Source organism: Streptomyces fructofermentans, assembly GCF_014651055.1.
GTDB classification, from domain to species: Bacteria; Actinomycetota; Actinomycetes; order Streptomycetales; family Streptomycetaceae; genus Streptomyces; species Streptomyces fructofermentans.
Map to the genome: position 1 here is coordinate 25,949 of NZ_BMWD01000032.1, position 57,671 is coordinate 83,619.

The 57,671-nt window shown below is 73.4% G+C and carries 39 protein-coding genes (1 of these 39 cut by a window edge); 21 read left to right on the forward strand and 18 right to left on the reverse strand.

The genetic code is table 11. The features are described from left to right. Positions 1-94: 94 nt before the first annotated feature. On the reverse strand, positions 95-1,333 hold the full coding sequence (locus IE265_RS32505) for a serine/threonine-protein kinase (RefSeq protein WP_190039347.1): 1,239 nt from the start codon (positions 1,331-1,333) through the stop codon (positions 95-97). Between the two features lie 358 nt (positions 1,334-1,691). Then, complete coding sequence (locus tag IE265_RS32510) at positions 1,692-3,380, reverse strand: serine/threonine-protein kinase (RefSeq protein ID WP_190039348.1); 1,689 nt, start codon at positions 3,378-3,380, stop codon at positions 1,692-1,694. 437 nt (positions 3,381-3,817) lie between these two features. On the opposite strand from IE265_RS32510, the gene IE265_RS32515 reads away from it, so the two are divergent. The 8 genes from IE265_RS32515 to IE265_RS32550 all read left to right on the forward strand — a co-directional run bounded on the left by IE265_RS32515 (position 3,818) and on the right by IE265_RS32550 (position 18,502). Then, a complete protein-coding gene (locus IE265_RS32515) occupies positions 3,818-7,582 on the forward strand; it encodes an FHA domain-containing protein (RefSeq protein ID WP_190039349.1) in 3,765 nt (1,254 codons plus the stop codon). A gap of 670 nt (positions 7,583-8,252) precedes the next feature. Further along, the gene (locus tag IE265_RS32520; RefSeq protein WP_190039350.1) at positions 8,253-9,650 is read left to right on the forward strand and encodes an ABC transporter substrate-binding protein; all 1,398 of its coding nucleotides are present in this window, start codon (positions 8,253-8,255) and stop codon (positions 9,648-9,650) included. Between the two features lie 9 nt (positions 9,651-9,659). Beyond that, the gene (locus tag IE265_RS32525; protein WP_190039351.1) at positions 9,660-11,012 is read left to right on the forward strand and encodes a carbohydrate ABC transporter permease; all 1,353 of its coding nucleotides are present in this window, start codon (positions 9,660-9,662) and stop codon (positions 11,010-11,012) included. A 38-nt stretch (positions 11,013-11,050) separates the two neighbouring features. Beyond that, on the forward strand, positions 11,051-11,923 hold the full coding sequence (locus IE265_RS32530) for a carbohydrate ABC transporter permease (protein WP_229916785.1): 873 nt from the start codon (positions 11,051-11,053) through the stop codon (positions 11,921-11,923). 148 nt (positions 11,924-12,071) lie between these two features. Further along, the gene (locus IE265_RS32535) at positions 12,072-14,336 is read left to right on the forward strand and encodes a bifunctional glycosyltransferase/CDP-glycerol:glycerophosphate glycerophosphotransferase (RefSeq protein WP_190039353.1); all 2,265 of its coding nucleotides are present in this window, start codon (positions 12,072-12,074) and stop codon (positions 14,334-14,336) included. 58 nt (positions 14,337-14,394) lie between these two features. Continuing rightward, on the forward strand, positions 14,395-15,351 hold the full coding sequence (locus IE265_RS32540) for a class I SAM-dependent methyltransferase (protein ID WP_190039354.1): 957 nt from the start codon (positions 14,395-14,397) through the stop codon (positions 15,349-15,351). A gap of 206 nt (positions 15,352-15,557) precedes the next feature. Beyond that, positions 15,558-17,144 carry a CDP-glycerol glycerophosphotransferase family protein gene (locus IE265_RS32545; RefSeq protein WP_190039355.1) on the forward strand — a complete coding sequence of 529 codons (1,587 nt, stop codon included), beginning with the start codon at positions 15,558-15,560 and terminating at the stop codon, positions 17,142-17,144. Then, the gene (locus tag IE265_RS32550; RefSeq protein ID WP_229916778.1) at positions 17,141-18,502 is read left to right on the forward strand and encodes a hypothetical protein; all 1,362 of its coding nucleotides are present in this window, start codon (positions 17,141-17,143) and stop codon (positions 18,500-18,502) included. The genes IE265_RS32545 and IE265_RS32550 overlap by 4 nt, the downstream gene beginning before the upstream one ends. Before the next feature lie 187 nt (positions 18,503-18,689). Here the strand turns inward: IE265_RS32550 and IE265_RS32555 are convergent, their stop codons facing one another. Beyond that, on the reverse strand, positions 18,690-19,103 hold the full coding sequence (locus IE265_RS32555) for an organic hydroperoxide resistance protein (protein WP_190039356.1): 414 nt from the start codon (positions 19,101-19,103) through the stop codon (positions 18,690-18,692). Between the two features lie 126 nt (positions 19,104-19,229). On the opposite strand from IE265_RS32555, the gene IE265_RS32560 reads away from it, so the two are divergent. From IE265_RS32560 to galE, 4 genes are all read left to right on the forward strand, one after another. Next, positions 19,230-19,787 (forward strand): MarR family winged helix-turn-helix transcriptional regulator, encoded by a 558-nt coding sequence (locus tag IE265_RS32560; RefSeq protein ID WP_229916780.1) that lies wholly within the window; start codon positions 19,230-19,232, stop codon positions 19,785-19,787. A 273-nt stretch (positions 19,788-20,060) separates the two neighbouring features. Continuing rightward, positions 20,061-21,245: a glycosyltransferase 87 family protein gene (locus IE265_RS32565; protein ID WP_190039383.1), complete on the forward strand. Its 1,185-nt coding sequence runs from the start codon at positions 20,061-20,063 to the stop codon at positions 21,243-21,245. Between the two features lie 118 nt (positions 21,246-21,363). Next, positions 21,364-22,992, forward strand: a complete 1,629-nt coding sequence (locus IE265_RS32570) for a glycosyltransferase family 2 protein (protein ID WP_190039384.1) — start codon at positions 21,364-21,366, stop codon at positions 22,990-22,992. Positions 22,993-23,051: 59 nt separating this feature from the next. After that, positions 23,052-24,053, forward strand: a complete 1,002-nt coding sequence (gene galE / locus IE265_RS32575) for a UDP-glucose 4-epimerase GalE (protein WP_190039358.1) — start codon at positions 23,052-23,054, stop codon at positions 24,051-24,053. A gap of 302 nt (positions 24,054-24,355) precedes the next feature. Here galE and IE265_RS32580 read toward each other — a convergent pair whose 3' ends face one another. Further along, the gene (locus IE265_RS32580) at positions 24,356-24,577 is read right to left on the reverse strand and encodes a hypothetical protein (RefSeq protein WP_055517933.1); all 222 of its coding nucleotides are present in this window, start codon (positions 24,575-24,577) and stop codon (positions 24,356-24,358) included. A 208-nt stretch (positions 24,578-24,785) separates the two neighbouring features. Beyond that, complete coding sequence (locus IE265_RS32585) at positions 24,786-25,418, reverse strand: TetR/AcrR family transcriptional regulator (RefSeq protein ID WP_190039359.1); 633 nt, start codon at positions 25,416-25,418, stop codon at positions 24,786-24,788. A gap of 193 nt (positions 25,419-25,611) precedes the next feature. Here IE265_RS32585 and IE265_RS32590 point away from each other — a divergent pair, with 193 nt between their 5' ends. Then, the gene (locus tag IE265_RS32590) at positions 25,612-26,562 is read left to right on the forward strand and encodes an ABC transporter permease (protein WP_190039360.1); all 951 of its coding nucleotides are present in this window, start codon (positions 25,612-25,614) and stop codon (positions 26,560-26,562) included. Positions 26,563-26,656: 94 nt separating this feature from the next. Next, entirely contained in the window at positions 26,657-27,427 is a 771-nt protein-coding gene (locus tag IE265_RS32595) for an ABC transporter ATP-binding protein (protein WP_190039385.1), read from the forward strand. A gap of 173 nt (positions 27,428-27,600) precedes the next feature. Here the strand turns inward: IE265_RS32595 and IE265_RS32600 are convergent, their stop codons facing one another. From IE265_RS32600 to IE265_RS32620, 5 genes are all read right to left on the reverse strand, one after another. Then, positions 27,601-28,701, reverse strand: a complete 1,101-nt coding sequence (locus IE265_RS32600; protein WP_229916781.1) for a glycosyltransferase — start codon at positions 28,699-28,701, stop codon at positions 27,601-27,603. Continuing rightward, entirely contained in the window at positions 28,698-31,568 is a 2,871-nt protein-coding gene (locus IE265_RS32605; protein WP_190039361.1) for a bifunctional glycosyltransferase/CDP-glycerol:glycerophosphate glycerophosphotransferase, read from the reverse strand. Before IE265_RS32605 ends, IE265_RS32600 begins: the two co-directional genes overlap by 4 nt. Positions 31,569-31,719: 151 nt before the next feature. Next, on the reverse strand, positions 31,720-36,648 hold the full coding sequence (locus tag IE265_RS32610) for an NAD-glutamate dehydrogenase (RefSeq protein WP_190039362.1): 4,929 nt from the start codon (positions 36,646-36,648) through the stop codon (positions 31,720-31,722). Between the two features lie 635 nt (positions 36,649-37,283). Then, the gene (locus IE265_RS32615) at positions 37,284-37,949 is read right to left on the reverse strand and encodes an HAD family hydrolase (protein ID WP_190039363.1); all 666 of its coding nucleotides are present in this window, start codon (positions 37,947-37,949) and stop codon (positions 37,284-37,286) included. 61 nt (positions 37,950-38,010) lie between these two features. Further along, positions 38,011-38,526, reverse strand: a complete 516-nt coding sequence (locus IE265_RS32620; RefSeq protein WP_190039364.1) for a DUF6912 family protein — start codon at positions 38,524-38,526, stop codon at positions 38,011-38,013. A 333-nt stretch (positions 38,527-38,859) separates the two neighbouring features. Here IE265_RS32620 and IE265_RS32625 point away from each other — a divergent pair, with 333 nt between their 5' ends. Next, positions 38,860-39,381 (forward strand): Rv3235 family protein, encoded by a 522-nt coding sequence (locus tag IE265_RS32625; protein ID WP_190039365.1) that lies wholly within the window; start codon positions 38,860-38,862, stop codon positions 39,379-39,381. Positions 39,382-39,693: 312 nt separating this feature from the next. Here the strand turns inward: IE265_RS32625 and secA are convergent, their stop codons facing one another. Further along, positions 39,694-42,534 (reverse strand): preprotein translocase subunit SecA, encoded by a 2,841-nt coding sequence (gene secA / locus IE265_RS32630; protein WP_190039366.1) that lies wholly within the window; start codon positions 42,532-42,534, stop codon positions 39,694-39,696. A gap of 233 nt (positions 42,535-42,767) precedes the next feature. Between secA and IE265_RS32635 the strand changes: the two genes are divergently transcribed. Next, the gene (locus IE265_RS32635) at positions 42,768-43,346 is read left to right on the forward strand and encodes a GNAT family N-acetyltransferase (protein ID WP_190039367.1); all 579 of its coding nucleotides are present in this window, start codon (positions 42,768-42,770) and stop codon (positions 43,344-43,346) included. Between the two features lie 86 nt (positions 43,347-43,432). After that, positions 43,433-44,638 carry a winged helix-turn-helix domain-containing protein gene (locus IE265_RS32640; protein WP_190039368.1) on the forward strand — a complete coding sequence of 402 codons (1,206 nt, stop codon included), beginning with the start codon at positions 43,433-43,435 and terminating at the stop codon, positions 44,636-44,638. 174 nt (positions 44,639-44,812) lie between these two features. Here IE265_RS32640 and IE265_RS32645 read toward each other — a convergent pair whose 3' ends face one another. The 7 genes from IE265_RS32645 to mtnA form a co-directional block, all read right to left on the reverse strand. Further along, positions 44,813-45,559 carry a response regulator gene (locus IE265_RS32645; protein ID WP_190039369.1) on the reverse strand — a complete coding sequence of 249 codons (747 nt, stop codon included), beginning with the start codon at positions 45,557-45,559 and terminating at the stop codon, positions 44,813-44,815. Between the two features lie 206 nt (positions 45,560-45,765). Beyond that, positions 45,766-46,458: a ribosome hibernation-promoting factor, HPF/YfiA family gene (hpf, locus tag IE265_RS32650; RefSeq protein WP_373303080.1), complete on the reverse strand. Its 693-nt coding sequence runs from the start codon at positions 46,456-46,458 to the stop codon at positions 45,766-45,768. A gap of 289 nt (positions 46,459-46,747) precedes the next feature. Next, positions 46,748-47,752 (reverse strand): ComF family protein, encoded by a 1,005-nt coding sequence (locus IE265_RS32655; protein WP_190039371.1) that lies wholly within the window; start codon positions 47,750-47,752, stop codon positions 46,748-46,750. A gap of 455 nt (positions 47,753-48,207) precedes the next feature. Further along, positions 48,208-50,055: an LpqB family beta-propeller domain-containing protein gene (locus tag IE265_RS32660; RefSeq protein ID WP_190039372.1), complete on the reverse strand. Its 1,848-nt coding sequence runs from the start codon at positions 50,053-50,055 to the stop codon at positions 48,208-48,210. After that, on the reverse strand, positions 50,045-52,123 hold the full coding sequence (gene mtrB / locus IE265_RS32665; protein ID WP_190039373.1) for an MtrAB system histidine kinase MtrB: 2,079 nt from the start codon (positions 52,121-52,123) through the stop codon (positions 50,045-50,047). Before mtrB ends, IE265_RS32660 begins: the two co-directional genes overlap by 11 nt. 1 nt (position 52,124) lies before the next feature. Beyond that, complete coding sequence (gene mtrA, locus IE265_RS32670; RefSeq protein ID WP_188114266.1) at positions 52,125-52,814, reverse strand: two-component system response regulator MtrA; 690 nt, start codon at positions 52,812-52,814, stop codon at positions 52,125-52,127. Between the two features lie 8 nt (positions 52,815-52,822). Beyond that, the gene (gene mtnA / locus IE265_RS32675; protein ID WP_190039374.1) at positions 52,823-53,968 is read right to left on the reverse strand and encodes an S-methyl-5-thioribose-1-phosphate isomerase; all 1,146 of its coding nucleotides are present in this window, start codon (positions 53,966-53,968) and stop codon (positions 52,823-52,825) included. A 140-nt stretch (positions 53,969-54,108) separates the two neighbouring features. Here mtnA and IE265_RS32680 point away from each other — a divergent pair, with 140 nt between their 5' ends. The 4 genes in view from IE265_RS32680 to IE265_RS32695 are tightly spaced (at most 4 nt apart) and all read left to right on the forward strand, a layout consistent with a single transcriptional unit that may run on beyond the window. Beyond that, positions 54,109-55,521: a DUF7847 domain-containing protein gene (locus IE265_RS32680; RefSeq protein ID WP_190039375.1), complete on the forward strand. Its 1,413-nt coding sequence runs from the start codon at positions 54,109-54,111 to the stop codon at positions 55,519-55,521. A gap of 4 nt (positions 55,522-55,525) precedes the next feature. Beyond that, positions 55,526-56,302: a DUF4129 domain-containing protein gene (locus IE265_RS32685; protein ID WP_190039376.1), complete on the forward strand. Its 777-nt coding sequence runs from the start codon at positions 55,526-55,528 to the stop codon at positions 56,300-56,302. Next, a complete protein-coding gene (locus IE265_RS32690; RefSeq protein ID WP_190039377.1) occupies positions 56,299-57,495 on the forward strand; it encodes a DUF4350 domain-containing protein in 1,197 nt (398 codons plus the stop codon). Before IE265_RS32685 ends, IE265_RS32690 begins: the two co-directional genes overlap by 4 nt. Beyond that, positions 57,492-57,671 carry the 5' portion of an AAA family ATPase gene (locus IE265_RS32695; protein WP_373303079.1) on the forward strand. It continues 822 nt past the right edge of the window, so only the first 180 of its 1,002 coding nucleotides appear in the window; its start codon is at positions 57,492-57,494; the stop codon falls past the right edge of the window. Before IE265_RS32690 ends, IE265_RS32695 begins: the two co-directional genes overlap by 4 nt.

The window sequence follows — 57,671 nt, forward strand, 5'->3', positions numbered from 1 at the left end:
AGGAAGGGGCGCGGGGAACTGCGCGACCAGCCACACGCGGCCCGCAGCCGACACGCAAGGCGGACAGGCCCCCGGCCAACCCCAGGGGCGAGGGTCAGGGTGCGGCCGGGGCCGACGTCTCCGAGTCCCGCGGCGCAGCCCCCGCGTCGTCCCCCGCCACGGCGAACCAGGTCCCGACCCCCACGGCCGCCACCACGGCCACCGCGGCGGCGCCCAGCGTGATCCGGCGCCGCCGCGCCGACGCCCGGTGCCGCGCCGACCCGGGCCGCGGCGCCCCCGCGGCCCGCGGCGCCCGCGCGGTCCCCCGGGCGCCGCCCGCGAGCTCGTCCGGCCCGGGCACCCGCATCGACGTGTGCGTGTCCCGGTTCGAGTCCGGCGCGGCCCCCGGCACGAGCGGCACCGCCCCGCGCCGCACCCGCTCACGGGGAGCCTCGGGCTCGGCCGGCGCCTCCTCGTACCCGCCGTCCGCCTCCTCCCCGTCGGGCTCGTCCACGTCCAGCGGCGGCATCCCCGCGAGCAGCGGCAACTGCTCGCGCAACCGCCCGGCCAGCTCGGAGGCCCGCAACCGGGACGCCGGCGCCTTGGCCAGGCACTGCACGAGGAGCTGCCAGAGCTCCTCGGGGATGCCGGGCAGCGGGACCACGGTCTCGGTGACGTGCCGCCGCAGCACGGCCCCCGGATGCCCGCCGCCGAACGGCGTGAACCCGGCCAGGAGTTCGTACAGCACGGTGGCCAGCGCGTAGATGTCGACGGCGGCCCGCGGCGGCAGCCCCTCGATGATCTCCGGGGCCAGGTAGTCCGGCGTACCGATGATCTTCGTCGCCCGGGTCCGCCGGGGTGAGTCGATGAGCTTGGCGACCCCGAAGTCGGTGAGCAGCGCGGGGTGCGAGCCCCCGGGTCCCAGCGGGCCCTGCATGTCGAGCAGGACGTTCTCCGGCTTGACGTCCCGGTGCACGACGCCCGCCGCGTGCGCCGCGGCGAGTCCGTCGGCGACGTCGGCGGCGATGGCGACCGCCGCCTCGGGCGCGAGCCGCCGCTCCCGGTCGAGCCGGGTGCGCAGGTCCGTGCCGCGCACCAGGTCCATGACCAGGGCGAGGTCGTTCCCGTCGACCACCAGGTCCCGCACCGACACGACGTGCGGGTGGTCGAGGCCGAGCAGGGCCGTGCGCTCCTGCACGAAGCGCCCCACCAGCTCCTGGTCGGACGCGAGGTCCTCCCTCAGCAGCTTGACGGCGACGGGCCCCTCGGGACCCTCGCCCAGCCACACCGTGCCGGCGCTGCCCCGTCCCAGAATCTGGTTCGCGGTGTACCGGCTGCCGATCTTCCGTACCAAGACTGCTCCTACGGACGCGTTGTGCCGACCCAGCGCATTCCCGTGCCCGTGCGGCGCCCTTTCCCGAGCGGTTCCGCCACGGGCGGACCCCGGCCGGCAACCCCCGGGACCCCCCGATCGACAAAACTACGCGCCCGGGGCGCCAACCTTCACTTCGGAGGCGGAAATCACCCCCCGGGAGTCGACAAATCCCCAGAACCGCAGTGCGGTTCCGGGGACTTCACGGGGCAATCCCCTCAAACACCGGAACGGGCCCGGGCCGGGACCGGGCGCCTTCGCGCGGGCCGCCGCTCCTGGACCCGGCCGCTCCCGACCCGCCGCTCCGGGAGCGGCCGGGTCCCGGACCTACTGCCCGGAGCTACTGCCCGGACCCTCCGCCCAGCTCCCCGATCCATCCGGAGACCGTGTCGAACCAGTCCGAGAGCTGCGCCCAGTAGCCCTTGGTCGTGCCGATCCACTCCTGGAGCGGGCTCAGCTCCCAGATGAGCCAGCCGGCCACGATCAGGATGACGACCGTGAACAGGCAGCCCTTGAGGCAGCCGAGTCCGGGGATCTTCATCGGGTTGGCGCCGCGCTGCCTCGGCTGCCGGGGCTCGCGGGGCGGCCTGGGCGCGGGCTGCTGCGGTTGCTGGGGGGCGGGCGCGTACCGCTGGGGCTGCTGCTGGGGCGCGTACCCCTGCGGCTGCCGGCCCTGCTGCGGTCCGCCCTGCGGGTAGCCGTAACCGGGCTGGTTCTGGGGCGGGCGCTGCTGGGACCGCTGCCGCTGCGGCTGCTGGGGCTGCTGCGGCGGCTGCTGCTGCGGCCGTGCGACCTGGCGCTGCGGGCGCCTGCGCAGCGGGTCCTCGTTCGGGTCCAGGTACTGGACCTGCGTCTGCTCGTTGCGGTCCCGGGCCGCGCGGAGCTGGTTCTGCCACGGGTGCGGCTCGTCGGGCCCGGCCCCGGGCTGGTGCGGCGGCACCGGAGGCATCATCGCGGTCGGATCGGCCCCGCCGCGGTGCGGCAGCACGGCGGTGGGGTCGGCGGCGCCGGTGTGCGGCAGCACGCTGGTCGCGCCGTTCGGGTCGTACGAGCCCGCGCCCTGCGGCAGGACCTGCGTGAGGTCGGCCGCGCCGGGGGCGCCGGGCACGGCGGCGGGCGCCGGGTCCGGGGCGAGCAGTACGCCCACGCCCTCGGCCGCGTTGATCTGCGCCGAGTTCGCGTGCACGCCGATGCCAGCGGCGACCGTGCGCAGCCCGAGCGCGAGGTTCTCCGCGCTGGGCCGCTCCGCGGGGTTCTTGCGCAGGCAGCGCTCGATGACGGTCCACAGCGGATCGGGGACCGTGGAGGGCCGGCGGGGTTCGGCGCTGAGGTGCTGGTGCAGTACCTCCAGGGCCGAGCCGCCGCCGAACGGCGGACGGCCGGTGACCAGCTCGTACAGCATGATCCCGGCGCCGTAGATGTCGACGGCGGAGGTCTGCGGGCGGCCCTCGGCCGACTCGGGCGCCACGTACGCGGGCGTGCCGACGAACTCGTGGGTGCGCGTGAGGCCCGGGGAGTCGGCGAGGCGCGCGATGCCGAAGTCGGTGAGCATCGGGTGCATCTGACCGGCGTCCTGCTTGAGCAGGACGTTCGCGGGCTTGAGGTCGCGGTGCACGACGCCGTCGGCGTGACTGGCGGCGAGCGCGTCGGCGACCTGCGCGGTGAGCAGGGCGGCGGCGACCGGCGACAGGGGCCCGTTCTCGCGCAGATAGCGGTGCAGGTCGGGGCCGTCGATCAGGTCCATGACCAGGGCGAGGAGATCGCCCTCGACGACGAGGTCCCGCACCCGCACGATGTTCGGGTGGGTCAGGCGGAGCAGGACGGAGCGCTCCCGGAGGAACCGCATCACGATGTCCGCGTCGCTGGCGAGCTCCTCCTTGAGGACCTTGATCGCGACCGTCTCGCCGGGCTGGCCGGCCACGGCCGCCTCCGCGCCCGCGGTCTCGCGCTGGCGGGCCCGCCAGACGGTGCCCGTGGCGCCGCGCCCGAGTGGCTCCTCGAGCAGGTACTTGCTGCCTACCGGCCGCACGTCATGCGCTCCCTGCTGCTTGCTCGACTGATCCGTCCACCGTGCTACCGGTGGTTCCGACCCACTGTAGTGCCGCCGAACGCGGCACCGGGCTGTCGTCCCGCCACGGTTTCCGTCCACCCTGCCGCCCGTGCGGTACGGAGGAGGCGCCCGTGCCCTGTTCGACAAAAGACGCTCAGTTCGTGCGATTCGGTTGCCGGAGTTCTACGTGAGTGATCTCAACCGGGCATTGGTCAGGCACTTTTGCGGGCAGAGCCGACCAATCAAGATCACTTGCCGGTTGGGGGCGGGCGTGTTGTCGGTGACAGGTGCGAGGATGCCTGCAGTACTGGCCGACGTGCCCGTGCGCGGTGGGGGAGTCTGCGGTGGGGGACCGCGGCGCAGCCTCGTCGCGGGCGCCCTCGACAGACCCGCGAAGAAGGGACCGGCTGACGGCGATGCAGATCCGGCTGACCGTCGTAGACCCGCTGGGGACGCGCCCCGAGGGACGCCCCGCGTCCTGCGACGTGCTGGTGACGGCACCCGCCGGGACCGCGCTCGCGGTGGTGGCCTCCGGCCTCGCCTCGGCGGTCGGGGGCGAGGGTGCCGGGGTGCTGTACGCGGGGGCCGAGCGGCTCGACGCGCAGCGCTGCACGCTGGGTGAGCCTCCTCTCATCGACGGCGCGGTCCTCTCCCTCGGCTCCCCGGCGGAACCGGGCCCCGACGTCGACCCGGCGGCGGCCCAGCTCAGGGTGGTCGCGGGACCGGACGCGGGAGGCGTGCACCTGCTGCACGGCGGACGGATCGACATCGGCCGCTCCGCCGACGCGGACGTCCCGCTGGACGACCCCGACGTGTCCCGGCTGCACTGCGCGGTGACCGTCTCGGCGGACGGCCGCGTCTCGGTGGCCGACCTGGGCTCCACGAACGGCACGAGGCTGGACGGGACCCGTGTGGGCGAGCGCCCGGTGGCGTTCGCGCCGGGCGCCCTGCTGCGGATCGGGGAGTCGGCCCTGCGGCTGGCCCCCGCCGGGGAGCCCGACCCCGTCCGCGAGACCGCGCCGGACGGCGAGGGCCACGTCCGCGTGAGCGCCCGGGAGCCCGGACGCGGGCAGCCGGCCGGGGCGGACGCACGGCCGCAGTCCCCTGGCCGGGCGGGGCCGGCGACCGGGGCGGAGGCGGCGCGGGTGCCGCACGCGCGCGACGGCGGCTCCCGCTTCCTGGCGGTGCCGCCCGCCTCCGAGACCCACCACGGGTACGGGACGGCGGACTGGGGCGCCGCCGACGGCGGGAGCGGGGCGGCCCAGGGCCACGGCCCCGCGGGACCGCACACGGTCCCCGGGCAGGGCGGGACGCCGCCGATCGAGACCGTCCGGGACGGCGGGGCCGGCCAGGGTGCCGAGGGCGCCCAGGGACTCAGGGACGCCCGGGGCCTCCAGGACGACGGGAACGACGGGAACGACGGGAACGACGGGAACGGCAGGAACGGCAGGAACGGCAGGAACGACGAGAACGACAAGAACGGGGACGCGTACGGGACGGCCGGTGGGGACGCGTTCGCTCGGGAGCCCCGCGAGGACACCGCCGCGCCGGGGACGTCCGTGCCGCCGCGCGCGGTCCGCAGACGCGGCGGGCTCTCCGCGTGGGCCAGGCGGCTCGCGGGCGGCCGGGACGACGGGACGGCCCAGGACGGCGGGGCCCATGACGGGTACGCGGCGCCGGCGGCCGGGCCGTTCGCCCAGGGCGCCCCGGGCCCGGAGCGGTGGCCCGATCCGGCCGCCCTGCTGCTGGCCGCGCTCGGCCCGGGCCCGCGGCTCTGGGAGCGGGGCCCAGGACACCCGGAGACGCTCACGGTGCGGCTGGGCACGGCGGACCGCGGCGCGCCCGACGGTTCGGGTCTGCTGCCCGCGGTCCCGGTCACCGCGGACCTGCGGGAGGTCGGGGCCCTGGGGCTCGCGGGACCGCGCGGCAGGCTGTCGGGGCTCGCCCGCGCGGTGGTGGCCCAGCTCGCCGCACTGCACTCCCCCGACGCCCTGGAAGTCACCCTCATCAGCACGGACCGCTCGCGTTCCGTCGAGGAGCGCACGGCCGAGTGGTCCTGGCTCGGCTGGCTCCCTCATCTGCGTCCCACCCACGGCCAGGACTGCCGCCTCCTCCTCGCCTTCGACCGCGAGCAGGCCACGGCGCGGACGGAGGAGCTGCTGCGGCGGCTGGAGGACCACGCGGCGGAGACGGACCGCGCCGGCGCCGCGCGGGCGCCGAGGGCGGCCCCCGGCGGCTCGCCGGACGACAGCGGCGCCTTCGCGTCCGCGGGCCGTACCGGCCGCGAGGGCACGCCCGAGGCCCCCTGGCGGGGAGCCGACCGCCCGGACGGCAGCACCGGCCGGACGGCGCGCGACGGCCGCCCGCCCGCCGACGGGGGCCCACCGGAGACCGGGGGCGGCTCCCGCACCCACCCGCCCGCCCGCGACACCCAGGCCACGCACCTCGGGCTGCCCCTCGGCGGCGCCCGTCCCGCCCGGCAGACGGGACTGCCGGACCGGACGGACGCCCCGACCGCGCGCGACCGGGACAGGCGGCCCTCCTGGGCGCGTTCCGACGACGCGGCGGACAGCATGTGGCCCGGCCCCCACACGGTCGTCGTCGTGGACGGCGACCCGGGGTCCGCCGGAGTGCGGGAGGCCATATCGCGGCTCGCCGCCGAGGGCCCCCGGGCGGGCGTCCACGTCGTCTGCCTCGCCGAGACCCCGGCCGCGTCGCCCGCCTCGCCCGTGGCCCACACCTACGAGGCGGCCTGCGCGGCCTCGCCCCCGTTCCGCGCCTGCGGGGCCGTCGCCCTGCTCAGCGGTGACGTGGCGACGGCGCTGCGGCTGCTGCGCGTGGCGCCCGGCGCGCCCGGGCAGGGGCCCGCCGGCGGCCCCGTCGGGCACGGCACGGTCGCCTCGGTGGACGCAGTGTCGATGGCCTGGGCCGAGCGCTTCGCGCGTGCGCTGGCCCCGCTGCGTACGGACGGCGCGGGGGGCGAGCGGCACCCGCGGGTCTCCGCGCCGCTGCCGCAGGCCGCCCGGCTGCTGGACGAGCTGGGCCTGGCGCGGGCCACCCCGGCGTCGCTGATGGCGCGCTGGGCGGACGCGGCCGACGACTCGGAGGCGCTCGGCGGCCGGGCCACGGCCGTGCTCGGCGCCGGACCGCGCGGCCCGGTCTGCGTGGACCTGGCGCAGGAGGGGCCGCACCTGCTGATCGAGGGCCCCCCGGGCAGCGGCCGTACGGAACTGCTGCGTTCCGTCGCCGCCTCGCTCGCCGCGGCGGAGCGGCCCGACCGGCTCGGCATCGTGCTGGTCGACGGCCGGGACGGCACCGGCGGCCCGGTCGCCGGCGGGCGCGGGGAAGGGCTCCAGGTGTGTACGGACCTGCCCCACGTCACCACGCATCTCGGCGCCAACGACCCCGTGCTGATGCGGGAGTTCGCCCAGTCGCTGGCCGCCGAGCTGAAGCGGCGGGCCGAGCTGCTCGGCCGCCTCGACTTCGCCGAGTGGCACGCCCGGCAGGAGGTGCCGGGCCGCGTCGTCGCCCAGCGCCCCGCGAGCGGCCCGGGCAGCTCGTCGCCGAGGGGCCCGGGTGCCGCCGGCGCCGAGGACCTGGACACACCGTCCAGCTCCACCCTGCGGCTGCGTCCGCCCGCGGCGCGTCCGCGCCCCGAGTCGGGCCCCGTGCTGCCCCGGCTCGTCGTGGTCGTCGACGACCTCGACGCGCTGCTGGCGCCCGCGCTGGGCTCCCCGGGGCGGCCCGCGGCCGGCTCCGTCGTACGGGCTCTGGAGGCCGTGGCGCGTGAGGGCGGGCGGCTCGGCGTGCACCTGGTCGCCTCGACCGGCGGCGGCACGCGCACGGACGGCACGGAACTGGCGCGGCGGACCGCGCTGCGGGTGGTGCTGGAAGCTCCTGCCGCGGGCCCCGAGGAGCCCGCGCCGGGCCGGGGCAGGCTGACCGGACCGGCCGGGCGGCCGACCCCCCTCCAGGGGGGCCGCGTCACGGGCCGCATCCCGCGCACGGCCACGCTGCGCCCGACGGTCGTCCCCCTGGAATGGGCCCGGATGGGCGACCCGCCGGCGCGCAGACCGGTCCGCGAACTGGGCAACGGGCCGACGGACCTGGCACTCCTCGCCAGCGCCCTGGAGCGCGCCGCCCGGTCCGTGTCGGCCTCGGAGGTCCCCTCGCTCCTGTGACACCCGGGTCCCGCCGGGTGCGCCCGCTCGCACCACGCCCCCGGGGACCCGGGCGGACCGGTGCGGACTCCCGGGCGGACCGGTGCGGACTCCCGGGTCGACGCCGGGCGCCCGGGGCTTTCGAGCGCCCGCCCCGCGGACCTCGGCGCCGGAAAGCCGTCCCCGGCGCGCCCGGAAGGCCTCCGGGCCGCCCCGCTGCCCCTGATCGCCCCTTCCCGGGCCTGCGCACGGCTTGGACGCCCCGGGCCCCCGAGCCCACGCCCGCCCGCCCCGGGCCTCCGGGTGTCGCCCGTCCGCACCGCGTCCCAGAGGCCCGCCCGTTCGCCTCCCCGCCCCGGCCCGGCCCCGAGCCCACGCCCCTCGACTCCTGGGCCGAGGCCCCGCCCGTCCGTCCTCCGCCGCCCCTTGCCTGCCCCGGAGGGCCCGCTCTCCCCGCCCCCGGCCCGCCCGGCAGCCGCCCGCTCCGGCCTCCAACACGCTTGCCAGGAGCCGCACTTCGAGCCCTCGTGGGGAACGAGGGCTCGTGCCGTGTTCCCAACTCACCACGTCACGACGCGATTACGATCACGCCCTTGACAGCGCAGGCGCTCTTGCCGCCCCCGAGCGCACGGGCGTAGACCAAGAACGCACGGGACAACGCTCGAACGTTCGACGGAGAACGGGGCAAGTCATGCGCAGCACAGTTCGTACAGGCAGTTCGCTCGGCAGGAGCAGGGCCGCGAAGGCCGCGGCAGCCGTCGTCGCGGGGGCGATGGCACTCACGCTCACCGCGTGCGGCGGCGGCAACGACGACGAGGACTCCGACAAGGGCGGCGGGGGCGGGAAGACCGGCGACAGTTCGGCGGCGGTCCGCCTTCCCAAGCTGAACGGCGAGAAGCTCGAGGTGGCGGCGGTCTGGACCGGCCCCGAGCAGGACAACTTCACCAAGGTGCTGGAGGAGTTCGAGAAGCGCACGGGCGCGGAGGTCAGCTTCGTGCCGACCGGCAACAACACCTCCACCTTCCTGGGCACGAAGATCCAGGGCGGCAAGCCGCCGAACGTGGCCTTCCTGCCACAGGTCGGTGTGCTCCACCAGTTCGTCGACAAGGGCTGGGTCAAACCCCTCGGCGCGGAGGCACAGGCACAGCTCGACAAGAACTTCTCGGCGGGCTGGAAGGACCTGGGCGCCTACAAGGACAAGCAGTACGGCGTCTACGCCAAGGCGGCCAACAAGTCGCTGGTCTGGTACAACACGGCGGCCTTCGAGGCGGCGGGCATCACCGACGAGCCCGCGTCCTGGGACGACTTCCTCCAGACCGCCCAGACGCTGTCCGACGCCGGCTCGCCCGCGGTGTCCATCGCCGGGCAGGACGGCTGGACCCTCACCGACTGGTTCGAGAACATCTACCTCTCTCAGGCGGGCCCCGAGAAGTACGACCAGTTGGCGCGGCACGAGGTCAAGTGGACGGATCCCAGCGTCAAGGAGGCACTGACCACGCTCGCCCAGCTGTGGGGCAAGGACGAACTGGTCGCGGGCGGCCGGGCCGGCGCGCTGCGCACCGAGTTCCCCAAGTCGGTGACCAACACCTTCTCCGGTGACACCCCGGCCGCCATGGTCTATGAGGGCGACTTCGTCACGGCGAACATCAACGCCGACACGAAGGCGAAGGTCGGTACGGACGCCAAGGTGTTCCCGTTCCCGGCGGTCGGCGACGACCCGCCCGTGGTGAGCGGCGGCGACGTGGCCGTGGTCCTGAAGGACGGCAAGGCCTCGCAGGCCCTGATGACGTTCCTCGCGTCGACCGACGCGGCCGAGATCTGGGCGGCCCAGGGCGGCTTCATCTCCCCCAACAAGGAGATGGACCAGGCCGAGTACAAGGACGACGTGACGCGGGACATCGCCAAGGCGCTGCTCGCGGCGGGCGACGACTTCCGCTTCGACATGTCCGACCAGGCGCCGGCCGCGTTCGGCGGCACCCAGGGGCAGGGCGAGTGGAAGGCGCTGCAGGACTTCCTGAAGACACCGTCGGACGTCGAGGGCGCTCAGCAGCAGCTCGAAGCGGCCGCCGCCAAGGCGTACAAGGGCTGACGGCAGCCCATGTCGTCGCAGGTGGCTCCGGCGGGGGGAGCCGGTCGACCGGCTCCCCCCGCCGGACGGCGCAAGAGCGTGACGGGCACACGGCCGTGGGTGGCGGGACTGTTCCTGCTGCCCGCGCTGCTGCTGCTCGGCGCGCTCGTGGTCTACCCCATCGGGTACTCGGTCTGGCGCAGTCTGTACGACGCCGGCGGCTCGGGCTTCGTGGGCCTGGGCAACTACGGCGACATCTTCTCGGACGACGCCACGTTCACCGCGGTCAAGAACACCGCGATCTGGGTCGCGGTGGCCCCCGCCCTGGTGACGGGGCTCGGCCTGGTCTTCGCCGTGCTGACGGAACGGGTGCGCTGGTCCACGGCGTTCAAGCTCGTCATCTTCATGCCGATGGCGATCTCGATGCTCGCCGCGGGAATCATCTTCCGGCTCGTGTACGAGGCGGAGCCCGACCAGGGCGTCGCGAACGCCGTGGTGGTGGGGGTGCACGACACCTTCGCCGAGTCGTCGGTCTACCCCAAGGCGCGTCCGGCGGCGGACAGCGGCCTCAAGGCGTCCGGCGGAGGCTCCTTCACCACGAGCGGCGAGGTCCGGGCGGGCTCCCCCGCGCTGCTCCCGCTGGTCGGCATCGCGCCGAACAAGCTGCCCGGCGACCCCGCGGACGCCCGGTCTCCCGAAGCCTCGGACGACGGGGTGTCCGGCACGGTCTGGCTGGACTTCAAGCTGGGCGGCGGCGGCGAGAAGGGCGCCGTCGACGCGGGCGAGAAGGGCCTGGGCGGCGTCGAGGTCCAGGCGGTCAGGGACGGCGACGTCGTGGCGTCGGCGACCACCGGCGGCGACGGCCGGTTCACCCTGCCCGAATCGGCGGACGGGGCCCAACTACGGCTGCCCGCCTCCAACTTCGCGGCGCCCTACAACGGTGTCGACTGGCTCGGCCCGAGCCTGGTCACCCCGGCCGTGATCGGCGCGTACGCCTGGATGTGGGCCGGGTTCGCGATGGTGCTCATCGCGGCGGGCCTCGCCGGGGTGGACCGCAACCTCCTGGAGGCGGCCCGGGTGGACGGCGCCAACGAGTGGCAGGTGTTCCGCCGGGTCACCGTGCCGCTGCTCGCACCCGTCCTGGTCGTCGTGCTGATCACCCTGATGATCAACGTGATGAAGATCTTCGACCTGATCTACATCATCGCGCCGCAGCCCAGCCAGGACGAGGCCAACGTGCTGGCGCTGCAGCTGTACAACGCGTCCTTCGGCGGTGGCGGCGACCTCGGCCTCGGCAGCGCGATCGGCATCGTCCTGCTGCTGCTCGTCCTGCCGGTGATGCTCGTCAACATCCGCCGACTGCGAAGGGAGCGCCAACGGTGACCGCACCCTCCGTACCCCAGGAGACCCGTCCGAGGTCCGTGGAGGCGGCCGGTCCGCCGGCGCGGTCGCCGGCCGCCCGGCTGGCGGCCGGCGCGGCAGGCGGTGTGACGCGGGTCTTCCTGATCCTCGTCGCGCTGCTGTGGGTCACCCCGACGGTGGGGCTGCTCGCCTCCTCGTTCCGCGATCCGACCGACATCGCCGACTCCGGCTGGTGGACCGTCTTCAGCAAGCCGGCCCAGCTCACCACCGAGAGCTACTCGAAGCTGCTCGGCAACGAGGACATCACGGACTCGCTGCTCAACACGGTCTGGATCACCGTCCCGGCCACGGCGCTCGTCATCGTCATCGGGGCGATGGCCGGATACGCCTTCGCCTGGATGGACTTCAAGGGCCGCGACTGGTGGTTCCTGGCGGTGGTGGCACTGCTCGTGGTGCCCGTCCAGGTCGCCCTGATCCCCTTGTCGGACCTCTTCGGCGACCTGGGGATCTTCGGCAGCGTCATCGGGGTCGTCCTCTTCCACGTGGGCTTCGGCCTGCCGTTCGCGATCTTCCTGCTGCGCAACTTCTTCGCGGAGATCCCCCGCGAACTCCTGGAGGCGGCGCGGCTCGACGGGGCGAGCGAGGCCCGGCTGTTCACCACCGTGGTCCTGCCGCTCGGCGGGCCGGCCATCGCCTCGCTGGGCATCTTCCAGTTCCTGTGGGTGTGGAACGACATGCTGGTGGCGCTGGTGTTCTCCGACTCCGGTTCACGGCCGCTGACCGTGGCACTGACGGAGCAGACACGGCAGTTCTCGGGCAACATCGAGACGCTCGCGCCCGGCGCGTTCATCTCGATGGTCGTCCCACTGGCCGTCTTCTTCGCGTTCCAGCGGCAGTTCGTGTCCGGCGTCATGGCGGGCGCGGTGAAGTAGGGCTGTTCGTACAGGTGTTGGGGGCGGGCCTTCGCCGGTCCGCCCCCGCACATTCGCTCGATGTCCCCCACATGCAGCATCCGGCGTAACCAGGTCACCCCTTCGGCCGTTTCCGGGCAGTATGCCCGCGCCGACCCATGGATGTCCCTTGCCCCGGTTCAGTGTCATCGTCCCCGCGTACAACGTGCAGGCCCACCTGCACGAATGCCTGGCATCGGTCCTGGAACAGGGCGGCTGCGACCTTGAGTTGATCGTGGTCGACGACTGCTCGCCGGACGGTTGCGGCGACGTCGCCGACGGATTCGCGGCCCGCGATCCGCGCGTGCGGGTGGTGCGCCTGCCCGAGAACGCCGGCCCCGGCCCGGCCCGCGACGCGGGTGTGCGGCAGGCGACCGGCGACTACCTGCTCTTCCTGGACGGCGACGACACCCTCGCCCCGGACGCGCTGCGGTCGATCGGCGACCGCGTCGAGGAGACCGGCGAGCCGGACGTACTGGTCTACGACCACGCGCGCACACGGTGGTCCGGGGAAACGGTGCGCGACGAGCGGGCCCGCGGCCTCACCGAGGAGGGCACGGCGCCCTTCACGCTCGACGACCGCCCCGCGCTGCTCGACACGCCCGCGATCGTGTGGGACAAGGCGTACCGCCGGGAGTTCGTCGAGCGGCGGGACTTCACGTTCCCGTCCGGCATCTACGAGGGCGTCCCCTGGACGTACCCCGTCCTGATGGCGGCTGAGACCATCGCGACCCTCGACCGCGTCTGCGTCCACCACCGGTGGCGGCGTCGGGGCGGCCTCCTCGGCACCGCCGGCCATGCCCACTTCGACGTCCTCGCCCAGTACGACCGCGTCTTCGCCCACCTCGACGCGCACCCCGGCCTCGAACACTGGCGCCCGGTGGTGTTCGCGCGGATGGTCGACCATCTCGCGACCGTGTTCCTCGACCGCGACCGGTTGCCGCGCGGCTCGCGGGCGGTGTTCCTGCGCGCGGCCCGCGCCCACCACCTCCGCCACCGGGTGCCGGGCGCCCGGGCGCTGCCGCACGGCAGGCTGCGGGACGCACTCGTCCGGCTGGGCAGCGACCGCGCGTACCGCGTGCTGCGGGCGGTCACGCGCCTCGGCAGGCGGATCGCCTCCGTGGTCCGGACGGCGGGCCGCACCGTCCGGTCGGCCGCGCTCGGGCTGCACTACGCGGTGCAGCGCCTGCTGCCGGTGCGGGCGGACCTCGCGGTGTTCGCCAGTCACGGCGGCCGCGGTCACGGCTGCAACCCGGGGGCGCTGGAGACGGCGTTCCGGACCTACGCGCCCGGGATGCGCACGGTGTGGATCGCGGACCCGGAGTTCCACCACACGGTCCCGACGGCGACGCGCCGGGTGCGGCCGGGCACGGCCGCCCACTGGACGGCCCTCGCGCGCGCCAAGTACCTGGTGAGCAACGGCGCGTTCGACCGCGGCCTGGTGAAGCGGCGAGGGCAGGTGGTGGTCCAGACGCGGTACGGCACACCGCTCAAGCGGATGGGCCTGGACCTCCAGGAGCGCCCCGCGGCGGCACGGGGCACGGACTTCGCCGAGCTGCTGCGCGACGCCGACCGGTGGGACTACTGCCTGTCAGGCAACCGGCACTCGACGCTCGTGTGGGAGCGGGTCGTGCCGTCCGGCTACACGACGCTGGAGTACGGCCAGCCGCGCAACGACGTTTTCCAGCGGGCGACTTCGACGGACGTGGCCCGGCTGCGCGAGAGCCTCGGCATCCCCGAGGGCACGGTCGCCGTGCTGTACGCGCCCACGCACCGCGACTACCTGCGCGGCCAGCGGACCGCGCTGGACCTGGAGCGGGTGCTGCGCAGGCTCGGTCCGCGCTTCGTGCTGCTGACCCGGGCGCACCACACGTACGACGCACCGCTCGCCCGCAGTTCGGGCCGGCTGATCGACGTCTCGGACCACCCGAGCGTCGAGTCGCTGTGCCTCGCGTCGGACGCGCTGGTGACGGACTACTCGTCGCTGATGTTCGACTACGCCAACCTCGACCGGCCGATCGTCGTACACGCCGACGACTGGGAGGCCTACGAGGCGGCCCGCGGGACCTACTTCGACCTGCGCGCCTTCCCGCCCGGCGCGGTCGCCCGCAACGAGGACGAGCTGATCGACATCTTCGCCACCGGCCACTGGCGCGGCTCCCGCTCGGCGCAGCTCAGGGCGGCGTTCCGGGAGCGCTTCTGCCCGTACGACGACGGGCGGGCCGCCGAGCGGGTCGTGCGCCGTGTGGTGCTGGGCGAGACCGGGGGCCTGCCCGCGCCGGTGCCGCTCGCCGAACGCCATCCGGTGCCCTCGGCCGCGGACCGCTCGGCCGCGTCACCGCTCGCGACCGTCCCGGCACCCGGCGTTCCCGTTCCCGTCGTTGACAGGCTCTGAGCACTCCGGTCCCATCCACCGACACAGGAAGTCCACAGACCCGTCCTCCGGAGCACCCATGACCCCGAGCACCACCGAACTGCCCCGTCCCAAGGCCCTGTCGGAGGTCAAGGGCCGGTTCCGTCCGGTCGACCGGCAGCTCTTCGACTGGATCCAGTCCCGTCAGCCGGATCGCGCGGAGCCCGGAAACCTGCTGGAAATCGGCGCCTGCACGGGCAAGAGCGCCGTCTTCATGGGCGCGTCCCGGCGGGCGGAGGACGCGTTCACGGTGTGCGGCCTCTTCGACTCGCCCGCGCCGGACGCCGCGAACGACCGGGAGACGGCCACGTCGTACGCGACGCCGACCCGTCGGGCCTTCGAGGCCAACCACCTGTCCTTCCACGACACCCTGCCTGAGATCGTCCGGGCGTCGGCCTCGGTGGTCGTGGACCGTGCCCCCGCCGCGAGCTGCCGGTTCGCGCACGTCGACGCCTCGCACCTGTACGAGCACGCGCACGCGGGCATCGGGGCCGTGCGCGACGTCCCGCTCCCCGAGGGTGTCGTGGTGCTGGACGACCACCGCGCCGGGCACTGCCCGGGCGTCGCCTGCGCCACCCGGGGCGTGGTCGCCGCCCTCGGCCTGAACCCGATATGCGTGACGGGCACGAAGTCCCACGGCACGTGGGGTGCCGCCGAGCCGCTGCGCGACGGGCCGCTGGAGTGGCCGGCCGGCCGCGACGACCTGTGGCACGAGGTGCAGCAGGTCGCGGGCCGCGGACCGATCCGCGTGGACGGCAGGAAGGCCGTGGAGCACGGGCACCCGGTGTCCCGGCACGCGGGCGAGGGGGAGCCGTCCGGCGCGGCAACCGGGTCCGCCGGGCCTGCGGCGTCGTCGCGTCCCGGCCCCGCCCGTCCCGCTCCGGCGCGCCCCGCGCCCACCGCTCCGGCGGGCCGTCCGGGCCGGGCCCGCAGGCTCGCCAAGGACCTGCTGCCGCCGATCGTCACGCGGGGGCCGGCCCGGCGCCGCGGGCGCTGACGGCGCGCGGGGGCGGGGCGGTCCGACGACGGGTCCGCCCCGCCCCCGCGCCGTCCCGGAGCGGGCCTCCCTCGGGCCGTCGACGCGGCCCGCGGCCCACTCGCGGGCGGGCGCACCGCGGGCCCGCGCCCGCCCCCCGGACCCGTACCGCCGCGCCCGCCCCGCCCCGCCGGGCGCACCGCACGAACAGGGAGAGCACGCAGCACATGCCCCGCTTCAGCATCACCGTCACCGCCCAGGGCGTCGCGGGGCGGCTCGCGACGGCCGTCGAACCGGTTCCCGCCCAGCGCCTCGGCGACGTCGGGCCGATGCCGGACCGCGGGGCGGAGGACTTCCCGGCGGGAGACCCGGCCGCCGGGTACGCGGCGCGCGATCCGCGCCCCCTGCCGACCGACTCCCCGGGCACCGGACAGGCGGGGGCGGCCCCCTTGCGCCGCGCGGGGAGGCCGCACCGCCGTCACCGCCGGCCGGAGCGCCGCGCGCCCGTGACGCGGTGCCCCGGTGCCGGTACCGCGCTCCGCGTCCGGTTCACGGATTCCCGGAGAGCGCCCGCAGCCCTCGCCACCCGACGGCCGCACCCCGTCGGGCCCGCGTACGGGCGGTGTCCCCGCCCGCCGCTGGACGGGAACCCCGCCGTGCGCACCGTGCACCGGGGCGGCGGCCGCGACACGGCCGCCGCGCACCGCGGGACGCGGGCCGAGTACCCGTTCGACGGCGTCGACTTCGACCACGCCCACACGACCGCACCCGTCGACCGGGTGGGCGTGCACCACCGGCAGCGCCGACAGGGCGACGCGCTGCGCACCCCCAGCCGGGAGCGTTTCGAGGTGTTCGCACAGTACGGGCGGCTGTTCCGGTTCATCGCGGGACGGCCGGTGCCGGAGCGGTGGCGCGGACTCCCGTACGGCCGCTGCCTGTTCGTCCTTGGCCGACGGGACCGCGTACCGCCGTCGGCCCGGCCCGAGTTCCACCGGCGGGCCGTCCGTGGCCCGCGCGCGGACCGGCCACCGGGGCACCGGCTCGGCGCGCGCGTGCCGCGGGCGGCCGCCCGTCTGGTGGCGTGCGGCCCGTACCTGCTGCGCCGGCTGCACCGGGTGGCGGCGGCATGCCGCACGGCGCTGCGCAGGCGGCTGCGGACCCGGCGCCGACTGCTGCGGAGTGCGGTGCTCGCCGTGCACCGGCTGGTCGTGCCCGGGCTGCCGCTCGGCCCGGGCCCCGCCGTGCACGCGGCGCTCCCGCACGACGGCCTCCTCTGCGGTCCGGCCCCGGTCCCCGGCGGGGCCCAAGAGCTCTCCCCGCGCACCAGGGGTGTGCGGGTGGCCGGCGGGGAGTACGCGGGGACGCCGCCGCCCGGCGTCGAGCACGTCCTGCCGGGCAGCCGCGCGCCCAAGCGGGTGGCGGCGCGTGCCACGTATCCGGTCAACGGCGTCAACCGGGCGCACGAGCCGGTCGAGCGGAAGGGGTCGGTTCACATCCATACCCATCAGGGCACGCCACCGAGGTCGATGGGCGCGGCTCCGCTCGCGCCCCCGGGGGCGCGCGGCGGTGCCGGCGTCCCGAGGGCGCCGCAGGTGACACGCGACGAGGACGCTCCGGCGCGGCTGTTCGCCCCGGCCGCGTGGTGCGACGAGGAGCCCGCCCGGCCGCGGGCCGTGTCCCGGGAGCGGTTCGGCGGGTACGACGACGGCCCGGCCGCCGAGCGGGCCGTACGGCAGCCGGTGCCGGGCGGGGACACCGCCCCGCCCACGGTTCCCGCTCCGGGCGCCAGGCACGACCTGCCGGCGCGCTCATGAGGGCTCGCCCCGCCGTCTGGGTGCTGTTCGTCGCCGCCCTCTTCGGCTGCCTGCAGCTCGCGAACGTCTCCGGCCGCGACACCCCCGACAGCCGCAACTACCTCTCGTACGGGCTGAGTCTGGGCGGCGCGGGCAAGGCCGAGGCGACGCACCGCACGATCGAGTACGTGTGCGCGAGCCGGGCCGGCAAGGCCTCGCGCGCGCAGAGCGTGAACCTCCGCCGCTTCCGCGCCCCGGATCCGGGCCCCGAGGTGCGCGAGGAGTGCCGGAAGCACTACGAGTCGCTCACCGGGCACCGCCTCCGGGCGGGACAGACCTCCGGGTGGACGGCGCCCTTCGCGAGCGAGCGGTTCATGCGCATCTTCGAGGTGCGGCCCGGGTTCCCGCTGCTGCTCGTTCCGTTCGTGACGGTGCTGGGCGCGACCTGGGGGCTGTGGGCCGCGGGGGTGTGCGTCGCGGCGGCCGGCGGTGTCCTGGTGTTCCTGGTGCTGCGGACCGTGGGCGTCCCGGTGTGGGCCGCGCTGACCGGGCAGGTCCTGTACTACGTGCTGCCGACCGGCGCGACGGCGATGCGGCCCATGACCGAGGGCACGATGCTCGCGCTGACGCTGACCGCGCTGTGGGGCTGCGCGCTGCTGCTGCGCGGGCGGCGGGGGGCCTGGCCGGTGGCCCTGTCGCTGGCGCTGCTGTTCACGGTGAAGCACTCGCAGGCGCTGTTCCTGGCGGTGTGCCTCGCGGCGGCCTGCGCCGTGCTCGCCCTGTACCGCCGGCGGGCCGGGCGGCCGGTGGGCGCCGCCGTGCGGACCCTGCTGACGGTGTCGGCCGCCGCGGCGGCCGGCACGGTCCTGCTGTCGCGGCTGCTGCGCTACCCGTCCGAGTCGGAGAGCCTCCAGGACCTGCTCACCGACCACTACAACATGGCGGACCGGGAGCGGCCGTGGCCGGAGTTCCTGCGCCTGGAGGCGAACTTCTGGACGGAGTGGCTGCGCCGGCAGTTCCTGCAACCGCTGCTCCTGGCGCTGCTGGCGGCCGGCGGCTGGGGGGCACTGCGGTACCGGCCCGCCTTCGGGGCGCTGCTCGCCGCCGCGGCGGGCACAGGCGTGCTGGCCGTCTCAGCGCACCCCGACATCGCCATCGACAGGCTGTGGGTGATGGTGTGGCTGCTGCCGGTGGTGGGCGTACCGCTGCTGCTGACGGGGCTCGTGGAGGCGGACTCGCTCTCCCGCGGACTGCGGGCACTCCCGTCCCCGGGCGCCCCGCCCCGGACACCGGCGCCCCGGACGCGTGAGGGGCTGGGCCCGGCGCGGTCGGGTCCCGGCGCGAAGGGCCCGGGCCCGAAGGGCTCGTCCGACGGCTGAGGGCCCGACCGGCCCGACCGGCCCTGCGCGTGCGCGTCGGCCGCGACCGCCCCGTACGCCCGGACCGTCCGTCCGCCCCGACCGTCCGTCCGCCTGCTCCGCCCCGTTCGGTGCGGACGCGCCGCCGCCCCCACCCGGAAAGGACGGATGGGGGCGGCGGATACGGGCGGGCGCCCGGCGGCGGGGACTACTCGACGACGATCTCGACCGGGATGTTGCCGCGGGTCGCGTTGGAGTACGGGCACACCTGGTGCGCCTGGTCGACCAGCTTGCGCCCGGTCGCGGCGTCGAGGCCCTCGGGCAGCTCCACGCGCAGCGTGACGGCGAGCGCGAAGCCCTCGCCCTGCTTGCCTATGCCGACCTCGGCGGTCACCGCGGCCTCGCTGACGTCGACCTTGGCGGCGCGGCCCACCAGGCCGAGGGCGCTGGCGAAACACGCGGAGTACCCGGCGGCGAAGAGCTGCTCCGGGTTCGTGCCCTGACCGTTGCCGCCCATCTCCGCCGGAATGCCGAGCTGGAGGTCGAGCCGCCCGTCGGAGCTGTAGGCCCGGCCCTCGCGGCCGTGGGTGGCGGTGGCGACGGCGGTGTAGAGCGCGTCCATGGGAAACCATCCCTCTCAGGTCGATGTCGTCTCGGCGGGCCCTGTCCGGGCCGCTTCACGACCATGAGTAGAGCACACAATTTAGTTGTGCACAACTAAATGGCGACCCAGAGGTACCCTGGACGCATGACCACGACGCCCGCACCCGCCGAGCGCGACCGCGAGCCCCGCTCCGACACCGCCGACAGCACACACAGCCCAGACAGCGCCGACAGCGCCGGCAGCACCGACGACTTCCTCCGCCTCGACCAGCAGATCTGCTTCTCGCTGAACGCGGCCTCGCGCGCCTTCGGCGGCGTGTACCGGGTGATCCTCAAGGAACTCGGGCTCACCTACCCCCAGTACCTGGTCATGCTCGCGCTGTGGGAGCACGGCGAGCTGCCCGTGAAGAAGGTCGGCGAGCACCTCCGGCTCGACTCCGGGACCCTGTCGCCGCTGCTGAAGCGGCTGGAGGCGGCCGGCCTCGTGCGGCGCGAGCGCAGCGCCGCGGACGAGCGGTCCGTCGTGGTCCGGCCCACCGAGGAGGGCACGGCCCTGCGCGGGCGGGCGGTGCGCGTGCCGCGCCGGATCGTCGCCGCGACCGGCTTCGACCTCACGGAGATCCTCGAACTGCGCGCCCGGCTCGACCGGCTCACCTCGGCGCTGGACACGGCCCTGCTTGAGGACGCGCCGGACCCCGCGTAGTCCGGCCCCTTCCCGGCCGCTTCCCAGTCGCACCGGACCCCGCGCAGTCCGGTCGCTCCCGGTCGCCGCCGGTCGCGCCGAGGCGGCGGACCCCGTGGCGCGGGCCCCACCGCCGGACGACCTTCGACGCCACCGGCGCCACTTCGCCCGATATGGACGCGCATACGGCTTACGATCCCCCGGGTGACGCTCTGGACGAAGCCCCGGCCGCTGTCCCGGACACGGTCCCGCCTGCTGCTCCTCGCCGCCGCCTGGACCGCCGGGCGCGCCCTGATGCTCCTGCTGCTCGCCCGGGACGGCACCGCGCCCCTGGGCGTCGGCGGGGTCGGGCGCGAGGTCCACGAGCTGTACGCCCGCTGGTACGGCGTCCTCGCACAGGGCACGTTCCCGCCGGGCGACCGGCTGTGGCAGTACCCTCCGGGCGCCGGGCCGCTCCTGCTGTCCCCCGGGCTGCTGCCGGGGCTGACGTACTTCCAGGCCTTCGTGGCCCTCACCCTCGCCACCGACGCCCTGGTGACCGCCGCCCTGGTCCGCGCGGGCCGCCGGACGGGCGGCAGCCTGACCGGAGCCGCCCTGTGGACCGCGGCACTCCCGCTCCTCCTGCACCTCCCGCTCGCCCGGTACGACGTGCAGGTCACCGCGTTCGCCGTGCTCTCCCTGCTGGCGGTGGCGCGCTCCACGCGCGTGTGCGGCGCGTTCGCCGCACTCGGCGCCCTGGTCAAGGTGTGGCCGGCGCTCGCGCTGATCGGCCTCCCGCGGGGCCGGACCACCAGGCGGGCGTGGACGTCGGCGGCCGTCACGGCCGGCGCTCTGCTGCTCGTCCTCGCCGCGCTGTTCCGCGAACCGTTCGGGTTCCTGCGCCAGCAGGGCGGCAGGGGCGTGCAGATCGAGTCGCTGGGCGGCACGGCCCTGTCCCTCGCCCGGCACGCGGGCTGGCCGGGACGGGTGCGCTACCGCTACGGGGCGATGGAGTTCACCGGCCCCCATGTCGGCACGGTCGCGGCGGTGTCGCTCGCGCTCACCGCCGCCGCCTTCGGCGTCCTGCTGCTGTGGCGGCTGCGGGCCCGCCGCTGGACGCCGGCGACCCCGTACGACGCGGCGTTCGCGGCGGTGCTCCTGTTCACCGTGACGAGCCGGGTGATCAGTCCCCAGTACCTGGTGTGGCTGCTCGGCCTGGCCGCCGTCTGCCTGACCTCGCGCCACACCACGCAGCGCCCGGTGGCCGCGCTCGTCGTGGCGGCCGCCGCCCTCAGCTCGCTCGCCTATCCGGTCCTGTACGCCGACGTCATGGCGTGCACCTGGACGGGCTCCCTGCTGATGCTCGCCCGCAACGCCCTGCTGGTGGCCGCCGCCGCACTCTCCCTCCACCGGCTGTGGACGTCCACGACCCGCTCCGCGCGACCCGGCGCCGGGCACCCCGCGCCCGGCCGCCGCCGCGAGACAGCGAGCACGGCTTAACGGAGAATTGCCCCACTGACTACCATTTCGCCTCGTGGAAGCGATCCGAGCCGTGGCCACCGCCTCCTCCCATCAGCCCCATCAGCCCCATCCGTTCACTCCGGCCCACCCTTCCCAGGTGAGCGTCGTCGTCATCGGGTACGACGACGCCGCCCATGTGGCGGACGCCGTGCGCTCGGCCCTCGCGCAGGGGCCCGCCGTACGCGAGGTGGTCGCCGTGGACGACTGCTCGGCGGACGGCAGCGCGGACCTGCTGGAACGGCTCGCGCGCGACGAGCCGCGGCTGAGGGTCGTGCGCCGCGCCGTCAACAGCGGCGGCTGCGGCACCCCGCGCAACGACGGGATCGACGCCGCCACCGCCCCCTACGTGATGTTCCTCGACAGCGACGACGTACTGCCGCCCGGCGCGGTCGACGCGCTGCTCGGCGCGGCGCGCAGGCACGGCGCGGAGGTGGCGGCCGGGCTGTGCGTCCGGCGCGAGGTGCCCTCCGGTCGCGAGGTCCGCTGGCAGCCCGCCCTGTACGCGGCGGAGGCCGTCGTGCCGCACCCCTCGCGGCACGCCCGGCTGGTCCACGACACGCTGTGCGTCAACAAGCTCTACCGCACCCGCTTCCTGCGCGAGCACGGCATCCGCTTCCCCGAAGGGCGCTTCCCCTACGAGGACTTCGTCTTCGGCGCGCGCGTGCTCGCCGCCGGGCCGCGCATGGCGCTGGTCCCGGACACGGTGTACGTCTGGCACGTCCGCCGGGGCGCCGGGCACCTGTCGATCTCGCTGGACCGGGCGGGCATCGACAACTGGCGGTCCAGGATCACCGCGGACGGCCAGGCGTACGACATCCTGCTCGCGGCCGGCGAGAAGCGCCTCGCGCGGGCCGCGCGGGCGCGGTTCGTCGACCGGAGCCTGCGGATGTACGCGCGTGAACTCGGCCTGCGCGACGCCGCGTACCGCAGGCAGTGGTGGACCCTGACCCGCGCGTACCTCTCGACGTTCGACGCGGGCGACCTCGCGCCCGCCCCGGCGCCCGGGCGGATCGTGGCGCAGGTCGTCCTGGCCTCCGAGGCGCCGTGCGACCTGGCCCGCGTCAGGGAGGTCGCCGCGCGGCCGTCCCGGCTGCGGCCACCGTACGCCCGAGCCGCCGACGGCACGCCGGTGTGGTCCGCCGACCTCCCGCAGGTCACCCTGGAGCACCTGCTGTTCCGGCCCGTGCACCTGCTGCCCGTGGCCGTCGACGCGGAACTGTGGCCCCGCGCGCGCGGCACCCTGCTCCGGCTGCGCCTGCACGAGCTGTACGGGCGGATGGCACAGGCCGCGCCGGTGTCCGTGGACGCCGTGTTCGTGGACCGGGACCACGGCACGGCCGGGCTCACGGTCACGTCGGCGCTCCGGGCGGAGGCACCGGACGGGCGGGGCACGGCGGGCGGGGCCGCGTCCGCCGGCCCCGGGCCCGGCGGCGCGCCCGACGCCTGGACGGCCGAGGTTCCCGTCGCCCTCTCGGCGCTCGGCTCCGGAACCTGGGACCTGCGCCTGCGTGTCCGCTTCCACGACGGCACGGTCCGCGAGAGCACCGCGCACGCCGTCACGGGGCCGGGCCGGCTGCGCCGGACGGTCGTGCCGAGCGCCCGGCACGGGGTCCTCCTCGTCCAGCCGTACGCGACCCAGGCCGGCTCGCTCGCGCTGCGGCTCGCGACCGGCGGGCGCGGGGCGGCGGGCGTGCTGCGCGGACGGCTGCGGCGTTTGCTTCACTGAGTGCGGCACCGCCGGCACGACCGACGACCACCGAGGGACACACGAGGGGACGGCAGCACATGACCTGGCTGATCACCGGCGGCGCCGGCTACATCGGGGCGCACGTCGTCCGCGCGATGACCGGGGCGGGCGAACGGGCCGTGGTCTACGACGACCTGTCCACCGGCATCGCCGAGCGGATCCCCGACGGCGTTCCGCTGGTCGTCGGCTCGACCCTGGACGGGGAGCGGGTGGCCCGTGCGCTGCGGGACCACTCCGTCACCGGGGTGGTGCACCTGGCGGCGAAGAAGCAGGTGGGCGAGTCGGTGGAGCTGCCCCTGCACTACTACCGCGAGAACGTCGAGGGGCTGCGGGTGCTGCTCCAGGCGGTCACGGCCGCCGCGGTGCCGTCCTTCGTCCTCTCGTCCTCGGCCGCGGTGTACGGGATGCCGTCCGCGGCGGACGGCGGCGCGCTCGTCACCGAGGACACGCCCTGCGAGCCGATGAGCCCGTACGGCGAGACGAAGCTCGCCGGCGAGTGGATGGTCCGCGCCACGGGCCGCGCGCACGGCCTCTCGACGGCCTGCCTGCGCTACTTCAACGTGGCGGGCTCGGCCGCGCCCGAACTGGCCGACACCGGTGTCTTCAACCTCGTTCCGATGGTCTTCGAGAAGCTCACGGCGGGCGAGCCGCCGAGGATCTTCGGCGACGACTACCCGACGCCGGACGGCACGTGTGTGCGCGACTACATCCACGTCGTCGACCTGGCGGAGGCCCATGTGGCCACCGCCCGCCGCCTGGCCACGGCACCCGGCACGGACCTGACCCTCAACATCGGCCGCGGCGAGGGTGTGTCGGTGCGCGAGATGATCGACCTGATCAACGCGGTGACGGATCGCGCGCTGCCCCCGGTCGTCGGCCCCCGCCGGCCCGGCGACCCCGCGCGCGTCGTCGCCTCCGCCGACCGCGCCACGGCCGAACTGGCCTGGAAGGCGCGCCACGGCGTCCAGGACATGATCACCTCGGCCTGGGAGGGCTGGCTGCGGCTGCACCCGGAGGCCCGCCGGGACGACCGGTCCTGACGCCGCTCCCGGCGACGCCGTGACCGGCGGGCCCGCGGGCACCGCCACGGGGCGGACGCGGTCGCGGGCGGGCCGAGGCGCCTCACGTGCCGCTGCCGGACCGGCGCAGGGCGGGTGCCACGGGCGGCAGGCCCGGGTCAGCCGCCGGCGACGCCCGGTCTACCGGGCCTCCGGGCTGCCCCCGGCGCCCCGCGCGCCCCGCGCGCCCTCGGGAGCCTCCGGACCCGCTCGGCCCGGAAAACACTCTCGCCGCGGGCCGGACGTGGTCCTGGGCCGCGGCGAGGGCGTTCTGGCGGCGTCCGTCAGAGCTTGTCCATGCGCGTGTAGGGGCTGACGATACGGGCCTGGCGGGAGCCGAAGTCGACGAGCATCGCGATGCCCTCCTCGACGCCGACGATCCTGCCCAGGCCGAACTGGTCGTGCGTAACACGGTCACCCAGGGCGAAGTGCTTGGCGACCGGGACAACCGGAGCTTTGAAGGGACTGGTGGACAGGTGGCGCCGGGGCGCGGATGGCTTCGTCATCGTGATTCCAGTATGCGCCCCCGGAGGCCCCGGGAGTGAGGCGTGGAAGACAACGATCCGGCGGCTACAGCCGTCGGAGGGCCGCCCGGCGCCCGTGCGGGGCCGCCGCGGGAGGCCCTCGCGGCACGGCCCCGGAAGTCCGGCGGAACCCTCCGGCACGTCCCTCACGTGGGGCGTCGCGCGGACCCGGCCCTCGGGCACGGCCCGTCTACAGCGCCTTGAGCGCCGCCGCCGTGGCCCGGGCCAGGCTCTCCAGATGACCCTTCGACAGCCGGGCGCCGCGGATCACCAGTACCCGCCAATAGAGCGGTCCGGAGATCAGGTCGAGGGCCAGGTCCCGGTCGATCCCGGTGCGCACCTCGCCGCGCGCCGCGGCCGCGGCGACGATCCCGCTCGCGACCCCCTCCTGCCCCTCCCGGAGCGCCTTCTCCAGCGCCTCGGCGATCTCGGGGTTGCGGGCCGCCTCCGCCTGGAGGTCCGGGATGATCTGCGAGGCGGCGGGGTGGCGCAGGGCCCGTGACGTGACCTCGTACAGCAGCCGCAGGTCGCCCTCCAGCGTGCCCGTGTCGGGTGCGGGCAGCCCCTGCACGGCCACCGCGGAGACCAGGTCGAGCACGAGGTGCAGCTTGGACCGCCACCGGCGGTAGACCGCCGTCTTGCCGACACCCGCGCGCCGGGCGATCCCCTCGATGGACATCCGCGCGTACCCGACGGCCGCGAGCTCCTCGAAGACGGCCGCGCGGATGGCCTCCGTCACGTCCTCCCGGAGCACCGCCGCCCCGGCGGGCGCCCTGCGGCGCGGCTGCCGGTCCCGCGGGGTCCCGTCGGCGTTCGTCGTCATGCGGGACAGCTTAGGGCCGTCACGACGAAACGGTTGCGTTCCGACGTTACGACGACCTACGCTCACGTCACGACGATACGGTCCCGTCCCGACGTAAGACGCTGCTGTCGCCCGCATGTGCGCGGGCGGGGCAGAACCGTCCCGGCGCGGCGCGATCGTCCGCCCATCCCTCCCCCGAGCGAAAGCGACGGATGTGAGCCAGGCCCTCCACACTCCGCCCCCGGCCGCGACGACGGCACCGCCGGCTGGCGCCGCGCGGGAACCGCGCACCCCGCCGGACGACCTCGCGGCGCTCGCCGCCCGCCACGGCCTCACCGTCAGCGGCGCCCGCCCCGCCCTGCCCGCGTACGTGCGCGGCCTGTGGGCGCGGCGGCACTTCATCACCGCGTTCGCGACGGCCAAGCTCACCGCCCAGTACAGCCAGGCGAGGCTCGGGCAGGTCTGGCAGGTCGCCACACCGCTGCTGAACGCGGCGGTCTACTACTTCATCTTCGGCGTCCTGATGGGCACCAAGCACGGCGTGCCCGACTACGTCCCGTTCCTGGTCACCGGCGTGTTCGTCTGGACCTTCACCCAGAGTTCGATCATGGCGGGCACCCGGGCGATCTCCGGCAGCCTCGGCCTCGTCCGCGCCCTGCACTTCCCCCGGGCCGCGCTGCCCGTGTCGTACGCGCTCCAGCAGCTCCAGCAGCTGCTGTTCTCGATGGCCGCGCTGGTCGTGATCCTGCTCTGCTTCGGCGTCCCGGTGAGCGCGTCCTGGCTCCTCGCGGTCCCGGCGCTGGTCCTTCAGTCCACGTTCAACGCGGGCGTCGCGCTGATCGTGGCGAGGCTGGGCGCGCGGACGCCGGACATCGCCCAGCTCATGCCGTTCGTGCTGCGAACGTGGATGTACGGGTCCGGCGTCATGTGGAGCCTCGACCACGTGCTGAGCGACCGCGACCTGCCGCACCCCGTGCTGATCGCGCTGGAGTGCAACCCCGCCGCCGTCTACATCGACCTCATGCGGTTCGCGCTGATCGACAGCTTCCCGGCGAGCGGGCTCCCCCCTCACGCATGGGCGGTCGCGGCGGGCTGGGCCCTGCTCGCGGGCGTCGGCGGGTTCATCTACTTCTGGAAGGCAGAGGAGACCTACGGCCGTGGCTGACCTGAACGCGAGCACGCGGAGGACGACCCGCACGGCAGCGCGTACGGGCGCGGGAACAACCCCGGCGACGGGCGGGGGTACGGCGGCGGAACCGGTGCCCACCGTCGTCGCGGACCGCGTCGACATCGTCTACCGGGTCAACGGCACGGGCGCCGGGCGCGGCAGCGCCACCGCGGCGCTGCACCGCATCCTGCGCCGCGGGAGCGCCGAGCGGGCGGCGGGCGTCCGCACGGTGCACGCCGTCAGGAGCGTCTCCTTCACCGCGTACCGGGGCGAGGCGATCGGCCTGATCGGCACGAATGGCTCCGGCAAGTCCACGCTGCTCAAGGCCGTCGCCGGGCTGCTGCCCGTGGAGAGCGGCCGCATCTACACGGACGGGCAGCCCTCCCTGCTCGGCGTCAACGCGGCGCTGATGAACGACCTGACCGGTGAGCGCAACGTCCACCTCGGCGGGCTCGCCATGGGGATGACGAGGGAGCAGGTACGCGCGCGCCACCAGGAGATCGTCGACTTCTCCGGGATCAACGAGAAGGGGGACTTCATCACGCTCCCCATGCGCACCTACTCGTCCGGCATGGCCGCCCGGCTGCGCTTCTCCATCGCGGCGGCCAAGGACCACGACGTGCTGATGATCGACGAGGCCCTGGCGACCGGGGACCGCTCGTTCCAGAAGCGCTCCGAGGCCCGGATCCGTGAGCTGCGCAAGCACGCCGGGACGGTGTTCCTGGTGAGCCACAACAACAAGTCGATCCGGGACACCTGCGACCGGGTGCTCTGGCTCGAACGCGGCGAGCTGCGGATGGACGGCGCCACGGAGGACGTGCTGAAGGAGTACGAGGCGTTCACCGGCGGCGGCCGGGCCTGAGGACGTGCCCGCCGACTCGCCTGACGACCGGCCTGCCGCCCGGCGGGTGGCATGGCCCGCCCGGCGGGTGGCGTGCCCGCAGACCGGCAGCCGCGGGCCCCGGGGCGCGGACCCTGGGCCGCGCCCGGCACACGTTCCGGCACACGCTGAGGCCCGTGCCCGGCCTGCGCGCCTCAGCGCTCCAGGAACCCGAACAGGTCCTCCCAGCGCCGCACGATCTCGGCCGTCGTGAACCGCTGGATGTTGACCCGCGCGGCCTCCCCCATCCGGTCCCGCAGCTCCTTGTCGGACATCAGGGTGTCCAGGCGTCGGGCCAGCTCACCGGTGTTGCCGACCGCGGCGAGCAGCCCGTCCTCGCCGTCGCGGACGATCTCGTGGACACCGGGCGCGCAATCGAACGCGGCGCACGGCACGGCCGCGGCCATGGCCTCCATCAGCGCGAGCGGGAAGCCCTCGCCGCGGGAGGACTGGACGAAGACGGAGCCGCCGCGCAGTGCGCCCGGCACATCGCCCGTGCGGCCCATCCAGTGCACGGAGTCGTCGAGGCCGAGGTCCGTGCACTGCTTCCTGAGCAGCTCCTCGTCCTCGCCCGATCCGTAGATGCGCAGGTCCCAGTCGGGGTGGAGCGGTGCCACCTCCGCCCAGGTGTCGAGGAGCATGTCGATGCCCTTCTGGTCGTGCAGCCGTCCGATGCTGACGACGGACTTCCCGGTACGCGGCGAGGGCACCTCGGGCATGAACGGCAGCGGGTTCGGCATGAACGAGGCGTTGTTCATGCCGTGCACGATCCAGAGGTCGGCGTCCTCCCGGGTGAGCGCCAGCATCCGGTCGACGTCCCGGTAGTGCCTGCGCACCCGCTGGAAGCGCGAGCAGGCCCTGGAGTACGCGAACGACTCGTGGCTCATGCCGATCACGGTCAGGCCCCGGGTGTCGGCCAGCGCCACCCACTCCATCGCCCACACCTGCGTGACGATCACGACCGCCCGGGGCCGCGCCGCCCGGAACAGCGCGGTCAGCCTCGCGGCCTGCTCCCGCATGCCGGCGTCCCGCGCCCGGCCGGGACGCGGCGGCTGTCCCGCGTAGAGCGTCGTCGTCGGGTACGGGACGTCGCCGATCTCCTGCGAGACCCCGGGCGGGGTGATGCCCACGACGTGGACGCGGTGTCCGCGCCCGGTGAGGAGCCGGGCCATCTGGTGCGACCAGCTGGTGACCCCGCCCAGCTCGTCCACGCTGTTGGAGACGAAGAAGACGTCCCGCTCGACGGTCGCGGTCACGCGCGCCTCCACTCGGAGAAGAACTGGTCGACGACGGCGCGGGCGGCGCCGCCCGTGTCGTACTCCCCGAACTCCGCGACGAAACCGTCCCGCGCCTCCGCGTACTTCACGGACTGCTCGTCCAGGGACTCCAGGGCGGTGTGCAGTTCCCGCTCGGTGCGCACGACCGGCCCGGGGGCCCGTTCGAGCAGGTCGAAGTAGGTGCCGCGGCCCTCGTGCACGTACTCCTCGTAGTCGTACGCGAAGAAGAACATCGGCCGGCCGAGCAGCGCGTAGTCGAACATCACGGACGAGTAGTCGGTGATGAGCCCGTCGGCGAGTTCGAGGAGCGGGGTCACGTCGTGGTGGGCCGACACGTCGAGGACCCGGCCGCGCACGGACGGCGGCAGCACCACGTGGTTGAGGTAGTGCGAGCGCACGAGCAGCACGTACCGGTCGCCGAACACGTCCGCGAACCGCTCCACGTCGAAGGGCAGCTCGAACCGCCTCTGCCTGCCCCCCTGGTGGCGGAACGTGGGCGCGTACAGCAGGACGGCACGGTCGTCCGGGATGCCCAGCTCCCGCGCGAGCGGCCCGCGCCGGCGGGGGCCGCCGGCGCGCAGCTCCTCGCGACGGGCCCGTACGAGGGCGTCGTTGCGCGGGTAGCCCACCCGCAGCAGGGTCTTCTCCTTCAGCCGGAACGCCCGTGCCAGGGTGCGCACATCGTGTTCGGAGCGGATCAGGAAGCGGTCGAAGCGGTCGAGGACCCGCTGCTGCTCGGCCTGCGCGGGGCGGGGCCTGAGCTTCCACTCGGGTTCGTCGAAGCCCATCCGCTTGAGCGCCGAGCCGTGCCAGGTCTGGAGGTAGGTCGTCCCGCGCCGCTTGGTCAGCTTCAGCGGATAGCTCTGGTTGTCGATCCAGAACGCGGCGCGGGCCAGCGCCCTGAGGTAGGGCAGCGACCAGCGGCGTACGAGCACGGCGTCGTCCGGGAAGCCCTCGGGGCTGCCCGCGTACGACCACACCGCCTCGAAGTCGAGCCCCTGGCGCCGCATCTCCTCGTAGATCGCCTTCGGGCTGTCGCTGTACTGGCGGCCGAGGTGGCTCTCGAAGACGACCAGGCGCCGCTTCACCGGCAGCCGGCTGAACACCTCGTGGTACAGCCTGATCTTGCTGTCGCCCGAGGTCAGCCTGCCGCGCAGCCGCTTGGCCCCTCGGTAACCGGACTTGGCGAGCCGCCCGGGCGTGCCGCGCACGCCACTGGCGACCAGCGTCTCCACCCTCTCGCGCGTGACGATCCGGAAGGCGAGGTGTCCGCGCGAGGAGACCTCGGGCGCGATGCGGTCGGCGACCAGCCGGGTGAGCCGGGGCCGTACGGGGAACCGCCCGGCCACGAGGCCCGGTTCGCAGGCGGTGAGGCGGGTCGTGGTGCGCACGCCGTCGACGCCGAGGTGCAGCCGTACGTCCCACACGGCGTCCACCACTCCCAGCGGGCGCAGCCCGTGCGAGAGGTCCGGCGACGCCTCCCAGGCGATGGCGTCGCCCTCGTGCCGCAGCGCGGTCACGGGGAAGCGGAAGGTCTGGAACCGGACGCCCTTACGGCGGGCGCCGAACTCCAGCTCGCCGGTCAGCCGGGCGCCCGGGGGCACGACTCCGAGGGGGTTGGTGATGCGCCCGGCCAGCCGGACCGTGCCGGACCGCTCCGCGTAGCCGGTGAGGACGTTGCGCAGGAACATCCGCTCGACGGGCTTGGTGTGGTGGCCGAGTTCGGTGACGTCGAGGACGTGCCGCGCGAAGTCGTCGTCGAGGTGCTCGGCACACCAGTAGACGCGGCCGTCGCGCTCCACGAGCGGGGCGGAGATCTTGTCGCGGTTGGTGAGTGTGTCGACGGCCGGGAGCAGGTTGTCCCAGTCGCTCCTCTCCAGGAGCAGGGCGCAGACGGCGTGGATGGGATCCACCTCGTCGTAGGCCGCCCGGTCGATCGACTCCAGGTAGGCGCGCGCGGTCGCGGCGAACTCCTCGCGGTAGCCGGCGTCCCGGAAGGGCAGGTCACGCAGGTGCAGCACCAGGTCGTGCTTGAGGAACTTGACGTCCTTGTGGAACTTGAGGTCCAGCAGCCCGTTGTCGGCGAGGAGCCGGTCGACCCTGCGGTGGATCTCCATCCGGTGGCGGAAGTTGGCGATCTCGGCGCGCCGGTTGCTGATCGACTTCTCCGTGGCGCGGTCGCTGACGTTCCAGTCGTAGACGCGGTTCGGGACGAGGGTGATGCGCCGGGCGGCGACGTAGGCCTGCGCCGAGAAGAGCAGGTCCTCGTAGTGGATGCCGACGGGGAAGCGCAGTTCCTGTTCGACCAGGAACTGCCTGCGGTAGCACTTGTTCGTCGAGAGGGTGTCGAAGACCAGCAGGTCGGGCAGTTCGGAGATCGAGTCCAGGGTGCGGGTGCGCGTGTACAGCCAGGGGTACCACTTGACCTCCTTGCCGTTGCGCGAGTCGACGTGCACCCGTACGCAGAGCCCGGAGACGAGGTCGGCGCCGGTCGTCTCGGCCGCCTCCAGCATGTTGCGGCAGGCGTCGCGCTGCAGGACGTCGTCGCTGTCGAGGAAGAGGACGTAGGTGCCGCGCGCCTCGGCGATGCCGCGGTTGCGGGGGGCGCCGCACCCTCCGCTGTTCTCGTCCAGCCGGTGGGCGCGCACGCGGTCGGGCCACGCGGCGGCCAGCCGCCGTGCCACGTCGTACGAGCCGTCCGTGCTGTGGTCGTCGACGATCACGACCTCGACGCCGCGCAGCGTCTGCTCCAGCACGGAGCGCACGGCTGTGGGGAGGCGCGCCTCGTCGTTGTAGACGATCACGACGACGGACACGTCCGGCGACCGGAGCGATTCCTCTTTCATCTGATTAATCCTAAATGCCCGTCATGCAACCGCGAGTGCGGTGTAGGCCGCTCGGGCGTCCCCGCTCCGGGTGGGAGGCACCTGCCGCCCGGAGCGGCGCACGAAGAAGGGGCGCCCCCCGGCAGGGGGCGCCCCTTCTCCCGTCACGCCGCTACGAGTGCGTACGCAGCATCGTCCTCATCGTCCGCATCGCGACCGACAGGTTCGCCAGGTCGAAGGACTCGGAGGTCTGGATCTCCTCCAGGGTCGTGCGGGCCCGTGCGAGGAGCGCCGTGTTCCTCTCCTCCCACGCCTTGAAGCGCTGCTCCGGCGTGGAGGTGCCGTTGCCGGCCGCGAGGACGTCGGCGGTGAGCGCCGCGTGCGCCGCGTACAGGTCCTCACGGATGGAGGCGCGGGCCATGGACTGCCAGCGGTCCGCGCGCGGCAGCTCGATGATGCGGTCCATGAGCTGGGTGATCTGCAGGCGGTCGGCCAGGTCGTAGTAGACCTCGGCGACCTCCATCGGGTCCTTGCCCATGCGGTCGCCCACCGCGACGATGTCGAGCGTCGGGAAGGCGGACGAGAACCCGGCCACGCGCTGCGCCAGTTCGTCGGGCACACCGGCACCGGACAGCTCGTCGAAGATCTGCTGGTACCACTCCGAGTCGGCGCCCCGCACCAGCCTGGGCAGTTCGCCCCAGACGCGCGCGACCCCCTCGCTGAAGAAGTCGATCGTCTCGGCGAGCTGCAGGGGCTGCGGCCTGTTGTTGAGCAGCCAGCGCGTACCGCGTTCCACGAGGCGCCGCGAGTGCAGCCGGATCCGGGTCTGGACGGCCGCGTCGACCGTGTTGTCCAGGGACTCGACACCGTCCCACACCCCGCTGGACCCGAAGATCGCGCGGGCCGCGGTCTGCGCCCTGACGATCTCCTCCAGCGAGGCGCCCGTCTCCTCCCGCAGCCGGTGCAGGAAGCTCGTACCGCCGGTGTTGACCGTGTCGTTGACCAGCACGGTCGTGACGATCTCGCGCCGCAGCGGGTGGCTGTCGATCTGCTCGGTGAACTCCCGGCGCAGCGCGGTCGGGAAGTACGCGTACAGCAGGCTCTTCAGGTACGGGTCGTCGGGCAGCGACGTGTGCAGCAGCTCGTCGGCCACCGTGATCTTCGTGTAGGCGAGCAGGACGGCCGTCTCCGGCTGGGTCAGGCCGTGCCCGGTGTTCAGGCGCTCCCGGATCTGCCGCTCCGTGGGCATGAACTCCAGGGCGCGGTCGAGGTGGCCCTCGCGCACCAGGTGCCGCAGGTAGCGGTGCTGGGCGTGGAGCATGCTCGGGGACTGGGCGAGCGCGTTGGCGAGCGCCGTGTTCTGCGCGTAGTTGTTGCGCAGTACGAGGGCGCCGACCTCGTCGGTCATCTCGGCGAGCAGCTTGTTGCGCTGCTTGACGGTCATGTCGCCTTCCCCGACGACCGCGTTGAGCAGGATCTTGATGTTCACCTCGTGGTCGGAGGTGTCCACGCCCGCGCTGTTGTCGATGGCGTCGGTGTTGACCCGGCCGCCGGCCTGCGCGAACTCGATGCGGCCGAGCTGGGTGAGACCGAGGTTGCCGCCCTCGCCGACGACCTTGACCCGGAGGTCGGCACCGTCGACCCGGATCGCGTCGTTGGCCTTGTCGCCGACGTCGGCGTGCGTCTCGGTCGACGCCTTCACATAGGTGCCGATGCCGCCGTTCCACAGCAGGTCGACGGGCGCCTTGAGGATCGCCCGCATCAGGTCGGCGGGGGTCATCTTGACGATGTTGCCCTCGATGCCCAGGGCCTCGCGGATGTGGCTGTTGAGCTGGATCGCCTTGGCGGTGCGCGGGAAGATGCCACCGCCCTGCGACAGGAGTTCCTTGTCGTAGTCGGCCCAGGAGGAGCGCGGCAGCTCGAACAGCCTGCGCCGCTCCGCGTACGAGGTGGCCGCGTCCGGGGACGGGTCGATGAAGATGTGCCGGTGGTCGAAGGCCGCGACCAGGCGGATGTGCTCGGACAGCAGCATGCCGTTGCCGAACACGTCGCCGGACATGTCGCCGACGCCGACGACCGTGAAGTCCTCGGTCTGGGTGTCGACGCCCAGTTCCCGGAAGTGCCGCTTGACGGACTCCCAGGCGCCGCGGGCGGTGATGCCCATCTTCTTGTGGTCGTAGCCCGCGCTGCCGCCGGAGGCGAAGGCGTCGCCGAGCCAGAAGTTGTAGCTCTCCGCGACCCCGTTGGCGATGTCCGAGAACGTCGCCGTGCCCTTGTCCGCGGCGACCACGAGGTACGTGTCGTCCTCGTCGTGCCGGACGACGTCCGCGGGCGGCACGACCTCGCCGGCCACCATGTTGTCGGTGATGTCGAGCAGCGCCGAGATGAACGTCTTGTAGCTGCGGATGCCCTCCGCCAGCCAGGCGTCGCGGTCCGCGGCCGGGTCCGGCAGCTGCTTGGCGACGAAGCCGCCCTTGGCGCCGACCGGCACGATGACGGTGTTCTTCACCATCTGCGCCTTGACCAGGCCGAGGATCTCGGTCCGGAAGTCCTCACGCCGGTCGGACCAGCGCAGACCGCCTCGCGCGACCTTGCCGAACCGCAGGTGCACACCCTCGACACGCGGCGAGTACACCCAGATCTCGTACGCCGGGCGCGGCGCCGGCAGGTCCGGGATGGCCTGCGGGTCGAACTTCATGGAGACGTACTCGTGCGGCACCCCGCCGGCCGCCTCCTGGAAGACGTTGGTGCGCAGGGTCGCCTTGATGACGGTCAGGAAGGAGCGCAGGATCCGGTCCTCGTCCAGGCTCGCCACCTGGTCGAGGGCGGCCTCCAGCTCCTCCAGCAGGGCGTCGGTCAGCTCGGTGCCGGCGCGCTGCCGGTCCGGGGACATCCGCGCCTCGAAGAGGGAGACCAGCAGCCGGGTGGTGTGGACGTTGCTGCGGAGGGTGTCCTCCATGTAGTCCTGGCTGAAGGTCGACCCGGCCTGGCGCAGATACTTGGCGTAGGCGCGCAGCACCACCGCCTGCCGCCAGTTCAGGCCGGCGCTCAGGACGAGGGAGTTGAATCCGTCGTTCTCCGCCTGCCCGGTCCAGGTCGCCGAGAAGGCCTCCTGGAACCGCTCGCGGCCGTCGTCGCCGAGGTGGTCGGCGCCGCCGTTGCCGGACGTGGGCATGCGCAGGCCGAAGTCGTAGATCCACGCGGACCCGCGGTCCGAGCAGCGCAGCTCGTACGGGCGCTCGTCGGTGACCTCGACGCCCAGCCGGGTGAGGACGGGCAGTACCGCGGACAGTGAGACCGGCGCCCCGGTGCGGTAGATCTTGAAGCGGCGCTCTCCGGGTGCGGCGCCCACCGGCTCGTACAGGCTGAGCTCGAAGTCCTTGCCCTGGCCGAGCTGCTCCAGGCGCACCAGGTCGGCGACCGCGGCGCGCGGGTTGTGGTCGGCCTTGTAGCCCTCGGGGATCGCGTTGCCGTAGCGGCGGACGAGTTCGGCCGCGCGCTCCTCGCCGCACTCGGCGTTCAGCGCCTCGGCGAAGCCGTCGGTCCAGGAGCGGGCCGCCTCGACGAGCCGTGTCTCGATGCGCTCCTTGTCCGCGTCGGAGAGCTGGGCCAGCTCGGTGCCCTGCGGGACCCGGACGACGAAGTGCAGCCGGGAGAGGATCGACTCGGTGTTCCAGGCCGTGAAGTCGACACTGGTGCCGCCGAGCTCCTCCTTCAGGATGTCGATGATCCGCAGCCGTACGCCGGTGGTGTAGCGGTCGCGCGGCAGGTAGACGAGGGCCGAGTAGTAGCGCCCGTACTCGTCCTGGCGCAGGTAGAGCCGCAGGCGGCGGCGCTCCTGGAGGTACAGCACCGAGGTGACGATGGCGCGCAGCTCGTCGGGCGGCGTCTGGAACAGCTCGTCGCGCGGGTACGTCTCCAGGATCTGGAGCAGGTCGCGGCCGTCGTGGCTGTTGGGCGAGAACCCGGCGCCCCTGAGGACCTCCGCGACCTTGCGGCGCACCACGGGGACGCGGCGCACCGACTCGGTGTACGCGGCGGAGGAGAAGAGGCCGAGGAAGCGGCGCTCGCCGATGACGTTGCCCGACTCGTCGAACTTCTTCACGCCGACGTAGTCGAGGTAGGAGGGCCGGTGCACGGTGGCCCGGCTGTTGGCCTTCGTCAGGACGAGGAGCTTGTGCTCGCGGGCCTTGGCGCGGGCGTCGGCGGGCAGCCGCTCGAAGGACGGGCTGACCGGGTGGCTGTCCTCGCCGTGCTGCGGGTCGGAGCGCAGGATGCCGAGGCCGGTGCCGGGGACCGCGGCGAGCACGTCGTCGTCGCGCAGTTCGTACTCGCGGTACCCGAGGAACGTGAAGTGGTCGTCGGCGAGCCAGCGCAGCAGCTCGCGGGCCTCCTCGACCTCCTGGTCGCGCAGGTCGTCGGCGGTCGGCTCGATGGGCAGTTCCTCGGCCATGCGCAGCGCGCCGTCGCGCATCTTCTCCCAGTCCTCGACGGCCTCGCGGACGTCGGACAGGACACGCAGCAGGTCGGCGGTGATCTGCTTCAGGTCGGCGCGGTCGGTCTCGCGGTCGATCTCGACGTGGATCCAGGACTCGACGGAGGCGTCGTGAGGAAGCTCGCCGGTGGGCCGGGTCCTGAGCACCTCCAGCAGCCTGCCGGTGAGGTCGCGCCGTACGACGAACTGCGGGTGGATGACCACGTGGATGCCGCGGCCCTGCCGGGAGAGCTCGTTGGTCACGGAGTCGACGAGGAAGGGCATGTCGTCGGTGACGACCTCGACGACGGAGTGGCTGCAGGTCCAGCCGTTCTCCTCGACCGTCGGGGTGTGGACTCTCACGTTGGCCGTGCCCTGAGGGCGGTTCTCGGCCAGCCGGTAGTGCGAGAAGGCTGCTCCGAAGACATCGACCGGGTCGCGGTCGGCGAGGTCCTCCGGGGCGGTGTGCAGGTAGTAGCGCTGGAGGAACGCGAGCACGGTGTCCCGGTCCGGGGTGCTCTCGTCCGTCTTCCCAGTCGGTAGGTGCGCCCCGACCGGGCTGTTCTCAGCTACCCGGGCGGCCCGTTCGAGCAGCTCGGCCTTTGCTTCGTCCAGCTTGGTCTGCATTGTCCTCTGGCTCCTGTCGCGCGCCGTTGCGTGACGTCGTTGAACGTGAAGTGACGTAGCGCCGAGACGCGGGGTGTCCGGTCTGGTCCGACGCTATGTCGCGATGAGAGATGAGCGGGGAGTATTCGGCCATTCTTGGCGCGCCCGGAGGCTGTGACGCTGCTCTCGGTGCGCTGTCCGCGCCGTCCCACTCGGGAAGACCAGCGATCGCCCGGTCACGGATGTCGTCCGTGCGGTCCGGGCGCAGGGCAGGGGCGACGATGCCCCCGCGACGTATCGCGCTGATCACGGCACAAGGCTATCGCCCCGGACGGGGGCCTCGTCATGAGCCGTATGTGTACAAAAGAGGGGGCCCTATTTTGACACTCTGCACAGTTTCGCGGCACTGCGCGTCATCGGCGGTGCCTCGCGGTCACCTGCCGCCCCACTGAGCCGCACAGGACACCCGGCGGCGGGCAGGATCCGCGGCCGCCGCTCGAACGCGAACCGCGCCGCCCGCCGGAATCCCCGGCCCGGCCGCGGCGTGGACGGAGCACGGTCCGCAGCCTTCGGCGGAGCCGCCCGGCAAGCACCCTCGGCGGAGCCGCCCGGCGGCACCCTCGGCGCAACGCCGGGCGGAGCCGCCGGCCGGGCCGTCAGGCCGCCAGCCGCTCCGCCTCAGCGACCGCTTCCTCCAGGGTGTCCACCACGGGCACCCCGACGCCTTCGAGGCTGGCGCGGCTGTGCGACCCGCCGGTGTAGAGCACGGCCCGCGCGCCCACGTGCAGCGCCGCGACGGCGTCGTCCGCCGCGTCCCCGATCACCACCGTGCGGGCGGGCTCGACTCCCGCCAGCGCCCGCACGTGGCGCACCATGTGCTCGGCCTTGCTGCCCCCCGACGGCCCGGTCCGGCCGTCGACCCGTACGAAGTGCGCCTCGATGCCGAAGCCGCGCACCAGGGGGACGAGGTCCTCGTGCCCGTACATGCTCAGGATCGACTGGCTGCGGCCCGCGGACTCCCACCCGGCGAGCAGCGTGGGCACCCCGTCGGTGAGCCCGCAGCCGATCCGGTGCTCCGTGTAGTAGCGGTGGAAGGTCACGTCCATGACCTCCCACTCCTCGTCCGTCGGCAGCCGCCCGATCAGCCGCTCGTAGAACCTGGGCACCGGGACGCAGTACAGCTCCCGGTACCTCTCCAGCGTGATCGGCGCCAGGCCGAGCTCGGCGAAGGCCGCGTTCGTCGCGCCGATGATGGCCGTGTTGTCGTGGAACAGGGTCCCGTTCCAGTCCCAGACGATGTGTGCCGTTCCGTGCGTCCCCATACGGAAAAAATACCCGGCCGCACCGACAACGCGCCGCGCGGGGAAGGGCACGGGGCGCGCCTCAGCCGTCGAGTCCCACCAGGTTGCGGATCTCCTGCGTGGCGAACCAGAGCAGCTCGTGGTCCTCGACCCCGTCCACGACGAACTGGGCGTCGTCGTCCCCCCGGTCCGCGGCACCCAGCGCGGCCGCGGCCGCCGACACGTCGGCCTCGGCGTCGTCCGCGTCCACGTGCACGGCCGCCGCCTTGCGCAGCGGAACCGCCGCGGCCACGCGCACCTCACCGAGCGACGAGGGGTCGAGCCCCCGGTCGGGGTCGGGGACGGCGGACCCGTCGGGCACGTCGACGGCGACGACGACGCGCCGCCGCACGACCCCGGGCTCGATGGCGATCAGCCGCAGCGAGGCAAGGGCGGCCCGGTTCAGCGCCGCGTACTCCAGTTCCTCGATGTCGTCGGAGAGGTACCACTCGCGCAGCGCGGGCGTGACGGCGTACGCGGCGAAGGGTCCCGGGCCCAGCTCACCCGTCTTGTACGCCTCGGCGAGACCGGAGAGGGTCAGGGGGACGTACACGCGCATGGCAGGCCGCTTTCGTAGTCGGGCGTCGTGGGCGGAGGGCTCCGGGAAGGCGGTCGCACGCCTCCGGGGAGGGCCTTCAGGATACGTGCGGGCGTCCCCCTTCGGGTCCGGGCCGCCCGCTCCGCGGCGTCCACCGCGCGCACCGCCCGTCACCCGGTGCACCCCCGTCCTTCCGGGCTCCGCGGCCCTCCCCGTCACCCTGATAAGTGAACCTTCCGGCCGCCCGGCCGTCCGCACGTCGTCCTTGCGGTGCCCCGCCCCGGCCTCGTACAAGATCCCCAACAGCAAGTTACCGGCCGGTATCAATTCGGCCCGACCGATCGGGGATCCGTCGTGAACAAGGTGATGACCAGGGCGAAGCGCACGTCCGGCACCCGCCCGCCCGTACGTCACGACACCCGCCGCCCGGGCGGCGGCACGACCCGCAGGGGCCCGGAGAGGGGCGCACCGAGCACCGCACGGGCCGCGACCGCGCCCCCGGTGGCCGCCGGACACCCCGCCGGCGCCGCCCCGCAGCCCCGGCCCACGGACCTCTTCGCCGACCGCCTGCTCGCCGTGCTGAGCGGACAGCGGCCGGTCCACTGCATGCTCCGGCACACCGCGGGCCGCGCGTACGACGAACTGGCCTGGCTGGCGGAACGCGGACCGCTGCGCACCCGCGGCACCCGTCCGGTGATCCGCGACATCGGCTACTACGTGCCCCGCCCCGGTGCCGTCGAGGCCTTCGCCCGCATCGGCGCGGGCGACCAGCTCAGGGCGATGGCCTTCCGGCTGGAGCAGGGAGCCGACCTCCGCTGGCGCTGCACGGCCGTGGAACTGGGCGGCGCCCGCATGCCCCGCCCGGCCGACGACTGACCCGCCCCACCCCGCCGTCGAGGCTCTCCGACCGCCCGCGGGTTCCGGACGCCCGCGGGTTCCGGACGCCCGCAGGGTGCGCACGCGCCCGGCCGGTCCGAAGAGCGCCTGCCGGGTCCGGCGGCCCGCCCGGTCCGAAGAGCGCCTGCCGGGTCCGGCGGCCCGCCCGGTCCGAAGAGCGCCTGCCGGGTCCGGCGGCCCGCCCGGTCCGAAGAGCGCCTGCCGGGTCCGGCGGCCCGCCCGGTCCGGGAAGCCCGAAGGGCCGGACACCCGAGGTGTCCGGCCCTTCACGGTTCGACGCGGTGCGAGCCGTCACTTCTTGCGGCGACGGCCGCCCTTCTGCTGCTTGCGGCGCTCGGCGCGCGTGAGGCCGTCGGACTCGGAGCGCACGGGCTCGTCGTCGTTGGCGAAGTCGCCCTCGACGATGCCGCCCTCGCCGTCGACGGTCGGAGCGGAGAAGTGCAGCCGGTCCGGACGCTGCGGAGCGTCGAGGCCCTTGGCACGGATCTCCGGCCGCGGCGCGCCGGCGGGAACGGCGTCCTGCTTGGCGAGCGACGGCCTGGAGTCCTCCACGGGGACCTCCTCGACCTGCTGCTCGACCTGGACCTCCAGGTTGAACAGGTAGCCGACGGACTCCTCCTTGATGCCGTCCATCATGGCGGTGAACATGTCGAAGCCCTCGCGCTGGTACTCGACCAGCGGGTCCTTCTGGGCCATCGCGCGCAGGCCGATGCCCTCCTGGAGGTAGTCCATCTCGTAGAGGTGCTCGCGCCACTTGCGGTCGAGGACCGACAGCACGACCCGGCGCTCCAGCTCACGCATGATCTCGGAGCCGAGCTGCGCCTCGCGGGCCGCGTACTGCTCGTGGATGTCGTCCTTGATGGACTCGGAGACGAACTCGGCGGTGAGGCCCGCACGGTCGCCCGCCGCCTCCTCCAGCTCCTCGACCGTGACCTTCACCGGGTAGAGCTGCTTGAAGGCGCCCCACAGCCGGTCCAGGTCCCACTCCTCGGCGAAGCCCTCGGCGGTCTCCGCGTCGATGTACGCGTCGATCGTGTCGTCCGTGAAGTGCTGGATCTGCTCCTGCAGGTCCTCGCCCTCCAGGACGCGCCGGCGCTCGCCGTAGATGACCTCGCGCTGCCGGTTGAGGACCTCGTCGTACTTGAGGACGTTCTTGCGGGTCTCGAAGTTCTGCGTCTCGACCTGCGACTGGGCGGAGGCGATGGCACGGGTGACCATCTTGTTCTCGATCGGCACGTCGTCCGGGACGTTCGCCATCGACATGACGCGCTCGACCATCTGGGCCTTGAACAGCCGCATCAGGTCGTCGCCCAGGGAGAGGTAGAAGCGGGACTCGCCGGGGTCGCCCTGACGGCCGGAACGACCGCGCAGCTGGTTGTCGATGCGCCGGGACTCGTGGCGCTCGGTGCCGAGGACGTAGAGCCCGCCGAGGTCCTTGACCTCCTCGAACTCCGCCTGGACGGCCTTCTCGGCACGCTCCAGGGCGGCGGGCAGCGCGGCCGCCCACTCCTCGATGTGCTCCTCGGGGTCGAGGCCGCGCTGGCGCAGCTCCGCCTCGGCGAGGTCGTCGGGGTTGCCGCCGAGCTTGATGTCCGTACCGCGGCCGGCCATGTTCGTGGCGACCGTGACGGCGCCCCTGCGGCCGGCCTGCGCGACGATCGTCGCCTCGCGGTCGTGCTGCTTCGCGTTCAGCACCTCGTGCTGGACGCCGCGCTTGCTGAGCTGCTGCGAGAGGTACTCGGACTTCTCGACCGAGGTGGTGCCGACCAGGATCGGCTGGCCCTTCTCGTGCTTCTCGACGATGTCGTCGACGACCGCCTCGAACTTCGCGACCTCGGTGCGGTAGATCAGGTCGGACTGGTCCTTGCGCACCATCGGGCGGTTGGTCGGGATCGGGACGACGCCGAGCTTGTAGATCTGGTGGAACTCGGCGGCCTCGGTCATCGCCGTACCGGTCATGCCGGAGAGGCCCGGCACTTCCTTGCCCTGGTGGTCGTGGCGCTTGTAGAGGCGGAAGAAGTTCTGCAGGGTGATCGTCGCGAGCGTCTGGTTCTCGTCCTTGATGTCCACCCCTTCCTTCGCCTCGATCGCCTGGTGCATGCCCTCGTTGTAGCGGCGGCCGGCGAGGATACGGCCGGTGTGCTCGTCGACGATCATGACCTCGCCGTCGATGACGACGTAGTCCTTGTCCTTCTTGAAGAGCTCCTTGGCCTTGATGGCGTTGTTCAGGTAGCCCACCAGAGGCGTGTTCACCGACTCGTAGAGGTTGTCGATGCCCAGCCAGTCCTCGACCTTGGCGACACCGGGCTCGTGGATCGCGACCGTGCGCTTCTTCTCGTCGACCTCGTAGTCGCCGGTCTCCTCGATGCCCTTGAGGGTGTTGCCCGCCTCGCCCTTCTTCAGGCGCGTGACGAGCTTGGCGAAGTCGCCGTACCACTTGGTGGCCTGGTCGGCGGGGCCGGAGATGATCAGCGGCGTGCGCGCCTCGTCCACGAGGATCGAGTCGACCTCGTCGACGACCGCGAAGTTGTGGCCGCGCTGCACCAGTTCGTCCTGCGACCACGCCATGTTGTCGCGCAGGTAGTCGAAGCCGAACTCGTTGTTCGTGCCGTACGTGATGTCGCAGGCGTACTGCTCGCGACGCTGGGCCGGCGTCATGTTGGCCAGGATGCAGCCGACTTCGAGGCCCAGGAACTTGTGGACGCGGCCCATCATCTCGGAGTCGCGCTCGGCCAGGTAGTCGTTCACCGTGATGAGGTGGACGCCGGCACCCGAGAGGGCGTTCAGATAAGCGGGCAGCGTGCCGACCAGGGTCTTGCCCTCACCGGTCTTCATCTCGGCCACGTAGCCGAGGTGGAGTGCGGCGCCACCCATGATCTGCACGTCGTAGTGACGCTGGCCGAGGACGCGCTTGGCGGCCTCGCGGACGGTGGCGAACGCCTCGGGCAGCAGGTCGTCGAGGCTCTCGCCGTCGGCGTACCGCTGCTTGTACTCATCGGTCAGGGCTCGCAGCTCGGCGTCGGAGAGGTCGACGAAGTCCTCTTCGATGGAGTTGACCTGGTCCGCGATGCGGTGCAGCTTGCGCAGGATCTTGCCTTCGCCTGCACGCATGATCTTCGAGAGGACGGACACGGGGGTTTGTCTCCTTGCCGGTCGGGCCTGGGACGGTCGGTTTGAAAAGACAGCTTCAGCAACGGCCATCGTAAGCGAGGACCCCGCCGCGCCGGGAGGCCTGCAGGGCACAGCCACCTGGACAACGGACACGGGTGGCGGAAGGTGCCGCACGGCCACCACGAAAGGTGACCGTCGGGTCACGCAGGGCAAAAGTGATGGCTTCCCCAGGCGCGCCCGAGCAGAATCGGCGGATGGACCCCGTCACGCTGACCTCCGCACGACTCCTGCTGCGCACGGTGGGAGCGCACGACACCGACGCCGTGTACGACGCCGCCCAGGATCCCGACATCCAGCGCTGGACCACGATCCCCTCCCCGTACCTGCGCGAGCACGCGGCGGGCTTCACCGAGCAGATGGTGCCCGACGGCTGGGCGGACGGCTCGATGTTCACGTTCGGTGTCTTCCTGCCGTTCGGCGGCGAGCTCGCCGGGATGCTCGGCATCACAATGCGCTCCCTCGGGGTCGGCGAGATCGGCTTCTGGACGACGAAGGAGCACCGGGGCAACGGCTACATCTCCGAGGCCGTCCTGACCGCCTCCCGCTGGGCGTTCACCCGGCTGGCGATCGACCGCGTCGAGTGGCGGGCCGAGGTGGGCAACGCGGGCTCCCGCGCGGTCGCCGAACGCACCGGGTTCACCATCGAGGGCACGCTGCGCTCCGCCATCAACAACAAGGGCGTGCGCCGCGACTGCTGGGTCGGGTCGCTGCTGCCCTCGGACCTCGGACTGCCGTCGGCGGCGCCCTATCTGCCGGCCCGTCACCGGGACTGAGCCCCTGGTCCGCGGCGTTCGGCACGCACCGGGGGATTCCCGCGGGTCCCGCGCCGGTGTCAGTGCGGGCGTCTATCGTGCGGACCATGACGAGTCTGCCGCGCCCGACCGCCGAACTCTCCGCCGACGAGGCCCGCCGGATCGCCCTGCGCGCGCAGGGGTTCCTGGGCGCGCCGGACCGCAGCGGCGGGGTCCGGGGCGTGCTGCGGCACCTGGGCGCGGTGCAGCTCGACACCATCTCGGTGCTGGCCCGCTCACACGAACTCATCCCGTACGCGCGCCTCGGCGCCGTCGGCCGCAGGACGGTCGACGACGCGTACTGGACCGCGACCCCGTCCGCGGACGGGGGTCCGGGCAGCCCCCACGCGTTCGAGTACTGGTCGCACGCCGCGTGCATCCTCCCGGTCGAGGAGTGGCCGCACTTCGCGTTCCGCCGCCGCGCCTACCGCGCGCGCCCGCACTGGAACCACGACCTGCCCGCAGGCACCTACGAGCAGGTCGTCAAGCAGTTGAGGACCGAGGGCCCGCTGACGGCCACCGACCTGGGCGGCGCGAAGAAGACCAGCGAGTGGTGGGACTGGTCGGGCACGAAGGTCGCCGTCGAACGCGCCCTGATGTACGGCGAGGTGGTGTGCACCGAGCGCCGCGGCTGGAAGCGGGTCTACGACCTGGCGGAGCGGGCGATCCCGGACGCGCTGCTGCACGACGAACTGGACGACCAGGAGTGCCTGCGCCGCCTCGTGCGGCTCGCCGGCCGCTCCCTGGGCGTCGGCACGCGCGCGGACATCGCCGACTACCACCGGCTCAAGGGCGAGCAGGTCGACGCGGTGATCGCGGACTCGGGTCTGGTCCCGGTCACGGTGGCGGGCTGGGGGAAGCCCGCTTGGGCCGACCCCGCGGCGCTGGAGACACCCGCGCGCGGCCGGCACCGCACCACGCTGCTGTCGCCGTTCGACTCCCTGATCTGGGAGCGTGCGCGCACGGAGCGGATCTTCGGATTCACCCACCGCCTGGAGGCCTACGTCCCCAAGCCGAAGCGGGTGTACGGCTACTTCGCCATGCCGGTCCTCGCCGGCGGCCGCCTGGTGGGCCGGGTGGACCCCGCCCGCGACGGCGCCACGCTGGTCGCCAAGCAGGTCACGCTGGACGGCCCCAAGGCGGTCCCAGCGGTGGCCCAGGCCCTCCTGGAGGCGGCGAGCTGGGTCGGCTGCACGAACGTCCGCGTGGAGCGCGTGGACGCCCCGGACCTGCGCGCGCCGCTGGCGGCCGAGCTGGCCCGGAGCCTGGCCTGACGCCCCCAGCGAGTCCGGCCCGACGACCCACGCCCCGACGACCCACGCCCCGACACACCCCGCCCGCGGACGCGGGACGCCTGGTGCCCGACACCTGACCTGATGCGTGACGTCTGACGCCTGCGGCGCCGAAGGGCGTCGGGCGGAAGGCCACCGGCGCGCATCCCGCGGAGGTCACCGGATTTCGAGGATCTTCTCCCGCATGGCGTAGACCACGGCTTCCATCCTGGAATGCAGTTGCAGCTTCTCCAGAATGTTGCGCACGTGGTTCTTCACGGTGTTCTCGGAGATGAACAGTTCCTTGGCGATGTCCCGGTTGTTCATTCCGGTGGCGACGAGCTTGAGAACCTCCAGCTCGCGTTCCGTGAGCCGCGGCGCCGGCACCAGCCGCCGCTCGTCCGTCCGCTGGATCATCGACTTGAACTCGGTGAGCAGTTTCGACGCCATCGACGGGCTGATCTGCGACTGGCCGTCGGCCACTGCACGAATGGCCGTGGCCACCTCGTCCGTGGAGATCTCCTTGAGGAGATAACCGGTGGCCCCCGCCTTGATCGCGTCGTAGAGGTCCGCCTCCTCGTCGCTGATCGTCAACATGATGATCTTCGCGCTGGGGGCGACCTCCTTGATGGAGGTGCACGCCTCGATCCCGCCCCGCTTGGGCATCCGCACGTCCATCAGCACGATGTCGGGCAGCAGGTCCGCGGCCTTGTCGACCGCCTCGGCGCCGTCGCCCGCCTCGCCGACGACCTGGATGTCCTCCTCTGCGGCCAGCACGATCTCCAGGCCGCGACGGAAAAGGGCGTGGTCGTCCACGACGAGGACCCTGATGGGCTCCTTGCGTGAGGAGGCCCCGTCCGGGCCCATGCCGACGACGCCGTCGTCGGCATCTTCGTCACGCATCGGTCCGAAGCTGTCCGCCATGGGTCCTCCCCCTGAAGGCCGTGGCCTGTGTTCCTGTGCCATCGCCAACCCAAGGCAACGGCGCCCCGGTTGAGGCGGGTAGAGCCATGATTTCATGCCCGGACGACAACGGGACGACAGAGCAGGGCACGAAGGGGTCGCACACCGGTGCCCCTGGGGGCGCGCGCACGCTCCAGGGGCACCGGTCCAGCGCTCACAGGGCGAGGTCAGCCGCCCAGTGCACCACTCACCGGGGTGCTCTGCCCCTGGGCCACCATCGGGTCCGTGTTGAGGTGGATGACGCCGTAGTCGTATGCGTGCCGCCGGTAGACGACACTCGGCTCCTTGGTCTCGGAGTCGACGAACAGATAGAAGTCGTGCCCGACCAGCTCCATCTCGTAGAGCGCCTGGTCGAGCGTCATCGGGGACGCGACATGTGTCTTCTCGCGCACGACGAGGGGGCCGTCGCCCTTCACCTCGAGCGACCCGACCATCTTGGTCGGCACCGCGTCGGGCTCTTCGTCGTGGACGACGTCACCGTTCCCGTTCAGCGTCGCCGCGCCCGGAACGTGGTCGGCGACCTCGGCCGCCGAGATCCTGCGGGCTCCCCTGCGGGTGTGCCGCTTGTCGTGCTGCTTCCGCAGCCGGGCCTCGAGCTTGTCGGTCGCCAGGTCCAGCGCCGCGTACGCGTCGCTTGCCGCCGCCTCCGCCCGAATCACCGGACCGCGCGAGCGGAGCGTGATCTCCACCCTGTCGGAGCGGTCGGCCTGCCGGGGGTTCGGCTCCTTGGACACCTCGACGTCGAGGCTGATCACCTTGCCATCGAGCTTCTGGATCTTCTCCAGCTTCAGCTTCTCGGCCACGTGCTTGCGGAACCGCTCGGGCACCTCGGTCTTGCGGCCCTTGACGACGATGTCCACGCAGAACTCCGTTCCCGGATCACTCCGCATCAACGGCGGAGCATCTCCCTTTTGCACCAGGCCCCGGTACGTCCCGAGGCCTCGGACTTGGTGACTTCCACCTCCTCCTCCCCCGCGGGCAAGATCTCCACCCCACCGTCGCGGGTGATTGCGGAAAACACGAGGGACGGCATTCGGAGATGCAAGGTCCGGCGTTCGCCATTCCCTCACAACCGAACATATCTCGCCTGGACGGATGTCGTCACCCTCTACCGAGACGTACCTCCATTCAAGCGAATTGGACCAGTCACTACCTGCAACGACGCAACTCCTCTGTCAGTTCCGGTTTATTTTCGAAAGATGCTGGAGACGACGCGACCACTGCCGCGCCGATCGTGTCTCCCTCAACGTCCCTGCCGCCCAATTCCCTCACCGGTTCCGGGCGTCCTACACCTGTCAGTGGCACGCGAGTCCCCGCGCGCCCCCTTCCTCCCGCTTCCCACGCTTCCTCGGCGGCCGTCCGGCCGTACGGGTGGTTCCGCTGCCGGAGCGCGGCTCCCACGGCCCGGGCCGCCTCGGCGAGGGAGGCGCCCGTGGTCATCAGGTCGTCGACGAGCACGACCCGGCCGCCCTCCGCCAGCAGGCGCATACCGCCCGGGGCCACCTCCAGGGCGCCGGCGAGGTTGTCCAGCCGCTGCCGGGAGTCGAGCCCCGACTGGTCGGCCACGGTCCGCCGCTGGCGCAGGACGGCGAGCACCCGGGCCGGCGTACCGGTTCGCCGCAGCTCGCCCGCCGCAGCCAGCGCGATCCGACGTGCCGGGTCGTGTCCCCGCGCTCGGACCGCCCTGCGCGTGGAGGGCACCGGCACCAGCGCCAGCGGACCGCCGAAGCCGCCGGCTCCCCCGCACGGAAGGACTCCGTCCTCGGGCGCACGCCCGCCCCGCGCGGCCCCTGTCCCTGCTCCTGCTCCTGCTCCTGCTCCTGCCTCAGTCCCAGCGGGTGCTGTCCGGACAGCACCCGCCCTTTCGGCTCCGGCTCTCACAGCCACCGCCAGAGCCGCTCCCAGCGGCCCCGCGAGTATCAGCGCCCCCCGTTCCTTGTGGGCGAGCAACATCGCCCGCACCTCGTTCTCGTACCGCGCCGCGGCGTGCACCACAGGCAGCCCCGGCGGCTCCGGCTCCGGTCGCACCCGGCTCGGTACGGCCCCCGTCAGGGCGGCACGGCACTCCGGGCAGAGCGCCGTGCGAGGCCCACCGCAGCCTCCGCACTCGGCCGGCAGCACCAGGTCCGTGAGGTCCTGCCACCACCCCCGCATGGCCACCACTGTGCCAACGCCCGGCCGACCCGGCCACCCCTGTGGACAACCGCCTGTGGACAACTCCCCGCAACGGTCGAGGGCGGTCACCCACACGAGCGCAGCACGGGAGCAGCACGGGAGCAGCACGAGCGCAGCACGCGAGCAGGGCCTCGATTTCCCGAGCCCCGAGCCCCTGATTCCGCCCACCTTGCGCCCGGTGCCCCGCACCCGGCCCCGCACCCCGCGCCCCGCCCCGTGCCCCGCACCCCGCCTCGTGCCCCGCGCGCCACCTCGGCGCACCGCCCCGCCCCGCGCCCCGCGCCGGGCGCACCGCCCCTCGCAACAAGCGCCGCGCGTCGGACGACGACCCCGACACCGACCGTCCCGAATCCGGCGTCGGGCGCCGCGGAAACAGAGAACCGGCGCCCCGCCGAAAGGCAGGACGCCGGAGGACCGGCACGCGAGGCCGGTCGTCACCCCGGATAGACCGGCGCCATCCCCGTCTTCACCACGGTCTGCCACTGCTCCCCGGAGGAGAGCCGCACGATCCCGTCCTCCGAGTGCGCCACCAGGGGCAGCCGCTCGTCCTCGGACGCCGCGATCTCCTTCACGCCGGTGAGCGCGGAGGGCGCGGACCCGACCGGCGTGGAGCCGTCGACCTGCACGTACCGGATCTGCTGCACCCCGCCGGCCTCGCGCCCGACCACGACCAGGCGGCTGTCGCCGGCCCAGGACATGGCCGTGACCTCCTCCAGCCGCGGCGCCACGGACCGCAGTTCGTGGATCGCGACGGTTTCCCGGCCGCCCGGTCCGTCCTGCCGCTCGATCCGCCCGATGAGCAGGGTCGTGCTGTCACCTTCCCGAACGATCAGCGCGATCCGCACGCCGTCCGCGGCCACGCGCACCGCCTCGATCCGCCCTTCGAGCCCGACGGGCGTCTTGACGGCCGTCGGCTCCTCCGCGCCCTTCGCCAGCAGGAGCAGCCGGGAGTCCTTCGGGTCGCGGTCGGCCACCCACAGGCCGCCGCTCGCGTCCCAGCTGGGTGTCGAGAGCCCGTCGTCCTCCGAGGTGGCCTTGCTGCGCACGACGGCCTCGCCGAGCGAACCGCCCGACGCCAGCGACCCCACGAAGAGGGAGCGCCCGTCGAGCGACACCCCGGCCGCGGTGTCCTCGTCACGTGAGACCGCCGCGGACCGCAGGGCCTTGTCACCCTTGCCGAGCGCGCCGGGAACCGGTTCGGGGTCCTGTTCGCTGCCCGCCGCCGGTATCCGCACCAGCCGCTTCTCACCGTCGATGAAGTACTCGTACTCGGCCCGCTTCGCCGGCCCGTGCGCGACGTAGATCTCGGCCCTCTTGTCGGTCAGCACACAGGACTGCGTGCCGTCCGAGCGCTGGATCTCCACCTCGTCGATGCCCGTGGGCGTGAGGTCCTGGAGGGTGAAGAGGATCTGGGCAGCCATCTCCGTGCACACGGACTGCCCGACCCGGTCGGCCTTGGCGTTCAGCGGCACGGTCAGCCGGTTCTGCTCGTCGGGGGCGAGCTCGGCGTTCTTCTTGAGCGCCGTACCGGTGGGGAAGCTCGACCTGACCACCGGCTTGAGCCAGCTCGTCGGGCCCTTGAGCAGCGACGTGACCATCTGGGTCATCGGGTCCACCTGCTCGCGCACGTAGACGGGGTCGGCGACCGCCCCGAGCTGCCCGTCGGGCCCGTCCTCCGCGTTCGAGGCGAAGTAGTACTTGTTGACGGACTCGTAGTTGCGCTGGAAGTCGGACAGGCCCATCACGAGGCCCTGCGGCAGCGCGTCGATGCGCCACTGCTTGGTGCCGTCCTTCTTCCTGGACTCCGTGAGGTGCACGCTCTCGTCGTACCTCCCCGCGGCGGGCTCGTAGGCGAACTGGGAGTCCACCCGGGCGACCCGGGCGCCGGTCAGCGCGTACGCGTAGTCGCCGGTGGCCTCCCGGCTGTTGCTGTGCTCGGCCACGGTGTTCGGGCCGTCGGCGAGCACCGTCGTCGACTGGTTCGGCCGCCACTTGGCCGACGCCTCTTCGGTCAGGTACTTGCGCGCGGTCTCGAACCCCTGGTCGTCGCTGGTCAGCGCCTCAAGGAAGCCCTGCACGATCTCCTCGGGCTGGGCGTTCTCGCGCGGCGGCATGGCGAACACCCGGACCTGCGCCTCGGGCCGCTGGGACGACTCGACGTCGCGCAGGCCCCCGTTGTCCGGCATCGAGGCGCACCCGGTCATCAGTACGACTCCGCAGCAGGCGTACACCCCTGCGTGAACCGGACGCCGGCGGCCTCGGCGCTCACGGTCAGCGCCCACGAGTTCCCTCCCCATGCTTCACCTGGTCCAGCTCCGCCGCGGCTTCCGCGGCTTCCGGGCCGTGCTCACCCGGCCGCGCGTCGGCGGGTGGCGCGGGCGTGCCACGCGTACCCGCCGAGGGCCGCGGTACGACGCGCGCGCCGTTGCCCGGCAGTGCCGCCGGGTCGACGGCTCCCGCGACGGGGGGCGTGTGGGACGCGCGCGCCGACATCGGCGGCACGGAGCGCTCGCCGGTCGGCTGGACCGGAACCGTGGCCAGTTTCTGCGTGCCGCCGAGCGGCAGGCCCGCGTCGTTCAGTCCGCGGTTGCGCCGCGAGTCCTTGGGTTCCAGCGGAATCGGCGAGCCCCGCAGCGGCTCGTCCGCCGTACGCGGCAGCGTCAGCCGGAACTGGGAGCCGCCACCGGGCTCGCCCCAGGCCTGGAGCCAGCCACCGTGCAGCCGCGCGTCCTCCAGGGCGATGGACAGGCCGAGGCCCGTACCGCCGGTCGTACGGGCGCGTGCCGGGTCGGCCCGCCAGAAGCGGCTGAACACCCGGGTCGCCTCTCCGGGCTTGAGTCCCACGCCGTAGTCCCGCACGCCGATCGCGACGGCGCCGCCCGCCGCGGCGAGCTTGACCACGACGTCCTTGCCCTCGCCGTGCTCGACGGCGTTGACCACGAGGTTGCGCAGCACCCGCTCCACACGCCGGGCGTCCGCCTCGGCGACCACTGGCTGCTGGTCCCCGACGACGCGTATGTGCGTGCCCTTGCGCTCGGCGAGCGGTTCGGCGCCGCTGACCACTCTGCGTACGACCTCGCGCAGGTCTATCGGCTCGGCCTCCAGGGCCGCCGCTCCCGCGTCGAACCGGCTGATCTCCAGCAGGTCCGCGAGGAGCGTCTCGAACCGGTCGAGCTGGTCGGCGAGCAGTTCGGCCGACCGCGCGGTCACCGGGTCGAAGTCCACGCGCGCGTCGTGGATGACGTCGGCGGCCATCCTGACGGTGGTGAGAGGCGTACGCAGTTCGTGCGACACGTCGGACACGAACCGCCGCTGCATCCTCGACAGGTCCTCAAGCTGCTGGATCTTCAGCTGGAGGTTCTGCGCCATCTTGTTGAACGCCTCGCCCAACCGTGCGATGTCGTCCTCGCCGGTGACCTTCATACGTTCCTGGAGACGCCCGGCGGACAGCCGCTCGGCGATGCCCGCGGCCATCCGCACCGGTGTGACGACCTGGCGCACCACGAGCCAGGCGATGGCGCCGAGCAGCACCACGACGAAGAGTCCGGCCGTGGCGAGCGTGCCCTTGACCAGGCTCAGGGACTTCTCCTCCTGCGTGAGCGGGAAGAGGTAGTAGAGCTGGTACGGGTCGTTGTTGGGGTCGTTGAGCTGCGTACCGATGATCAGCGCAGGTTGGGAGTCCTGGCCGCTGAGGTAGACGATGCGCGTGTAGTTCTGGACGGCTCCCGTGCCGTCGTCGACCCGCTCGCGCAGGTCCTCGGGCACGCTGAGGCTCGGGTTGACGTCGCCCGACGCGCGGGGGCCGAGACCCCTGCTGTCGTTGTCGGCCGAGGTGGTGCTGAGCGTGACGACGCTGAAGGCGCCCTGGCCACCGCTGGAGAGCGACACGACGAGGGAACTCATCCAACCGCTGACGTTGCGCACCTTGTCGTCGCGGCTCGAATTGTCGTCGCCCGCCGCTCCGGCCGCGTCGTCGGCCTCCTTCTTGGCGACCGCGAAGCCGCCCATGGCCTGGCTCTGCGACACGCTCACCTTCGCGTCCAGCAGGCCGTTGCGCACCTGCCCGATGACGACGAAGCCCAGCAGCAGGACGACACCCAGCGACATCAGGAGCGTCGTGACGACGACCTTGAGCTGGATGTTGCGCCGCCACAGGCGCATCACGGGCAGCAACGGGCGTCGCACCCAGCGCATGAGCAGCCGCAGCACCGGGCTGCCCTGGACTCCGCCCTGGAGCAGCCCTCCCGCGGTGAACCGTCGCCGGCGGGAACCCGTCATCCTCCGGCCGACAGGCCGCTCCGAACGGACTCCCGGATCGCCGGGTGCCGAAGCGGCACTGTCCCGGGGCATATCAGCTCGGTCCGGCCTTGTAGCCGACACCTCGGACCGTCACGACGATCTCCGGACGCTCAGGGTCCTTCTCGACCTTGGAGCGCAGTCGCTGGACGTGGACGTTCACCAGCCGGGTGTCCGCCGCGTGCCGGTAGCCCCAGACCTGCTCGAGGAGCACCTCACGCGTGAACACCTGCCACGGCTTGCGCGCCAGCGCCACCAGCAGGTCGAACTCCAGCGGGGTCAGCGCGATGGACGCGCCGTCCCGCTTCACGGAGTGACCGGCCACGTCGATGACCAGATCGCCGATGGCGAGCTGCTCGGGTGCCGGTTCCTCCGACCTCCGCAGCCGCGCCCGGATCCGGGCCACCAGTTCCTTCGGCTTGAACGGCTTCACGATGTAGTCGTCGGCACCCGATTCGAGGCCGACCACGACGTCGACGGTGTCGCTCTTCGCGGTGAGCATCACGATCGGTACCCCGGACTCCGCCCTGATCAGGCGGCACACCTCGATGCCGTCCCGGCCGGGAAGCATCAGGTCCAGGAGCACCAGGTCGGGCTTGCTCTCACGGAAAGCGGCCAGCGCCTTGTCGCCGTCGGCTACGAAAGACGGCTCAAAACCTTCACCACGCAACACAATGCCGAGCATCTCGGCCAGTGCGGTGTCGTCATCGACGACAAGGACTCGTCCCTTCATAAACGACATCATCCCATTAACTAAATCGTTATCTGTCGTGACCTGTCACACAGCTCTGCGAGCGCCTCTGCCGTCACGGGCGACACAACGCCCTCCTCGGTGACGATCGCAGTGACCAACTCCGGTGGTGTCACATCGAATGCGGGGTTGTACGCCTGCGTCCCGAGGGGCGCCACCGGTATCCCGCCCCCCGCTTCGAATCCGGCCACGGACACCTGAGGAGCTGTGATCTCCGTCACTTCGTGACCGGCCCTCTGTTCGACCTCGATCGATGCTCCGTTCGGGGTGTCCGGGTCCACCGTAGTCAGCGGCGCCACCACGATGAACGGCACGTGGTGGTACCTGGCCAGCACCGCGAGCGGATAGCTCCCCACCTTGTTGGCCACCGAACCGTCGGCCGCGATGCGGTCCGCCCCGATGAGGACCGCGTCCACCTCCCCCGCCGAGAACAGCGACCCCGCCGCGTTGTCCGTGAGCAGCGTGTACGCCATCGCGTTGCGCGCCGCCTCGTAGGCCGTCAGGCGAGCACCCTGCAGCAACGGCCGCGTTTCGTCCACCCACAGCCTGCGCAGCCGGCCCGCGCGATGCGCCGCGAGCGCCACCGCGAACGCCGTACCCTCCCCCGCCGACACCAGCGCCCCGGTGTTGCAGTGGGTCAGGATGCGGTGATTGCCCCCGGGGAGCAGCTCGTCCAGCAGCGCCAGACCGTTGACGGCCATGCGGGCGCTGGCCTCGGCGTCCTCCCGGTGCAGCGCCCGCGCGGCCGCGAGCGCGGCCTCGGCCGCCTGCTTGTGGTCACCCCCGGCCACCAGCACGGCCCGATGCGCGGCTTGTGCCCTGCGCACCCCGTACGCGAGGTTCACCGCCGTCGGGCGCGCGCTCGCGAGCGCGGCGGCGGCCTCGTCCACGCCGAAGCCCCGCGCGGCGGCGAGCGCCACCCCGTACGCCCCCGCGACGCCGAGGAGCGGCGCCCCGCGCACGGCGAGCGTCCGGATCGCCTCCACCAGGGCGGCCGCGTCCGTGCAGACCAGCTCGACCTCCTCCGCGGGCAGCCGCGTCTGGTCGAGGAGGACCAGTACGGGACCCTCAGGCGGCTCGTCCCAGCGGAGCGCGGGTATCTCGGTGGGCCGGTTGTCCTCGCGGGATGTCGCGTACTGATCAGCCATCCATCCAGTCTGCCCCGTACCGGGCGGACAATTGAAGGTGTGCAGCCCATACGGCAGCCGGTCACTTCCGCGGCACACCGTGGCACGATGGCAGCCAACCTGCCCCCGCGACCGCGCGCGGGCACCGTGAAGGAGCAACGATGAACGACACTCCGGGCTGGGCAGCGCCCGGATCTGCCCCCTCCGACGGGCAGAACGGACAGGAGCCGCCGGCCTCCGGCCCCTCCCAACCCGCGGACCAGCCGGGTCAGACCGGCACACCTCCGTCCGGCCCAGGCCCGAAGTGGTCCAAGGAGCAGCCTCCGCCGGCCCAGTGGCCCGCCCCCGGCGGACCCCAGGGCGCCCCGCCCCAGGCCCCACCACCGCCTCCGCCCGGCCCCGGCTGGGGAGGACAGCCGCCCACCGGCCCCGGCGGCTACGGCGGCCCGGGCGGCTACGGTCCCGGACCCGGTGGATACGGTCCCGGGCCCGGCCAGTACGGCGGCCCCGGCGGATACGGCTACGGTCCCGGCCCCGGTGGGCACCCCGGCTGGGGCGGCGGCTGGGGCGGTCCCCCGCCCGCGGCCAAGCCCGGAGTGATCCCGCTGCGCCCGCTCGGTGTCGGCGAGATCCTCGACGGCGCCGTCTCGACGATGCGGACCTACTGGCGCACGGTCCTCGGCATCTCGCTGACCGTCGCCGTCGTCACTCAGATCGCCGTGATCCTGCTCCAGGGCCTCGTCCTCGACAACAGCACGACCGCGGACACCCTCAACGACCCCGACGCCACCGTCGACGAGCTGACCCGCGCACTCGGGGACACCGTGATCGGCTCCGGCGCCGTGCTGCTGATCACCCTGCTCGGCACGATCGTCGCCACCGCCCTGCTCACGACCGTGACCAGCCGCGCCGTACTCGGCAAGTCGGTCACCACCGCGGAAGCCTGGAGCGACGCCCGACCGCAGCTCCTCAAGCTGCTCGGCCTCACCCTGCTGCTCCCGCTCATCGCCTCCGCGGCCGTCGTCGTGGGCATCCTGCCGGGCATCCTGCTGGGCCTCGCGGGCGGCGGCGACGGAGCCGTCGCGCTCGCGGCCCTCGGCGGTCTGGCCGGCGGCCTCGTCGCGCTGTGGCTCATGATCCGCTTCTCGCTGGCCTCCCCCGCCCTGATGCTGGAGAAGCAGGGCATCCTCAAGTCGCTCACCCGCTCCACCAAGCTGGTGCGCGGCTCCTGGTGGCGGGTCTTCGGCATCCAGCTGCTCGCGACGATCATCGCGAACATCGTCGCGTCGATCATCGTGATCCCGTTCGCCGTCCTCGCCTCCGCGGTGAGCGGCAACGGGATGTCGAGCTTCCTCGACGCCGGCGCCGGCGACCTCGGCTGGACGTTCCTCGTGGTCAGCGGCATCGGATCGGTGATCGGCGCGATGCTCACGTTCCCGATCACCGCGGGCGTCACCGTGCTCCTCTACATCGACCAGCGCATCCGCCGCGAGGCCCTCGACCTCGACCTGGCCCGCGCGGCCGGTGTCCAGGGCTACGGCACCGGCGTCCCGGGCCCGACCCCGGGGAGCTGACGGAGTGGGTCCGGCCGGGGGAGTTCTCACAGCGATACGCACGCTGCCGCACACCGACGGCACAGTGCTGCGCTCGCTGCCGCGCGCCGACGGCGAACCACCGGTGTCGATCCCGCGCGACCCCGCACGGGAAGCGGCCCGGCGCGAGCTGTCCGAGCGGATGTACCACGAGAACGACCCCGGCCTGTTCCGGCGGGCCCTCGACGCCTTCTGGGAGTGGCTGGACGGACTCTTCGGCGCCGCCTCGGCGGCGACACCGGGCGGCATGCTCGGCCTGCTCGTCGTCGTCCTGGCTGCCGCGGCCCTCATCGGTGCCCTGTGGTGGCGGCTCGGCACCCCGCGCCTCAGTCCGGTGTCGGCGGCCGCGCTCTTCGACGACCGGCCGCGCACAGCGGCCGAACACCGCGCCGCAGCCGAGGCACACGCGGCCCAGGGCCACTGGAACCAGGCCGTCCAGGAACGCATGCGTGCCGTCGTCCGCTCCCTGGAGGAACGCGCCCTGCTCGACCCGCGTCCCGGCCGCACCGCCGACGAGGCGGCGGCCGAGGCCGGCCGGAGCCTCCCCGCCCACACGGACCGACTGCGCACCGCGGCACGGGACTTCGACGACATCACGTACGGCGGGCGAACCGCCGACCGGGGAACGTACCAACGCCTGACCGACCTCGACCGCGACCTCGAACGCACCAGACCGGTCCTCGCGAGCAGTACCCGAAACACAACCAACACAACCAACACAGCCAACACGGCCCACGCCGCCCACCGAGGGGCCGCCGAGTGACCACGGGGGCCACCACCCTGCCGTCCACCTCCACCTCCCCCACCGCCCGCCGGCTGTGGGCCCGGTCGCGCGGTGTACTGCTCGCTGCCGTGGTCCTCCTCGCGGCGGCCGTCGCCATGGCAGTGGTCCGCTCGGGCGACCGCCACGACAACCTCGATCCGCGCTCGGCCGACCCGTACGGCAGCCGCGCCGTCGCCGAACTCCTCGCCGACCAGGGCGTGTCCACACGCGTCGTCACCACCCTCGACGAGGCGGCCGACGCCGCAGGGCCGGACACGACCCTCCTGGTCGCACGCCCCGACCTCCTGACCGACCGCCAGCAGACGCGACTGCGGTCCGCACTCCGCACCTCCGACGGCCGCACCGTGCTGGTCGCCCCCGCGACCCCGTCCGTCGCGACCCTCGCACCCGGCGTCACGGCCGCCCCGGCGCCCGCGTCCGACACCACGCTTCCGCCGGACTGCGAACTCCCGGCCGCCCGACGGGCAGGCACCGCCGACACGGGCCGCGTCCGCTACACCACGGAAGCCCTCGACGCGGACTCCTGCTACCCGAGCGACGGCCTGCCCACCCTGCTGCGTCTCCCGGCGGCCGAGGGGAAGGGCGACACCGTCGTCCTCGGCGCCCCCGACATCCTCCTCAACGACCACCTCGACAAGCGGGGCAACGCCTCGCTCGCCCTCCAACTCCTCGGCTCCCGCCCCCATCTGGTCTGGTACCTCCCCTCGCTGTCCGACGACTCGGCCACCGACACGGGCGACCGCAGCTTCGTCGACCTGATCCCCCCGGGCTGGCTCTGGGGCACACTGCAGCTCTTCTTCGCCGCGCTGCTGGCAGCCCTCTGGCGTGCCCGCCGCCTCGGCCCGCTCGTCCCCGAACGGCTCCCTGTCGCGATCCGCGCCTCCGAGACCGTCGAAGGACGCGCCCGCCTCTACTCCAAGGCCCGCGCACGCGACCGCGCCGCCTCGGCCCTGCGCTCCACGACCCGCATCCGCCTCGCCCCCCTCGTCGGCGTCTCCCCCACTCAGGCACACGCGCCCGAGGCCCTGCTCCCCGCCCTGTCCACCCGGATCCACCGGGAAGGACAGCCCCTGCACTCGCTCCTCTTCGGGCCGCCACCGCACGACGACGCAGCCCTCATCGCACTCGCCGACCAACTCGACGCCCTCGAAAGTGAGGTACGCCGTCCATGATGGACCCGACCACTGACAACGCCGCGTACACCGGGGGGACCGGGGACGCAGCCGGCGCCCGCGCCTCCCTGGAAGCCCTGCGCGCCGAGATCGCCAAAGCCGTGGTCGGCCAGGACGCGGCCGTGACCGGGCTGGTCGTCGCCCTGCTCTGCCGCGGGCACGTCCTCCTCGAAGGA

Coding starts and splice junctions, on each gene's coding strand:
- IE265_RS32515 (WP_190039349.1), top strand. CDS start 3,818: ATGCAGATCCGGCTGACCGTCGTAGACCCGCTGGGGACGCGCCCCGAG.
- IE265_RS32520 (WP_190039350.1), top strand. CDS start 8,253: ATGCGCAGCACAGTTCGTACAGGCAGTTCGCTCGGCAGGAGCAGGGCC.
- IE265_RS32525 (WP_190039351.1), top strand. CDS start 9,660: ATGTCGTCGCAGGTGGCTCCGGCGGGGGGAGCCGGTCGACCGGCTCCC.
- IE265_RS32540 (WP_190039354.1), top strand. CDS start 14,395: ATGACCCCGAGCACCACCGAACTGCCCCGTCCCAAGGCCCTGTCGGAG.
- IE265_RS32545 (WP_190039355.1), top strand. CDS start 15,558: ATGCCCCGCTTCAGCATCACCGTCACCGCCCAGGGCGTCGCGGGGCGG.
- IE265_RS32550 (WP_229916778.1), top strand. CDS start 17,141: ATGAGGGCTCGCCCCGCCGTCTGGGTGCTGTTCGTCGCCGCCCTCTTC.
- IE265_RS32555 (WP_190039356.1), bottom strand. CDS start 19,103: ATGGACGCGCTCTACACCGCCGTCGCCACCGCCACCCACGGCCGCGAG.
- IE265_RS32560 (WP_229916780.1), top strand. CDS start 19,230: ATGACCACGACGCCCGCACCCGCCGAGCGCGACCGCGAGCCCCGCTCC.
- IE265_RS32565 (WP_190039383.1), top strand. CDS start 20,061: ATGCTCCTGCTGCTCGCCCGGGACGGCACCGCGCCCCTGGGCGTCGGC.
- galE (WP_190039358.1), top strand. CDS start 23,052: ATGACCTGGCTGATCACCGGCGGCGCCGGCTACATCGGGGCGCACGTC.
- IE265_RS32580 (WP_055517933.1), bottom strand. CDS start 24,577: ATGACGAAGCCATCCGCGCCCCGGCGCCACCTGTCCACCAGTCCCTTC.
- IE265_RS32585 (WP_190039359.1), bottom strand. CDS start 25,418: ATGACGACGAACGCCGACGGGACCCCGCGGGACCGGCAGCCGCGCCGC.
- IE265_RS32605 (WP_190039361.1), bottom strand. CDS start 31,568: ATGAAAGAGGAATCGCTCCGGTCGCCGGACGTGTCCGTCGTCGTGATC.
- IE265_RS32610 (WP_190039362.1), bottom strand. CDS start 36,648: ATGCAGACCAAGCTGGACGAAGCAAAGGCCGAGCTGCTCGAACGGGCC.
- IE265_RS32615 (WP_190039363.1), bottom strand. CDS start 37,949: ATGGGGACGCACGGAACGGCACACATCGTCTGGGACTGGAACGGGACC.
- IE265_RS32620 (WP_190039364.1), bottom strand. CDS start 38,526: ATGCGCGTGTACGTCCCCCTGACCCTCTCCGGTCTCGCCGAGGCGTAC.
- IE265_RS32635 (WP_190039367.1), top strand. CDS start 42,768: ATGGACCCCGTCACGCTGACCTCCGCACGACTCCTGCTGCGCACGGTG.
- IE265_RS32640 (WP_190039368.1), top strand. CDS start 43,433: ATGACGAGTCTGCCGCGCCCGACCGCCGAACTCTCCGCCGACGAGGCC.
- IE265_RS32645 (WP_190039369.1), bottom strand. CDS start 45,559: ATGGCGGACAGCTTCGGACCGATGCGTGACGAAGATGCCGACGACGGC.
- IE265_RS32655 (WP_190039371.1), bottom strand. CDS start 47,752: ATGCGGGGGTGGTGGCAGGACCTCACGGACCTGGTGCTGCCGGCCGAG.
- mtrB (WP_190039373.1), bottom strand. CDS start 52,123: ATGCCCCGGGACAGTGCCGCTTCGGCACCCGGCGATCCGGGAGTCCGT.
- mtrA (WP_188114266.1), bottom strand. CDS start 52,814: ATGATGTCGTTTATGAAGGGACGAGTCCTTGTCGTCGATGACGACACC.
- mtnA (WP_190039374.1), bottom strand. CDS start 53,968: ATGGCTGATCAGTACGCGACATCCCGCGAGGACAACCGGCCCACCGAG.
- IE265_RS32680 (WP_190039375.1), top strand. CDS start 54,109: ATGAACGACACTCCGGGCTGGGCAGCGCCCGGATCTGCCCCCTCCGAC.